Raw genomic sequence first — 57,256 nt, 5'->3', positions numbered from 1 at the left:
CTGCCGGACCTCCTCGGCGAGGCTCAGTCCCGAAGCCGCTCCGGCGGGCTCCTCCTCGGCCAGCACGGGCGGCACCTCGAAATGCGGGTCGTAGAACTCCATCACCGAAGGCCGCTGCGGCATCTCGGCCCGCAGCGGTCCGATGACCTCGTCGATGACGTCGAAGACGACGGGTGCTGAACTGCTCACCCCGTCATTGAACACCCTGGTACCGACAATTTCTCGAACTTTTGTTCGAATCAACCCATCCGTGCGGCGAGCGGTCGGTCAACGCCGCGAGACCGGCTCACCGACACGCATCGTGGGTGCCAGGAAACCGACCGTCACCACGAGAGCGCCGACCACCGCGAGCGTCCAATGCAGCCCGATCCCGCCGCTCAGGCCGCTGACCAGCACCGGACCGGCGAGAAACCCCAGGTACCCGCATGCCGCCACGGCCGCGATCGCCCGGCCGGGCGCGTCCGGCTGTTTGCGTCCGGCGGCGCTCCACGCGAGCGGCACCATCCCGGACACCCCGAGCCCGACCACAGCGAACCCCACCACCGCGACCACCGGCACCGGAACCGCGACCACCAGCAGGAACCCGGCGACCGTCACCGCGGTCGCGACCCGCATGAACACCACGGCGCCCACGCGCTCGACGACGCGGTCGGCCACCGTGCGCACCGCGATCATCGTGATCGAGAACGCGAAGTAGCCCAGCGACGCGACGGCCGCGCTCGCCGTGGTGACGTCCCGGAGGTAGACCGCGCTCCAGTCGTTCACCGTGCCTTCCGCGACGAAACCGCAGAACGCGATCACGCCCAACGGGATCAAGGCCTTGCTGGGCAAGGCGAACGCCGCCTCACCCTGCCCGCGATCAGCACCCGGCAAGAACTGCGAAGCAGCGAACACCGCGAGCACCAGCAGCACCACGCCAGCAGCGGTGAAGTGCGCTTCGATCGGCACTCGCCAGACCTCCATCAGCGCCGCGACGCCCGAGCCGGCCAGCCCGCCGATGTTCCAGAAAGCGTGGAACCCAGCGAAAATCGGTCTCCCGTAAGCCTCTTCGACGCGCGCGGCGTGCGCGTTCATCGAGACGTCCAGCAGGCTGTTGCCCACGCCGAGCACCACGAGCGCGGCGACGAACAACGGCGCGTCCGGCGCGAAGGCGACGAGCGGCAAACCTCCGCACAGCACTGTGGCCCCGCAAAGAACCCCGCGCCGGCTGCCGATCTTCGTGATCAAAGGTCCCGCGGCCAGCAAGGCGACGACCGAACCGGCGGCGAGCCCGAACAAGCCGATCCCGAGTTCACCGGCGCTGAGGCCGAGTTTCGCTTGTACGGCGGGCACTCGAGCCGCCCATGAAGCGAATGCCGCACCACAGACCGCGAAAACCATGGAAACCGCGGCACGAGCGCGTTGCGTCTCCCCCATCGATCCCCCTGATACGAGAAAGGCCACCCGGAGTTTTCCAGGTGGCCCTTGAGGTCCTCGTTACTTCGACTTCGTCGCGGTACTGCTTCGCTTGGCCGGAGCCTTCTTCGCAGTGGTCGACTTCGCCGCCGTGGACTTCGCCGTGGTCGACTTGGTCGCGGTGGACTTCGCCGGCGTCTTGCGCGTCGTCGTCCGCTTCTTCGGCGCCGGACCCTTCGCACGCTTCTCCGCCAGCAGCTCAGCCGCGCGCTCCGCGGTGAGTTCCTCGATGCTGTCGGACTTCCGCAGCGTCGCGTTGTACTCGCCGTCGGTCACGTACGGGCCGAAGCGACCGTCCTTGACCACCATCGGCTTGCCCGACACCGGGTCGTCGCCGAGTTCCTTGAGCGGCGGCTTCGCGGTGGCCGACCGGCCGCGCTGCTTCGGCTCCGAATAGATTTTCAGCGCTTCTTCGAGCGTGATCGAGAACAGCTGGTCCTCGGTCTGGATCGACCGCGAGTCCGTGCCCTTCTTCAAGTACGGCCCGTAGCGCCCGTTCTGCGCGGTGATCTCGTCGCCCGACTCCGGGTCCTTGCCCACGACGCGCGGCAGCGACAACAGTTTCAACGCGTCGTCGAGCGTGATCGTCTCGATCGACATCGACTTGAACAGCGAGCCCGTACGCGGCTTCGGCAGCTTCGCCTTCGCGGCCTTCTTCTGCGCCGCGGTGGCGTCCTCGGGCAGCTCCGGCTCAGGCAGCAGCTCGGTGACGTACGGGCCGAAGCGGCCTTCCTTCGCCACGATCTCGTGCCCGCTGACCGGGTCGGTGCCCAGCACGCGGCCTTCCTGCGGAGTCGCGAAAAGCTTCTCCGCGATCTCCGGGGACAGCTCGTCCGGCGGCAGGTCCTCCGGCAGGTTCGCGCGCTGCGACTCGCCGTTGACCTCGCGCTCCAGGTACGGCCCGTAGCGGCCGACACGCACCACGACCTGGTGCCCTTCGGCGTCGCTGAACATCGGGATCGAGTTGATCTCGCGGGCGTCGATGCCCTCGACGCTGCCGTCGACCAGCTTCTTCAACCCGCCGAGGCGGCCGACCGAGCCTTCGACGCCGAAGTCGCCGCCGAAGTAGAACTTCGACAGCCATTCGACGCGGTGCTCGTCGCCGTTGGCGATCCGGTCCAGCTCGTCCTCGAGACCGGCGGTGAAGTTGTAGTCCACCAGCCGCTCGAAGTGCCGTTCCATCAGCCCGACCACGGCGAACGCGACCCACGAGGGCACGAGCGCGGAGCCCTTCTTCCACACGTAGCCGCGGTCCTGGATGGTCTTGATGATCGACGCGTACGTCGACGGGCGGCCGATGCCCAGCTCTTCCAGCTTGCTGACCAGGCTCGGCTCGGAGTAGCGCGCGGGCGGCGACGTGGAGTGGCCGTCCGCGGACAGCTCGGGCGCGGTCAGGCCCTGGTCCTTGACCAGCACCGGAAGCCGACTCTGCTTGTCGTCGGCCTCGCCGCCGGCCTCTGTGTCGACTGCCTCGACGTACGCCTTCAAGAAGCCGGCGAAGGTGATTGTGCGGCCCGAAGCGGCGAAAGTGCACTCTTCGCCGGTCGACGCGGTGCCGACGATGCGCACCGACATCGTGGTGCCCTTCGCGTCCGCCATCTGCGACGCGATGGTGCGCTGCCAGATCATCTCGTAGAGCCGGAACTCGTCGGTGTCCAGCTCTTTCGCGACCTGCCCCGGCGTACGGAAGACCTCACCGGACGGCCGGATCGCCTCGTGCGCTTCCTGCGCGTTCTTCACCTTGCGCGTGTACTGGCGCGGCGACGGCGAGACGTACTCCTTGCCGTACAGCTGTGTCGCCTGGCTGCGCGCGGCCGTGATCGCCGACTCCGACAGCGTCGTGGAGTCGGTACGCATATAAGTGATGTAACCGTTCTCGTACAGCTTCTGCGCGACTCGCATCGTGCGCTCGGAGGTGAAGCGCAGCTTGCGGCCCGCCTCCTGCTGCAGCGTCGACGTCATGAACGGCGCGTACGGCTTGCGCGTGTACGGCTTCTCTTCGACGCTCGCGACCTTGAAGTCGCGGCTCTGCAGCCCCTGGGCGAGCGCCCGGGCGTCGGACTCGCCGAGCACGCGGATGTCCGCGGTGTTGCCCTTGAGCTGACCGTTGGAGTCGAAGTCGCGGCCCGTCGCGAGACGCGAACCGTCGACGGCGACGAGGCGCGCGGGGAACGTACGCGGCGAAGCGTCCGCACCGGCGTCCATGGTCGCCGAGATGTCCCAGTACGACGCCGAGGTGAAGCGCATGCGCTCGCGCTCGCGCTCCACGACGATCCGCGTCGCCACGGACTGCACACGGCCCGCCGAGAGCTTCGGCATGACCTTCTTCCACAGCACCGGCGAGACCTCGTAGCCGTAAAGCCGGTCGAGGATGCGGCGGGTTTCCTGCGCGTCGACGAGGTCGGCGTCCAGCTCGCGGGTGGCCGCGGCGGCCGCCTGGATGGCCTGCTCGGTGACCTCGTGGAAGACCATCCGGCGCACCGGGACCTTGGGCTTCAAGGTCTCCAGCAGATGCCAGGCGATGGCCTCGCCCTCGCGGTCGGGGTCCGTCGCGAGGTAGAGCTCGTCGACGTCCTTGAGCAGCCCCTTCAACTCGGTGACCTTGGACTTCTTGTCCGGGGTGACGATGTAGAGGGGCTTGAAGTCGTTGTCGATGTCGACGCCGAGCCGGGCCCACGATTCGCCCTTGTACTGAGCGGGGACGTCGGCGGCGCCGCGGGGCAGGTCCCGGATGTGCCCGACGGAGGACTCGACGACGTAGTTGCCGCCGAGATAGGGGGCGATCTTGCGGGCCTTGGTTGGCGACTCGACGATCACCAGCCGCCGTCGATCGGCACCGTTGCCCCCGGTGCCGCTCTTCTTGGTCCGTGTTCCTGCCACGCTGCCCTGCTCTCCACTCATCTCCGCGCCGCCGCAGCGGCGCTCTCCCCCCTGCGTCAGAGGGGTGCTGCGCCCGCGTCTCGACCTGTCAGTGTGCACGTCCCCGGTGTCCGCGCAGCGTCGAGGTGCCCTGACGAGCCGTCGGGCCCCTGCCCGTCGGATCGCCGCTGACCTCGGCGATGTTTCTTCTCCACACCTAGCACGTGATGTCGGACACGTGCCGTGCAGGGTAACCGGTCGGGCTGCCGATACCCTCCGTTCGATGGTGGCGGGTCCAAGTCCGTCGACGGTTCACTTATTCCTCCCCCCAGCCGAAAGGAACCCACCATGATCCGCCGACTGGTTGGCGCCGCGATCGCTGTCACGGCGACATTCGCGCTGGTCACCGCCCCCGAAGCGAGTGCGGCGACCACCACGTTCACCGGCGCTGTGGCGCTGTCCAACTGCTCTGGTTCGGTCGTGAAACCGGCCGCCACGCCGCTGGACGCGCCCGCGATGGTGCTGTCGAACGGCCACTGCCTCGAGGACGGCATGCCCGAACCTGGTCAGGTGATCGTCGGACAGGCCTCGAACCGCTCGTTCGATCTGCTGTCGCCGGACGGGCAGAGCTCGGTGGGCACCGTGACCGCGACCAAGGTCGTCTACGCGACGATGACCGACACCGACATCTCGCTGTACCAGTTGAGCGACACCTACGCCGACATCGAGCAGAAGTACAACGTCCCGCCACTCGAACTGGTCAACACGCATCCGCAGGCGGGCACGCCGATCGACGTGGTGTCCGGGTACTGGAAGCAGATCTACTCCTGCTCGATCGACGGTTTCGTGTACGAACTGCACGAGAACAACTGGGTCTGGAAGGACTCGATCCGCTACGTGCCGGGCTGCGAGACCATCGGCGGCACCTCGGGTTCGCCGGTCGTCGACCGCAACACCGGCAAGGTCATCGGCGTGAACAACACGTCCAACGACAACGGCGAGCGCTGCACGCTGAACAACCCGTGCGAGGTCGACGAAGCCGGCACCGTGACCGTGCGGCCGAACTACAAGTACGGCGAGGAAACCTACGGAATCCCGGCCTGCCTGACCCCGGCCAACGAGATAGACCTCAACCAGCAGGGCTGCACCCTGCCGAAACCGTAAAACGCTCGGCTAGACAGGTCCCTCGTCGCTTCGCTGAGCGGCGGGGGACCTTCTTGTCCGCGCAGCTATCCCACAGCCTCTAGTAAATACTGTGCGGGACTCTCCGCCGGAGCCCCTCGACGCGGCTCTCCCGGCGTCCGTTCGCGGCGCTCCCCAGCTGGCGGCAGCTCCGGCCACGCCGCCTCCGCACCGGCCGGAGGTTCGCCGATCAGCTCCAGCAGACCAGCCAGCCTCCGCCGCCCGCTGACGCGCACCGCGGGCTGTTCCGCCTTCGGCCCGAGCAGCCGCGCCTGCACGCCCAGCGGGGCGAGCACGGCCAGCAATTCCTCGTGCGTTCCCGGGGCCAGCGGGTCGACGCCCAGCAGGTAGCCGCCGGGTTCGGGCCGACCGGCCGCCAGCGCCCACATCCGCAGCATTGCGCCGCTCAGCCGGAATCCGCCCGGCACCGCCTTGCCCGAATCGTCTTCGGCCGGGCCGGTGTGTCCCGGACGGAGCCATTGCTCGGCGAGGCCGAGCAGATCGACGCGGAACGAAGTACGCACCTGCGGACTGCCGCATTCGGCCACCGCGACCTGCGCGTCCGCGCCCCGGCTGCGGCATTCGCGCGCCAGCACCCGAGCCCGCCACGGCTCTTCGACCAGCACCGACAGCCGCGCCGCCGTGCGGCCGAATCCGCTGATCTGTCCTTGGCAGCACAACAGCCCGGCCAGGTCGGGCAGGCCCGGGCCGGTCGCCTCCGCCGAGAACAGCGAGATCGTCCGATCCACGCCGCGATGATAGAACACAAGTTCGATCGAACGCGAGCGTCGCGCCGCGGTTTCCCGATCGGTCAGCAGGTGCTGGGTGCGGGATCCCCGGCGAACCGCCCGGCGAGCCAGTCGAGTGCGGCGGGCATGGCGGCGAGGTAATTCGCGATATGGCCGGCCGCGGTACCCGGCAGAACTGAGGGAAGCCCGAGGTTGTCTACCCGCACGGCCGCGCCACGGCGGCACCAGTCGGCGGCAGTGGCGCGGACGGCCGGGGCGGGAACGATGTCGTCGTTGTCTCCGGTCGACATGAGCACCGGGGCGGACGGCGGGATGGCTCCGAGCCGGTGCGAGGCGAGGATGGCGCGGGTCTCGGGATTGGCGTTGAGCATCGCGGTGATCGACTCGCCGGATGCGGTGAAGTCGCCGGAGCGATGAAAGCCGTAGTCGAGCGCGGTTTCCACGACGCATTGCCCGGAGACCTTCTGGAGCATGGCCTTTCCAGCCGGGTTGAGGCCGGACTGGATGATCGGCGCGGCGTGCGGATAGGCGGCGGCGATCCCGTTGAGGTAGTAGCCGAGAACGCCGGAGAGCAGGGTGCCGGAAAGCTTGCCGGAGAGCGCGGCGAGATCAGTGGGGGCAGCGCCCACGTAGGACCCGCGGAGGTCTAGTTCGGGAGCGTAGGCACCGGCCGCCTCGGCCGCGCCGCCCGTGGCACCGCCACCCTGGGAGTACCCCCAGAACGCGACCGGACCGCCTGCTGGAACCGGCGTTCCCGGCAACCGCTGAGCAGCGCGGGCGGCGTCGATGACCGCGTGCCCCTCGGCGACGGGGTTGAGATAGGTGTGCGTGCCGGGGGTGCCGAGCCCTTGATAATCAGTTACGACGACCGCGTAGCCGCGACTGAGCAGGCTGCTCATGGCGAGGACCTCGTAACCGGCCATGAGGTCGAACGGCGGCCGGTAGTGCACCGCGGTGTTGAGCAGTTTCGACGGCGCGCACTGATCGCCCTGCCCATGAGTGCCGATCGCAAGAGAGACCAGCGGACGCAGTCCAGGGCCGCGCCACGCCGCGGTCGGCGCGAGCAGGGTGCCGGTGACCGCGATCGGTGCGCCGTGCACGTCGGTGCTGCGATACATGAGCCTGGTCGCTTTCGCCGGCAGCGGCAGACCCAGAGGCGAGGGCTCGGTGCGGATCAGGTCGCCGGGTTTTCCCGCGGGCAGCGAAACCGGCGGAGTGTAGAAGTCCGACGTCGCCGCGGCGGCCGGGCCGGGCGCGCTGCACAGCGCCATGACCGTCGCCAGCGCGGCTGCGGCCGCCCCGAGACGGCGGCGCGATCGGTATTGCTGACGGGATACCTGCGTCACGGCGAGTTCCTTCCCGCACTACCAGTTCGGAATGGCGTGTCAGTTTCGGAACAATATGTCATCCCGCGCTCGGAAACACCAGCGTGATCACCCTGGAATGCCTGCGGCACGGCTTGGTCCCCTGGCACGGTCACGAGGCCGAAAACCGCCAGCGCTGGAGACGCTCCGGGCGGCATCGATCAGCCTGGCCGGTCTAGAACGCTCTCGACAGACTTTGCGCGAAGCGAGCCGTTTCCGTCCGGCACGCGTTCGATCCGGCCGCGGACAACGATCAGCGTGGCGCGGGCGGAATCACCAGCTGCTGACAACCCGCCGCGCGTTTGCCCGCCGCGGACAGGGCTGGTGTCGCGTCCAAGCCCTTGAGCACGTCGAGGCGGGAAATCTGGTCGATCGCCGATTTGGCGTCGTCCAGCGCCGCTTTCACCGCGTCGGGACTGTTGGCCGCGTCGAGCTTGCCGCGGACCTCATCGGCCTTGTGCCGTACCGAAGTGAACTGGCCGAGCAAAGCCGTGCGCGCCGGTTCGCCGCCCGGCAGGGGCGCGGGCCCGACTCGGTGCAATCCAGTCACAGTCTTGTCGATGCCAGAGGAGACCGAAGCCAGCAGATCACTCGAAGTGCGAGTGGCCTGCGCTGACGAACTCGGGTCGATCGAGGGCAGATTCGCCAGTGTGCGAACGAGATGCGTGACCGCCCCGCAGTAGCCGTCGGCCCATTTCGCGGCCGGGTCGGCTTGCCCGGCCGTATCCGGGTGCCCGCCGGAAACGACCTGCTCCGCGGGCGGCGGCGGTTGCCCACAGCCAGTGAGCCCAAGGCCGATTCCTGTTGCCAGCGCGGCTAAACCGGTCCACCGCGGCCGCACCCGCACCACTCCCGTCCGTCGAACTCCGTGTCCTCCGCACGGTACCGACCCGCCAGTAGTCCGCAACTCGCCCCAGGGCGTGGACGGCAACGGGCCCGGTACGCGCGAGGCGTACCGGGCCCGAATGGAGCAATGCGTCAGGCTTTCGCCTCCGCCGGAGTCTCCGACATGACGCTGCCGCGCCGCTTGGACACGACGATCGCCGCGACAATGACCGCGACCGCGACGACCGCGATCACGATCCGCCACGTCGTGTCCGCGCCGCCGCCGAGCGTCAGCGTGACCACTGCGGGCGCGATCAGCACCGAGACCAGGTTCATGACCTTGATCAGCGGGTTGATCGCGGGGCCGGCGGTGTCCTTGAACGGGTCGCCGACGGTGTCGCCGATGATCGTCGCCTCGTGCGCGTCGGAACCCTTGCCGCCGTGATTGCCGTCCTCGACGAGCTTCTTGGCGTTGTCCCAGGCGCCACCGGAGTTGGCGAGGAAGATCGCCATCAGCGTGCCGGTCGCGATCGCGCCGGCCAGATACCCGGCGAGAGCACCGGTGCCGAGACCGAAACCGACCGCGATCGGCGCGAAAACGGCCAGCAGACCCGGAGTCGCCAGCTCCCGCAGCGAATCGCGGGTGACGATGTCGACGACCCGGCCGTACTCCGGCCGCGTGGTGCCCTCCATGATCCCGGGGATGTCGCGGAACTGGCGGCGCACCTCGTACACCACCGCGCCCGCGGCACGCGAAACCGCGTTGACCGCGAGACCGGAGAAGAGGAACACCACTGCCGCGCCGACGATGACGCCGACCAGCGTGTTCGGGCTGACCACCTGGTTCACGAACGAGCTCACCGCGGTGACCGCGCCCTCGCCGCGTTCGGCGACGGTCTTCGCGATCGCGTCCGAATAGGACCCGAACAGCGCGGTCGCCGCCAGCACCGCGGTCGCGATCGCGATGCCCTTGGTGATGGCCTTGGTGGTGTTGCCGACCGCGTCCAGTTCGGTGAGGATCTGCGCGGCCTTCTCGTCGACGTCGCCGGACATCTCGGCGATGCCCTGCGCGTTGTCCGAAACCGGGCCGAAGGTGTCCATCGCGACGATGACGCCGACGGTGGTCAGCAGGCCGGTTCCGGCCAGCGCCACCGCGAACAGCGCGACGCCGCCGCCGAGCAGGTACGCGCCGAACACGGCCGCGCCGATCACCAGCGCGGTGTACACGGCGGACTCGAAACCGACCGAGATGCCGGACAGGATCACCGTCGCCGCACCGGTTTCCGACGTCTTGCCGACGTCCTGCACCGGCTTGTGCTCGGTGCCGGTGTAGTAGCCGGTGATGCGCAGGATCAGCGCGGCGAGCACGATGCCGATGATCACCGAGACCGTCGCGATCACCGCCGGGTTGCCGGTGTTGTGCGCGAAGCCCTCGCCGAATTCGGCGAAGCTGTTCGGCAGGTACACGAACGCGGCGATCGCCGACAGCACCGCGGAAATGACCGCGGAGATGTAGAACGAGCGGTTGATCGTGACCAGGCCGCCCTCGCCCGCGCGCGCCTTCGTGATGTAGACGCCGATCACCGCGGTGATCACGCCGATGGCGGGCACGATCAGCGGGAAGATCAGGCCGGAAGCGCCGAACGCGGAGCTGCCGAGGATCAGCGCGGCCACGAGCATCACCGCGTAGGACTCGAAAAGGTCCGCGGCCATGCCCGCGCAGTCGCCCACGTTGTCGCCGACGTTGTCGGCGATCGTCGCGGCGTTGCGCGGGTCGTCCTCGGGGATACCCTGCTCCACCTTGCCGACCAGGTCGGCGCCGACGTCGGCGGCCTTCGTGAAGATGCCGCCGCCGACTCGCATGAACATGGCGATCAGCGCCGCGCCGAAACCGAAGCCCTCCAACACCTTCGGTGCCTGGCCGGTGTAGACGAGCACCACGATCGCCGCGCCGAAAAGGCCGAGCCCGACGGTGATCATGCCGACCACGCCGCCGGTGCGGAACGCCACGCGCATCGCCTTCTCGCGCCCGCCCTCCTCGCGCGACGCGGCGGCCACGCGCAGGTTCGCCTGCGTGGCCAGCCACATGCCGAGGTAGCCGATGGTGAACGAGAACACCGCCCCGACGAGGAAGAAGATCGACCGGCCGATCCGTTCGCTCCAGTCGTCCGCGGGAAGCGCGAACAGGAGCAGGAACACGATCACGCCGAAGATGGCGAGGGTGTTGCGCTGCCGCTTCAGGTATGCGGCCGCACCTTCCTGCACTGCCTTGGCGATGTCCTGCATCTTGGCGGTGCCCTGGCCCGCGGCCAGCACCTCCTTGAGCAGGGCGTAACCAATGCCCAGTGCGACAAGGGCGACCACGGCGACCACACCGACGATGGTGTAGCCACCCCCGGAGAGCGTGATACCGCCCTCCGCGAGGAACTGCCGGGACATTCGTCCTCCTGGGAACGCCGTCTGGCCAGCGCGGGCCCGTCGTACCCGGCGCGCCTGCGCTGGCGTGGATCTGTGCCGAAGGACACGCTAGCCGTGCAAGCAATGCACGTCTCACATGACGCTCGCCACAGTAGGTGTGGATCGAGGGAGTGTATTGGTAGTGATCTGCGCGTCCGCAATGTGTCCCGGCGAGAGCACGTTCGGTAACCTTGTGTGATTGGTCACTGGATCGGTCTCGTCCCGGTTTTGTCGGTGCCCCGTGCGAAGCTTCGGCCCGTGGTGGGAGAGCGAGGACGGAGGCTGCTGGACCGGGTCACGGCAGGGATCCCGGCGCACGAGAACCCGGTCACGCACGTGTCCCGGCTGCCGGAACGCGCGGCCCGGCACGAGCCGTGGCCGGAGTGGGCCGAGCCGTCCGTGGTGGCCGCGTTCCGCGCGGCCGGAGTGGAAAAACCGTGGCGGCACCAGGTCGAGGCGGCTTCGCTGGCGCAGGCGGGCACGCACGTCGTGGTGTCCACCGGCACGGCGTCCGGGAAGTCGCTGGCGTATCAGCTGCCGGTGCTCAGCGCGCTGGCCGCCGATACCCGCGCGACCGCGCTGTACCTCTCGCCGACGAAGGCGCTCGGCGCTGACCAGCTGCGTACGGTGTCCTCTTTGGACATCACGGGAGTACGCGCCGCCGCGTTCGACGGGGACACTCCGATGACAGAGCGCGACTGGGTCCGCGCGCACGCGAACTGGGTGTTCAGCAACCCGGACATGCTGCATCGCGGCATCCTTTCGGCGCACTCCCGATGGACGCAGTTCTTCCGCCGGTTGCGGTACGTCGTGGTCGACGAATGCCACAGCTATCGCGGCGTCTTCGGCTCGCACGTCGCGCTGTTGCTCCGTCGGCTGCGCCGGGTCGCGGAGCACTACGGCACCTCCCCGGTGTTCGTGCTGGCTTCGGCGACCACCGCTTCGCCCGCTTCCTTCGCCACCCGGCTTACCGGCGTGGAATGTTCCGCGATCACCGACGACGCCTCACCGCGCGGGGCACGCACGGTCGCGCTGTGGGAACCGCCGCTGCTGGACGAACTGACCGGCGAGAACGGCGCGCCCGTTCGCCGTCCGGCCGGGGTCGAGACCGCCCGGATTCTCACCGAGCTGGTCATCGAAGGCGCGCGATCGCTGGCTTTCGTCCGCTCGCGGCGCGGGGCCGAGCTGACCGCGCTGGGAGCGCGCCGCCTTCTGTCCGAAGTGGACCCTCGGCTGGCGGACACCGTTGCCGCTTACCGGTCCGGCTATCTTCCCGAGGAGCGGCGCGCTCTGGAACAAGCCCTGCTTTCGGGCCGGTTGCTGGGAGTCGCGACCACGAACGCGCTGGAGCTGGGCGTCGATATCGCGGGCCTGGACGCCGTGGTACTGGCTGGTTATCCCGGCACCCTCGCGTCCTTCTGGCAGCAATCCGGCCGCGCCGGCCGTTCGGGCGATGAAGCGCTGGTGGTGTTCGTCGCCCGAGACGATCCGCTCGACACCTACCTGGTGCACCATCCGGCCGCGTTGCTGGAACGCCCGGTGGAAACCGCGGTGCTGGACCCGACGAACCCTTATGTGCTGGGCCCGCAGCTCGCGTGCGCCGTAGCGGAGTTGCCGCTCACCGAACCAGAACTGGACACCTTCGGCGGCGAGGCGGCCCGCGCGGTGCTGGCGGATCTGGCCAAGGAGAAACTGCTGCGCCGTCGTTCCAGCGGCTGGTACTGGACTTCCCGCGACCGCCCGCACGGAGAAGTCGGCATCCGCGGTTCGGGCGGCGAGCAGATCGCGGTGGTGGAAGCGGACTCCGGCCGGATGCTGGGCACCGTCGACCCCGGCTCGGCTTGCTATTCAGTCCATCCCGGTGCGGTGTATTTGCACCAGGGGTCTTCGTACGTCGTCGACGAGCTGGATCTGGAGACGGGTCTGGCGCTGGTGCACGCGGAGGACCCGGACTGGACGACTTCGCCGCGCGAGATCGTGGACATTTCGGTGCTGTCGACGGAAGAACAGTGCCGCCACGGCGGGGTGACGGTCTGCCTGGGCGAGGTCGCGGTGACGTCACAGGTGGTGGGCTATCTGCGGCGGCGGCCGTCGGGTGAGGTGCTGGACCATACGCCGCTCGACCTGCCGGAACAGAGCCTGCACACGAGGGCGGTCTGGTACACGGTTTCGGGTGAACTGCTGGAGAGTCCGGCTGGGGGCCGGGGCTCGGTGGGTGGTTCGCGGGTTGCCGGGTTGCCGGGGATTGGCGAAACCGACGCCGAGCCAACGATCAGCGAAGCGGCAGGCGAACCGATGGGGACCGGAAGCGTGTCGCCGATCATTGGCTGCACCGGCGAAACCGACGCCGAGCCGACCAGCCAGGCGGCTGGCGAACCAGTGGGGACCGGAAGCATGTCGCCAACCACCGCGGAAAACCGCGAGGCCGCTGCGGGGTCAGCGGCCAGCCGTGCGGGTGGAGAACCGGTGGGGACCGGGAGTACCTCGCCGGTTGTCGGGGGAACCGGCGAAGTTTCGGGTGGTCCGGCGGGTGGGCGGGGGCCCGGTGCCGGGGTGGAGATCGGTGGTGCGGTGGGGCCGGTGGGGACCGGGAGCGCTGGCAGGGCACCGGGGGGCGCCGGGTTGATTCCGGCGCGCGTCCCCGGTGCCCTGCATGCCGCCGAGCACGCGGCGATCGGCCTGCTACCGCTGTTCGCTACGTGCGACCGCTGGGACATCGGCGGGGTGTCTACCGCGTGGCACGAGGACACCGGGGAGGCGACGGTGTTCGTGCACGATGGGCATCCCGGGGGTGCGGGGTTTGCCGACCGCGGTTATGCCGCGATTGTCCCGTGGCTGGCCGCTACGCGGGAGGCGATCGTCTCCTGCGAGTGCCCGACGGGCTGCCCGTCCTGCGTCCAGTCGCCGAAGTGCGGGAACGGCAACGATCCGCTGGACAAGGCAGGGGCGGTGGCCGTACTGGGAGCCGTGCTCGGGGCGTTGCGTCAGCACGGGGAACAGTGCGGCCACGGTGGAACGTGAAGACTGTCTTCTGTTGTCGCGTGCTGCCTGCCGGGATGGAACCGGATCAGGCGGCGGTGGTCTCGACCAGCATCGGGGCGTGCTCGTCGGCGAGGGCGCGGACCAGCACGTCCTGCACCTCGGCGGCGGGCGGCAGCTGCCAGCCGCACACTTCCGGCTTCACTCGCCAGTGCACGACACCGTGCTGGAACGGCGACGGCGGCAGCGGGATGTAGCTGTCCTTGCCGTGCCACTGCACGGAAATCTGCTCGGCGATTTCGGCCGGAAGGTTCTCGGCGGGCTGGGTGAGGAACAGCCACCGGCCGTTCGGCATCGCGACGATCGGGGCCGGGTGCCCGATGGAGCGCAGCAGCCGCGCGGCGCGCTTGCCCAGCTCCTGGTCCACCTCGACCGCGTCGAGCACGGTGCCGGTCGCCACGAGAAGGCTGTGCGTGCGGTCGGAGAACCAGCTGGCCACCTCGTGGGCGTGCGAACCGACCAGTTCACGCCAGTCCGCGCGCACCGGCACCGGCCGGCGCCAGGTCAGGTCGTCCCCCTCCGCGGTGATCGGTTCCGGGGTGGCGCCCGGAAGCACCGGCCAGCCGCGCCAAGCGAGGCCGATCGCCTCCGCACGCAGTTCGATGCGGAAGGCGTTCCGCCAGCTGTCCGGCCAATTCGCGTCCAACATTGCTTTCCTGCCTTCGAGGTCCGTTTTTCGCGCCGTCCGGGTCGGGGCCGTGGTGGCGCACGTCTCACTAAACGGCAAGTTGCACATTGCGGGGAAGACTCCGCGCGACAACCGGCCGTTACCGAGCGATGAACGCCCAGTAGCCCACTGTCCGGCCGATAACAAGGTGCCGATCAGCGGCCGTTGACCCCGCCGTTCGTCCCGCAAGAACGGGCCTACCACGGGATTCGACACTTTCCCGCCATTTCGCACACGTTCTGGCGCATACCTGCGGACAGTGCCCCGACCTGGCGTTTTAACCGTTCGACGTACGTCAGCGACCGCTGCTCGTGTCGTTCGCCACTCGTCGGCGGTGCCGGAAAAGTCCGGACGGGCCGGGTGCCGAGGACTGATCATCTGTCCGGCTCGTCGCCGACGAACGGTTCCGGTGGGCGGCTGGGACTCCCCTGACGGCGGGCGCGTAGTGCCGAGGCGGGAGGGACGCGTGGTGGCGGTTGGCAGGTTGCAACTCCCTTCAAGTTGGGGTGGAGCGGTTGGTGCGACGGGCGAGCGGACGGACCCTCGGCAAGTCGCGCGCTTGGGTTGATGAGGGCAGCTCGGAGTCGCGGCACAGTTGCAGCCCTGCGACCGGAGAGTTCCGCGCGCCCCCGGGCTGGCCGGGCATCGTCCCTGCTGAGCACGGCTACCGGGCCAGCGCCAGTGTTGTCGGCGGCGCGGAAGCGGCAGCTCGGCTGGAGCGCGGGGATCCTGACCGCCGCCGCGGCGCCAGGCAAGCAGGCCAGTTGCGCGGCTAGGGAGGCAAGTCGACTGGACCGGCGCGAGCTTTCGCGGTGGGGGCTGACAGGCCGGGGATGGGGGCGGCAGTGGCGCGGACTTCGATGAAGGCGTCGCGGTTGTGCCAACGGCAGCTGGTCAGCACTGTGTGCTCGTGGTCGGCGACCTCCTTGGCTCGGGAACAGGCGATGGTCGGTCCAGCGGCGGCGTGTGCGGCCGCGGCCAATGCGCCCAGGTCGGCGGCGGCTTCGGTGCGGTGGCGGGCGGTGATGGCCGCGGCTAGCCACCACACCAGGACCGTCAAGGTGATCAGGGTGGCCGCGGCCAGGGCCGTCCAGATCGTGGCTACGCCGGCGTCGGCTGGTTGTTCTTGGGTCATGAGGCTGGGCCTGGTTCGAGGATGGCGTAGGCGGTTGCGCTCAGGTGGAGAGCGGACAGAGCGTCGGTAGTTACTTCGGCGGTGAGGCCGTCGCCGGTACGGTGGATGGTGAGGTGCGCGCCCCGCGGGGCAATGGTTTGGACCACGGCGTCGGCCGCGCCTGGCTGTCCGGCCGCAGTGAGCCGGGCGGCTTCGCGGGCGGCGTCCAGGCATCGGAGGTGCCCGGCGATCGCGCTGGTGCCCGCGAGCAGGACCGCCAGCACGGCGGTCAGCGCACCCAGCGACAGAGCGGCTTCTACCGTGACGAATCCGCCATCCCGGCGACGGCTGGCCATCAGGTGGCCACCGTCAGGGCTTTGTGCACCAAGCCGGCCAGCGTCGCGGAGACTGAGTCTCCGCTGAGCAGCACATAGAGCGCCACGGCGAACGCCGCCGCGGCGACCGTGCCGATGGCGTATTCGGCGGTGGTAGTGCCCTCGTCTCCGGGCAAGAACCGCATGATCGGTTTTCCTTTCTGTCGTGGATGGGTTCACAGCAGGCCACCGATTCGCCCGGCGAGGCCGAGCACCACCGGCAGCACGCCGAGCGCGAAGAACGCGGGCAGAAAGCACAGCCCCACCGGCAAGGCCAGGGCGACCCCGGCACGTTCGGCGCGTTCTTCGGCTTCGACGCCCAGTCCGTCGCGGATGCGCCGGGCCAGGTCGTCCGCGGTCGAGGCGAAGGCTGCCCCGGACCGCGCGGTACGGGTGGCCGCGACGGCCAACTCGGCGAACCCGGGCCGGGCTCGGATCGGTGCCCAGGCCGGAGCCGGATCGGCACCTAGGGCTAGCAGGTTTGCTGTTGCGTTCAGGGCGCTTCCGGTGGCCGGTGGTGCACCGGGTGCCACGGCCTCCAGTGCGGTGGGGACGGGCATTCCGGCGCGCAGGCAGGCGGCGAGCATGTCCAGGACTGACGCGGAACGGAGTCGTTCCCCGACGTCGTCCGGGTTTTTGGGGTGGCGGGATCGGCGTAGGAGCCACCAGGCACCTGCGCCAGCGGCCAGCCCTACTGGGATTCCGGTGAGGACGGTTGCGGACACACCTACGATGATCGCGGCGGCCGGGTGCCAGACCTCTGGTCGCGGCATGCGGTGTGGACGTTTGGCGGTGGCTAGGTGTCGGGGCGGCTGAGTATTCGGCCAGAGCAGCAGTGCGGTGGCGGTGAGGGCCAGACTCAGGGCGGTCATGGGGTGGCCCCGCGGTTTGTTAGGGCTCTGGACCAGGCGGTGCCTGCCCACAGCAGGGCCGCGCCTGCTACCAGGAATGCTTGCCCGATAAGGGTTTCCGTGAGGACGGCGAGCGGGTTGGCTCCGATGAGCTGGCCCATTGCCAGGCAGCCGACGGGCAGCACGGTCAGGACGATCGCGCTCATGCGCGGACCGGCCATTTTCGCGTGCAGACGGCGGGTGAAGGCGACTTCGGCGTCGACGTCTCGGCGGGCGGCGTCGAGTGCGTCGGCGATGGGCAGGCCGTGGCGGCGAGCCAGGTTCCAGGATTGGGCGAGCGCGGGAAGTGCGGATGATTCCAGGGTGCCGTCCAGCCGGGCGGCGGTGGCGAGGTTGTGGAGTTCTCCGGCTAGTTCGGGGACAGCGTCCGCGGCTGCTTCGGCGGCGGTTACCGGGTGGGCACCGGCGCGGAGTTCGGAGACCATCGTTCGGAGGACGGTCGCGGTGCGTTCCGCGCGGATCAGGGTTTCGGTGGTTTCCTTTCTGCTGCGCCATTCCTGACGGACGGCGAGGGTGAGCAGGGCGGTGGCGATCGCGGCACCGATTCCGCCCAGCAGCAGGGCGAGGGCGGCCGGGGTCAGCCAGAGGGTGTGGCGGGGTGGCACGGGGAAGGAGATGCGAGACCTCGGAAAAAGACGGTGGGGGGTGGTTGGCCAGCACAGGATTCCGGCGCCTGCGCAGAGGAACGGCCATGCGGAGATCAACGGGTCACCTCGATGCTGGAGTTGACGAGCTAGTCGCGGGCGGATTCGGGGGTGGTCAGGGCAGTGAAGAGGGAGCGGCGGTTCGTCCAACGGCCCTCGCGCCACACGGGGTGGGTTTTCACTTCTCCGTGGTAGCGCTGAAGCACTGCGACTTCCGTCAGGCGGCGGCCGGTAGGTGTTCGGCGCATGTGGAGGATTACGCGGACTGCCGCGGCCAGTTGGCTGTGCAACGCGTCCCTGGGCAGACCTCCTAGTGCGGCAAGCGCTTCCAGTCGCGCGGGGGCTTCGGCGGGAGAGTTCGCGTGCAGGGTGCAGGCACCGCCGTCGTGGCCGGTGTTCATGGCGTTCAGCAGGGAACACACCTCGGCTCCGCGGACTTCGCCGACGATCAGGCGGTCGGGGCGCATTCGTAGGGCTTGACGGACCAGCTCTGGCAGAGAGACGGCACCGGCACCTTCGACGTTCGCGGGACGGGCGACGAGGCTGACGAACTGTGGATGGGTCGGGCGTAATTCGCCAGCGTCTTCTACGCAGATGATTCGTTCGGTTGGAGGCACCGCGCTCAGCAGGGCGCTCAGGAGCGTCGTTTTCCCGGCACCGGTGCCGCCGGTGATCAGGAAGGCTAGGCGCTGCTTGAGGATTGTCTGGAGGATGTTCAGGGCGGTGGGGTCGATGGAGCCGTGCGCATGGAGTGCGGCTAGGTCGTGGGTCACCGGGCGCAGGACGCGAAGTGACAGACAGGTGCCGTTGGCGGCGATGGGTGGCAGTACGGCGTGGACGCGGATTCGGCCTTGCCGGGCTGGGAGCCAGCCGTCCACATAGGGCTGGGCGTCGTCCAGGCGGCGGCCTGCGGCCAGGGCCAGGCGTTGCGCTAGCCTGCGGACGGCGTCCTCGTCGGGAAAGTGGATCGTCGTGCGGGCCAAGCCCGCGGGGCCGTCGGTCCAGACCTGGTCGGGGGCGGTGACGAGAACGTCGGTGACGGTGTCGTCCTCCAATAACGGAGCCAGTGGACCCGCGCCTACGAACTCGTCCCTGGCTTGGCGGACGGCGGCCAGTACCGCGTCATGGCTCAGGGCTCCGCCGGCTTCGGCGCGGACGGCTTCGGCCAGGGCGATCGGGTCGGTGCCGCGGCTTTCGCCGGCCAGCCGATGGCGGACTCGTTCTACAAGGTCGGTCGTCATTTACGCGGCCTGCGCGGTGATGGCGGGGCTCAGGTTCGCCAGTACGGCGCGGGCGGCGGCGACCAAAGCTCCCTTCGGGGGCAGGTCGAACTCGCCGGACTCCAAAGTGGTGGCTACTCGGCGCTCCGGGGCCACAGTGGCGATCAAGGGCGGGCCGAGCATTCCCGCGGTTTGTGAAGCGGGGATCCCGTCGGCACGCTGTCCACTTGCGACGACCGCGAAACGCTCGGTGTGCGGGCGAAGGTGGTTCAGGACTTGTTTCGCCGCCATGCAGGCGCGGAATTCGACGGGAACGACCAGCACGACCAAGTCGGCGACGGACGCGACAGCGACAGCGCCTTCGTCGCAATGGCGGGGTAGATCGCAGACGACGGTACGTCCGGCGCGGCTGCCCGCGGCGACCACTGCGGACAAGGCGCGTGGAGTCGGGCCATCGCCGGAACGGCCGCAGGACAGCACGGGGAGATTGCCGCGACTGGGAAGCGAAGCGATCAGGGACGGGACGGAGACGCGACCGGACAACCGAACTTCGGGCCAGCGCAAGCCTTTCGTGTGTTCTAGTCCCAGTGGGAGATCCAGTCCGCCGCCGAGTGGATCGCAGTCGACTAACAGTGCGGAACCAGTGCGGGCGGCTTCGACCGCGACGGCAGCGGCCAGCACCGAGGCACCGGAGCCGCCTCGGCCTCCGACGAAAGCGACTACTGGGCCTGGGGATTCGGCTGGCGCTTCGGTGACATCGGCGAACGCGCCGGTCAACCCCGCTTCGTCGTCGGGCAGGCTGAACACCCGCCGAGCGCCGAGCGCGGCCGCGCGCCTCCAGGTTTCCAGGCCGGGGGCGCCTTTGCAGACAAGCACGACACTTTCGCGTGCTGGCATTGGCGGGCTGTCGACAGCAATGTCCTCGTCTAGGACCACGAGCGGGGCTCGGGTCCATCGTCCGCGTGCGGCGGCCAGGTCCGGCGCGTGGTCGAACTCGCAGCCGACTACCGCGGCGACGCGGCGGATCTCTTCGAACACGGTGCCCTCGCCGGAGACGACGAGTGGTTGTGCGGTGGCCATATGCCCCTCCCCTGGGTCTCGTGGGCCGGACTTCCACCGTCGCCCGCCTCCAGCCCGCCCGGCAACACCCGCTTTTCCGTCATGTGGATAACCCGGGGGTTGTGGACAACTCGGCGGGAAATCGATCCAGAACCGCCGGAGTGTCCGACCGCCGCGGACAATGCGCGACTCCGGGTATTCCACCGAGAAAACGATTGCTGCGGAGAAACTCCGGGAATCAACTGGAAAGAAGAAAATTTGCCGTCCCGGGACGAGTAAGCGACGCCACAACCGGAGAAAACACGGAAAAGGTAAGCGCGCGGTTAATTGATCTTGCCCGCGAGACACGCGGCGAACGGCCCAAGACACCCCTGGTCAAGGCAGGAAAACCGGCCGCGCAAAGGCTTTCCGGACAGACCTGAAAATTGTTCGCCGATGCGGAAACCGCAGAGAACAGAAGGCGGCCCTCGCCAGGGGGGAGGGACGAGGGCCGCCAGGGGTTCAGCCCCGGGGGGTCGGACTGAACCAGCCCGGTTCACGACCGGGTCCGTTCACTGTAACTCCGTTAGCTATGAGTTGGCTGTGTGGGTGACACATACGATTCGATAACGGCACTCGAGGCCGTAAGCGAGCCGATGTCATCGATTTTCCGGCCGCCGCCACGGCCGGTGTGCCGCCAACAACACCGCGCCGTGCGCCTATCCTGATCACGTGGCCGAACCCCGCAGCGAAGAAGCACCCCGGCGCGTAGCCGCCTTCTTCGATCTCGACAAGACGATCATCGCGTCGTCCAGCGCGCTCGCGTTCAGCAAGCCATTGCTGCGCGAAGGACTGATCAACCGCCGTGCAGCGCTGCGAAGTGCTTACGCGCAACTGGTTTTCTCGCTCGCCGGCGCGGACGCGGACAAGACCGAGCGGATGCGCGCCGAGGTTTCCGCGTTGTGCGCGGGCTGGGATGTCGCGCAGGTTTCCGCGATCGTGCGCGAAACTTTGCACGACGTAGTCGATCCGCTCGTCTACGCGGAGGCGACCGACCTCATCGCGCAGCACCTCGCCGACGGCCACGACGTGATCGTGCTTTCCGCGACCGGCGAGGAGGTCGCCGCGCCGGTCGCCGAGATGCTCGGCGCGACCCGCTGCGTCGCCACCCGCATGGAGATCGTCGACGGCCGCTACTCCGGCGAGGTCGATTTCTATTGCTACGGCGAGAACAAAGCCGTCGCGGCGAAGCAGCAAGCCGCCACGCACGGCTACGACCTCGCGGACTGTTTCGCCTACACCGACTCCAGCACCGACATCCCCCTGCTGGAGGTGGTGGGTCACCCGCACGCGGTGAACCCGGACAAGCTGCTGCGCCGCGTCGCGGACGAGCACGGCTGGCCGGTCCTCGCGTTCGAGCGGCCGATGTCCTTGCGCACCCGCATCCCGGCGAGGTCGGCGGGGATGGTCGCGCTCGGCGTGGGCGCGGTCGCGGCGGGCGCGACCTGGTACAGCCTCAGCCGGCGGCACCGGTCTCGCGGCACCGACGGCTGAGCACCCGCGTGGCGGTACCGAAACTCCGGTTTCCGCAGCTAGGTCCGTTGCTGAGGGTGGCGTTGTCACCGGATCGAGCCTCTGTACCGGTGCACCCGTACGCGCACTTGAAGTGACCGGGCTCACGGCGTAGAAAGTAGGTGCGGACGTTGATTCGGCCAGGACAGAGGTAGAAGAGAAGCCTCTGTCACCCCGGACAACCTCCGTGCGCGGACTCCGGGTACCCACGCGCAGCACGCCGCGGGAGGCTCGTCGTCTAGGGACTGCGTACCGGGACGCCGGACGCCGAGTCCATGAAGGTACGACCAGAGTTGCACGCTTGGTCGCCCGAGATGTTCGCGCTGACTGGCGGTGCCCGTTGGCTTCGGCTGACGCGCACCGCCAGTGTTATGTCCGCCCTCGGCGTATTCGCGGTGCGGCGAGACCGCGCCCGGCTCGAAGAAATCCGCGCGCATCCCAGTGCCGTCCTCCCAGGTGAACCCGGCCGTTCCTGCGCTCGGCCGATGGACAACCCCGTATCGCGGTGAGTAGCTTCCCGATACCGGTGCTGCCCGGTGGACGCTTCACGACTCGCGTCCGCACCCGCGGCGGCACGCGACACTGGGAGGCAATTCGTGACGAACCGACTCGCGCGCACGCGGAGGATGCAGGTGTTCGCCGTTCCCCTCGCGGGGGTGCTCGCCGTCGGAGGGCTGAGTTCCTCGGCGTTCGCGGCGCCGAGCCAGCAGCAGACGCCCCAGCAGGCGGCGGCGCAGCTCGACGCCGCGGCCGCACAGGCACTGCGCGGCATGAGCCTCGAGGAAAAAGTGGGGCAGCTGTTCGTCACGTGGGTGAATGGCAAGTCCGCGGACGAGGTCAACCCGAAGAACCAGACCGACTTCGGCGTCGACACCGCCGCGCAGGTCGTGCAGAAGTACCACCTCGGCGGCGTCATCTACTTCAACAACACCAGCCGCGACAACTTCGACGACCCCACGCAGGTCGCGAAGCTGTCCAACGGCCTGCAGCGCGCGGCGGTCTCCAGCGGCGCGCACATCCCGCTGCAGATCGGCACCGACCAGGAGGGCGGCACGGTCACGCGGATGGGCGCGCCGGCCACCGAGTTCCCCAACTCGATGGCCATCGCCGCCGGCCGCGACACCGGCAGCGCGACCAAGGCGGCCACGATCCTCGGCCACGAACTGCGCGCGGTGGGCATCAACCAGGACTACGCGCCGGACGCGGACGTCAACTCCAACCCGGCCAACCCGGTCATCGGCGTTCGGTCGTTCTCCGGACGACCCGACCTGGCCAGCAGTTTCGTCACCGCGGAGGTCAAGGGCTACCAGAACTCCGGGCCGGCGAGCCAGACCGTTTCGTCCACCGCGAAGCACTTCCCCGGCCACGGCGACGCGGCCACCGACAGCCACACCGGGTTGCCGAAGATCAACCGCACCGAGGAACAGTGGCGGGCGATCGACGTGCCGCCGTTCAAGGCCGCGATCGCCGCGGGCATCGACTCGATCATGAGCGCGCACATCCAGTTCCCGAGCCTCGACCCGTCCGGCGAGCCGGCGACGCTGTCGAAGCCGATCATCACCGGGAAGCTGCGCGGCGAACTCGGCTACAACGGCGTCGTGATCACCGACTCGCTCGAGATGCAGGGCGTGCGAGAGCTGCACAGCGACGCCGAAATCCCGGTCCTCGCCTTGAAAGCCGGGGTGGACCAGCTGCTCATGCCGGTACACCTGGACGTCGCCATCAACTCCGTGCTCGCCGCGGTGAAGTCCGGCGACCTGCCGATGCAGCGGATCGATCAAAGCGTGCTGCGGGTGCTGAAACTCAAGTTGAAGCGGGGAATCCTCTACTCGCCGTTCACCAACCCGGCGCAAGTCATGAAGAAGGTCGGCACGCCGGAACACCTGGCCACCGCGCAAGGCATCGCCGACCGGTCGATCACCGCGATCGCCAACGACGCCGGGGTGCTGCCGCTCAAGCAGAAGCCGTCGGCCGTGCTGGTCACCGGCTGGGGCGTGACCACGACGCAAACGCTTGCCGACCGCTTCACCGCGCACGGCACGAAGGCGACCGCGCTGGCCACCGGGCAGACGCCGACCGACGCGCAGATCGCCGGGTCCGTGGCGGCCGCGAAGCAGAACGACGTCGTCGTGGTGCTGACCAACAACCTCGGCGGTTTCCCCTTGCAGGGCAAGCTTCTGCAAGCCCTGATGGACACCGGCAAGCCCGTGGTCGCGGTCGCCGCGCAGATTCCGTATGACGCCGGGTACGCGAACCCGGTGCCGACCTGGCTCGCCACCTACGGCTACATCACGCCGTCGCTCGAAGCGCTGGCCAAGGTCGTGCTCGGCGAGACGAAGCCGAGCGGGAAACTGCCGGTCGACGTCCCAGCCGGAGCGGACGTCCACACCGTCAAATACCCCTTCGGACACGGGCTGACCTGGTGACTCTCAACCGCAGGAAGTTCCTGGCCGTTCCGGCGCTCGCCGTCCCGGTGCTGGCGGGCGGCTCGGCAGCGGCACAAGCGGAACCCGTGGCAACCGAAGCGGCACAAGCCGAACGGGAACGCCGGGTGCTCACCGGCGCCGAACAACTCGCCGCGCAAGGCTGGCGTCCGCTCGCCGGACGCAAGCTCGGCGTGCTGTCCAACCCGACGGGCGTGCTCGCCAACGGCGACCACATTGTCGACTCGATGGTCGCGGCGGGCGTACGTCCCGTCGCGGCCTTCGGGCCCGAGCACGGCTTCCGCGGCAGCGCGCAGGCCGGTGGTTCCGAAGGCGACTACACCGACCCGCGCACCGGTATCCCGGTGTACGACGCGTACGGCGCCAACGCGACTAAGCTCGCTTCGCTGTTCCAGAAGGCCGGACTGGACACTGTCGTCTTCGACATCGCAGACGTCGGCGCGCGCTTCTACACCTACATCTGGTCGCTGTACACGGCGATGGTCGCCGCAGCGAAGGTCAACGCGGCTTTCGTCGTTCTAGACCGGCCAAACCCCATCGGCGGGCGACTGTCCGGCCCAGTGCTCGACCCGAAGTTCTCGTCCGGCGTCGGGTTGAAGCCGATCGCACAGCAGCACGGCATGACTGTCGGCGAGCTCGCGCGGTACTTCGCCGCCGAGTTCCTGCCCGGCGAAGGCGTGAAGCTGGCGAAGCTCGAAATCGTCCAGGTACGCGGCTGGCGACGCGACAGCTTCTTCGCCGACACCGGTCTCCGTTGGGTCCTGCCGAGCCCCAACATGCCGACGCCGGACACTGCGCTCGTGTACCCGGGCACAGGCATGTTCGAGGGCACTGTGTTCTCCGAAGGACGCGGCACGACCCGGCCGTTCGAGATCATCGGCGCGCCCGGCCTCGACTGGCATTGGCGCGAAGAACTCGAGAAGCTCCACCTGCCGGGCGCGGCGTTCCGCGAGATCTACTTCGTGCCCACCTTCGGCAAGTTCGTGAACCAGCCTTGCGGCGGCGTACAGGTCACCGTCACCGATCCGCGGGCCTTCGACGCCATCAGCACCACCGTCTCGATGTTCGTGACGGCCAAGCGCGTCGCGCCCGACAAGTTCGCCTGGCGGCCGGACCTGATGATCGACAAGCTGTCCGGATCCGCGCGGCTGCGCACCATGGTCGACGCCGGTGCCGGGGTGGACGAGATCACCGGCGCGTGGCGCGCCGAACTCGCCGACTTCGCCCGCAGACGCCGCCCCCACCTGATCTATCGCTGAGGAGAGCGGTCATGCGTGCTAGGAAAGTGCTCGTCGCGACGTTGGCCGTACTGGTCGCGGCCACGACGACCGCGGGAGCAGCCACGATCGACAACCGACACGGCGGCTTCGCCGGGCGCTTCGACCGTCCGCAGCACGGGTTCGCACCGGCGAGCACGACGCTGCGGGACGGCAGCCCGCGCGAGGTCAACCTCGATCCGCAGCCGATCCGCGACGCCGAACAGTTCTTGAAGAGCTGGACGCAGCCGGACGCCAGCGGGCATCCGCACTTCTCCGGCGCGGTCGGCCTGCTCGCGCACGACGGCGTGGTCGTGGACCGCTATGCCGTCGGCGGCGCGCTCCGGTACGCCGACTCCAAGGGCACCGAACTGCCGCCGGAGCAGCAGGTCCCGATGCGCAACGACACCATTTTCGACATGGCGTCGATCTCCAAGCTCTTCACCTCGATCGCCGCGCTGCAGCTGACCGAGCAGGGCAAGCTGGACGTCAACGCGCCGGTCGTGCGCTATCTGCCGGAGTTCGGCGTCAACGGCAAGCAGGACGTCACCGTGCTGCAGCTGCTCACGCACACCTCCGGCTTCGACGCCGACCCGTCTCCGTCGCTCTGGCAGGGCTATCCGGACATCCCGTCGCGGCGCAAGGCAGTGCTGGACAGCCCGCTCAAGAACGCGCCGGGCAGCACGTACCTCTACTCCGACCTCAACATGCTCACCCTCGGCTTCCTGATCGAGAAGCTGTCCGGCAAGCCGCTGGACCAGGTCGTGCACGACCGCATCACTGCCCCGCTCGGCATGGTCGACACCGGCTACAACCCGCCCGCGTCGAAGCTCGCCCGGGTCGCCGCGACCGAGTACGAGACCACGCCGCCGCGTGGGCTCGTGCGCGGACAGGTGCACGACGAGAACGCCTGGTCGCTCGGTGGCGTCGCCGGGCACGCGGGCGTGTTCTCCACGGCCGGCGACATGGCTGTGCTCGCCCAGACGATCCTCAACGGCGGCAGCTACCGCGGGCACCGGATCCTGCGGCCGGACACCGTCACGAAGATGCTGACGAACTACAACCAGCGCTTCCCCGGCGACGAGCACGGGCTCGGCTTCGAACTGGACCAGCCCTGGTACATGGGCGCGCTCGCGTCGCCGGTCAGCGCGGGCCACACCGGTTTCACCGGGACCACGCTGGTCATCGACCCCGAGTCGCGGTCGTTCGCCTTGCTGCTCACCAACCGTGTGCACCCCACGCGCACCTGGGGTTCTATCAACCCGGCGCGCCAGGTCTGGGCGACGTCGCTCGCGAAGGCGATGGCGGTGCGTCCGGTCGAAGGCCCCGACGCTTGGTACGCGAGCCTCGGAAACAACGGTGTCGCTACGCTCAGCACACGACCGCTTCCAGCGGGTGCGCCACTGCGGGTGTCCTTCGCGGCTTTCGTCGACACAGAGGGACCCAGCGACCCCCTACAGCTCGAATCGAGCACCGACGGGGTTAATTGGCAACCTGTTCCGCTCCAGGCCTGTGGCCCGGGCGCGCCGGAAGGCGAGACGTCCGCGCTGGGAGGTCACGGGCACCGTTCCTGGTGGCGGGTGTCCGCGGAGGTGCCCGCGTCCGCCGCTACCTCGCTTCGCTGGCGTTACAGCACCGATCCGAATTACACGGGCCGGGGAGTTTCCCTCGATAGTGTGAAAGTCACCCAACGCGGCCAGGTCGTTCTCGATGGTGAGCGAAACCCCTCGGAGCTGGCCTCTTCCGGGTGGATTCTGAGCACTCAGTAGGCGCCCCGACGCGCATTGCCACCACCTGAGTCCCCACTCAGTGGAACAGAACTCCTTCGCTAGACACACTTAGTTGCCAAGTCGTTAGCTTGAGCTCGTTAACGCGGTGGACCCGGTTGGCGACTTTCTTGACAACGATTAATCGCAAACCGAAGTCCGCAGACACGGACGGGTTGTGGTTCTGCCGAAGGATGTGGGTAGCCTTGTCGCAAATGCCAACGGTTAGTAACTTTCCGACGGCGGATGATACTGATTCCGTAGTCAGCAGCGCACCCTCTGAGCACTTCGCAGGTCAGGCAACGGGGCGCGACGCGGATGCGAGCCCTCTGGTCCGCATCCGCTCTCTGCTGCCCGGACTCGCCCGTGCCGAGCAGCGCGTCGCGAAGGTCGTCCTGGAAGACCCGGCCGCCGTCGCGCGCCGGAGCATCACCGAGGTCGCGCTCGCCGCGAACACCTCCGAGACCACCGTTACGCGGTTCTGCAAGGCCGTCGGCGTCGGCGGCTACCCGCAGCTGCGCATCGCGCTCGCCGCGGACACCGCCCGCACCGAGGCGCGCACCTCGCGCAACCTCGGCGGCGAGATCGGCCCTGGCGACGACCTCGCGTCCGTCATCGGCAAGGTCAGCTTCGCCGACGCGCGCGCCGTCGAAGAGACCGCGGACCAGCTCGACGTCGCCCAGCTGCAGAGCGTCATCGACCTCGTCGCCGAAGCCGGCCGGGTCGACGTGTACGGCGTGGGCGCAAGCGCTTTCGTCGCCGCTGACCTGCAGCAGAAGCTGCACCGGATCGGCCGCGTCAGCTTCTCCTGGTCGGACACCCACATCATGCTGACCTCCGCCGCCGTGCTGAAGCCAGGCGACGTCGCGATCGGCGTCTCGCACACCGGCGCGACCACGGACACCGTCGAGGCGCTGCGGGTCGCGCGCGAGCACGGCGCGGTGACCGTCGCGGTCACGAACTTCCCGCGCTCGCCGATCACCGAGGTCGCCGACCACGTGCTCACCACGGCGGCCCGCGAAACCACCTTCCGGTCCGGAGCGACAGCCAGCCGGATCGCTCAACTGACCGTGATCGACTGCCTCTTCATCGGCGTCGCCCAGCGGCACATGGAGGCGTCGGTCAGCGCGTTGGACGCCACGAGGGACGCGGTCGGCTCGCACCGGCTCGGGGTCAGACCCGACGGTCGTCGTCGTCCGCGGGAAACCGGCAAGTGAACCAAGAAGCGAGGATCTGATGTCCGTCCCCTGCCAGACGGTGCACGTCGATTCGCCCACCGAACAACGAAACCCGCGCACGGTGGACATCGATCTGATGTCCACCATGGGGATCCTCGGCGCGATCAACGCCGAGGACCGCCGGGTGCCGGACGCGGTGGCCGTGGTGCTGCCGCAGCTGGCGCGTGCGGTCGACTACGCCGTCGAGGCGCTGCGTGGCGGGGGGCGCGTGCATTACGTCGGCGCGGGCACCTCAGGCCGCCTCGCGACGCTGGACGCGGCTGAGCTGGTGCCGACGTTCAACGTGCCCAGCGATTGGTTCGTCGCCCACCACGCGGGCGGCGAGAAGGCGCTGCGGCAGGCCGTCGAGAACGCCGAGGACGACGCGGACGCCGGCGCGGCGGAGATCGCCCTGTCGGTGCAGCCGGGCGACTTCGTGCTCGGTCTCGCCGCCTCCGGGCGCACGCCGTACGTGCTCGGCGCGCTCGCCGAAGCCAGCCGGATCGGCGCGCACACCGGGCTCGTTTCGGCGAACCCGCGCGCCGCGCAACCGCCCGGCGTGGACGTCCTGATCGCCGTCGCCACCGGCCCGGAAGCCATCGCGGGCTCGACCCGGATGAAAGCGGGCACGGCGCAGAAGCTGATCCTCACCGCGTTCTCCAGCGCGACGATGATCAAGCTGGGCAAGACTTACTCGAACCTGATGGTGAGCATGCGCGCGACGAACGCGAAGCTGCGCGGCCGCACCATCCGGATCCTGCAGGAAGCCACCGGCATGACGATGGCCGACTGCTCGGACGCGCTCACCGAAGCCGGCGGCGACCTCAAGGTGGCGCTCGTGCACCTGCTGTCCGGCAGCGACGTCACCCGCTCCGCCGAGGCGCTGTCCGCCGCGGGCGGTCACGTACGCAAGGCACTCGACTCGCTGCACCTGCGCGCTGGCTGAGCTTTACCTGATTGTCCGCGAAGGCCTCCTTGAGGGAATCTGATTCCCGCAAGGAGGCCTTCCCTTCTTTTCCCCGAGAGGACGGCGATGACGCAGCGGCTCACTCACCGCGACCGGTGGTCGATCGGCGGCATGGCGGCCGTGATCCTGCTGCTCAACCTTGTCGGCTGGGGTCTGCTCGTGCTGGTCGTCGCGCCGCGGCACTACGCGGTCGGCGCGGGCGGGACGTTCGGCATCGGCCTCGGCGTCACCGCGTTCACGCTCGGCATGCGGCACGCGTTCGACGCCGACCACATCGCCGCCATCGACAACACCACGCGCAAGCTGATGGCCGACGGGCAACGTCCGCTGTCGGTCGGGTTTTGGTTTTCCCTCGGGCATTCGACGATCGTCTTCGCACTGTGCCTGCTGCTGTCGATGGGCGTCCGCGCCGTCGCCGGACAGCTGGAGGACGACGGTTCCGCGCTGCACGAGACGACCAGCCTGATCGGCACGTCAGTGTCCGGGATCTTCCTGTACCTGATCGCGATCATGAACCTGGTCGTGCTCGTCGGGATCGCGCGCGTGTTCGCCCGGATGCGCCGCGGCGAGCTGGACGAGGCCGAGCTGGAACGGCATCTCGACAACCGCGGCCTGATGAACCGGCTGTTGCGCGGGGCCACGAAAGCGGTGTGGAAGCCGTGGCACATCTATCCGGTGGGAGTCCTTTTCGGACTTGGTTTCGACACCGCGACGGAAATCGGCTTGCTCGTGCTCGCCGCGGGCGCGGCCGCGTTCTCCTTGCCCTGGTACGCGATTCTCGTGCTGCCGATCCTGTTCGCCGCGGGCATGAGCCTGTTCGACGCAGCGGACGGCGTACTCATGAACTACGCATACGGCTGGGCGTTTTCCCGGCCGATCCGGAAGATTTATTACAACCTCACGGTCACCGCGCTTTCCGTGGCGGTCGCGCTCGGCATCGGGACCATCGAGCTGGTGACGCTGCTCGCCGAGAAGCTCGACATCACGTCCGGGCCGCTCGCGGCGATCGCGTCGGTGGACCTGGATTACGTGGGTTTCGCGATCGTCGGGCTGTTCGTGATCACCTGGTTGGCCGCGTTCGCGATCTGGAAATTCGGGAGAATAGAGGAGAAGTGGGCCGCGCGGCTGGGTACCGCCGACTGACGCGGGAGGGGGCGCTGTGAAAGGACAACTGCCGATACTGGCTAGGGCGTTGGTGCTCGTGTTCCGTCGCCGGATCGACGTGCCGCCGGACGGGGTCGCGATCCACTACAGCCGCACCATCCGCCCGATGTTCTGGGTGATGCTGGCGGTGAACCCGGTCGACATCGTCCTGGTCGAGGTCGTGGTGAAGTCGGTGCCGGTGCGGATCGCGTTGCTGGTGCTGGAAATCCTGGGCACCCTGGCGTTTCTGGCGCTCGTCGCGACCCTCTACAAATACCCGCACTCGATCAGCCGGGACGGGCTGCGCGTGCGGTATCTGTCCGTCTTCGACCACCGGATCCCGTTGGCCAGCATCGATTCCGTCCGGCAGGCGAGCCGGTCGCTCAAGACACGCGCGAGCGTCAGCGTGCCCGAAACCGGTGTGCTGGCAGTGGGAATCACCCAGTCGACCAACCTCTCGGTGACCCTGCGCGAACCGCGGCTGGTCGATCTCGGCCGCAAGGGCGCCGTCGAAATCACTCAGCTCGACTTCTGGGCCGACGATCCGCGAGCCGCCGTCGCGGCGATCCGGGACGAGCTGCCCGCGAACGTGTGAAGCTGCCGGAAGCGGTGGCGGATCCCCTCACCGCCGCTTCCGGCAACACCCCCAGTGCGGCTCAGAACGATCCGGCCGGCTGGCGGATCGCGGCGTTGAGCCGATTCCACACGTTGATCCCGGCGATGGACAGCAGCAACGCCGACAGCTCCTTCTCGTCATAGACGTCCGCGGCGGCGTCCCAGACCTCGTCCGAAACCGCGTCCGGGCGGTCGGACAGCCGGGTCATGGACTCGGCGAGCGCCAGCGCGGCGCGCTCGGCGTCGGTGAAGTACGGCGATTCGCGCCACGCGCCGACGCCCCAGATCCGCTCGTCCTTCTCGCCAGCTTCTTTCATCTCCCGCGCGTGCAGGTCGACGCACGCACTGCAGCCGTTGATCTGGCTCACCCGCAGGTGGATCAGGTGGTGCGTGGTCGCTGGCACGGTGCTGTCCTTCGTCGCGGTGGCCAGCGCCATCAACGCCTTCATCGCTTCCGGGTGCACCTTGATCGGGTGGGCCATCCGAGCCTGCATGGTGATCTCCTCCTGTCACGTCCGCCGTGTTCGGCGGGTCTCGTCAGTAGGACCCGGCCCAAGGAGAAGATGTGACAGTGCGGGACGAAAAACAGGACGAGAACTTCTGGGCGGCTCAGTTCGAGGAGCATCGGCCCAGGTTGCGGGCGGTGGCGTACCGGATGCTCGGTTCGTTCGCCGAGGCCGACGACGCGGTGCAGGAGACCTGGCTGCGGGTGACGCGCTCGTCGGGAGAGGACGTGCGCAACACCGGCAGCTGGCTGACGACGATCGTGTCGCGCCAATGCCTCAACATGCTGCGCTCGCGCGCGACCCGCCGCGAGGACCCGCTGGACATCCGGGTGCCGGATCCGGTGGTGGAGACCGGGGACGGCGTCGACCCGGCGGAGCAGGAGGTCCTCGCGGACTCGGTGGGCCTCGCGCTGCTGGTGGTGCTGGAGGCGCTCGACCCGGCGGAACGGCTCGCCTTCGTCCTGCACGACATGTTCGCCGTGCCGTTCGACGAGATCGCGACGATGCTCGACAAGAACACCGCCGCGGTACGGCAGCTGGCGAGCCGGGCGCGCCGCCGCGTGCAGGGCGTGACCCCGGCCGGTCCGGCGGATCGGACCCAGCAGCGCAAGATCGCGGACGCCTGGCTCACCGCCGCTCGCGGCGGCAACTTCGAGGGGCTGGTCGCCCTTCTGCACCCGGACGCGCTGCTGCGCGTCGACACCGGCGGGCTCGGTTCGAAGGTCGTGCGCGGTGCGGCCGAAGTCGCGAGCAACGCGTCGCAGTTCCGCCCGGACGGCCTGGTTTCGCAGTACGCGACCGTCAACGGCGGCCCCGGCATCATCGCCCGGCGCGACGGGAAGGCGGTCTCGGTGCTGTCGTTCACCGTGGCCGACGGGTTGATCACGGAGATCAACATCCTCGCCGACGCCGAGCGGGTCGCGGCGCTGAACTTCTGAACTCAGCCGAGCCGGTCCAGGGCAGCTACCGCTTCGGCGGGCAGCTGCACCTGGCCGGCGGCGAGGTTTTCGGCGAGATGCGCTGGCGTCGCCGTGCCCGCGATCAGCAGCGTGCCGTCGTAGCGTCGCAACAGCCAGGCCAGCGCGACCTGCGCCGGGGTACAGCCGAGGTCGGCCGCGATCCCGGTCACGACCGGATTGCCGCGCACGTCCTGGCCCTGCTCGAACGCGGATCCCAGCGGGAAGTACGGCACCCAAGCGATCCCGAGTTCCCGGCACAGCTCCAGCACTGGTTCCGTGGCGCGGTAGAGCAGGTTGTAGGAGTTCTGCACGCAGACGATCCCGGCTCCGAGGGCGTGCCGGAGCTGGTCGGCGGACACGTTGCTCAGGCCGAGCGAGCCGATCTTTCCGGCGTCGCGCAGGGAAATCAGCTCGGCGAGCTGGTCGTCGATGTCGACGAGCTGGTCGCCTTCCGCGATCAGGCCGGGTCCGGCGTCCGCCCGGCGCAGGTTGACCACGTCGAGCTGGTCGACGCCGAGCGTGGCGAGGTTGGCCTCAACCTGCTCGCGGAGCTGCGCTGGCTGTTGGGCGAGCCGGAGCCCTTGCGGTCCTTCCTCGGCACCGACCTTGGTCACCACGACCAGGTCGTCCGGATAGGGCGAGAACGCTTCGCGGATCAGCTCGTTGCACCGGCCGTCGCTGTAGAACTGGGCGGTGTCCAGGTGATTCACGCCCGCTTCCGCTGCCGAACGCAACAGTTTTACCTGGTCAGCGCGGTCGGTACCGGGGCGGCCGAGTTGCATCACGCCGTAGCCGATCCGCGCGACTTCGTGGTCGGCGAGCCTCGCGGTGCCGCCTGGAGCTGTAGGTGCCGTCATGAGGAAAGACTCCTGCCGTGGCATAGTGGAAGTTGATGCGGAGGCGCCTCCGTATCACCACCGTAGCAGAAACGGAGGCTCCTCCGCTTTGTCGAGCCCGAAGAAGCCGCGCGCGGACGCCGAACGCAACCGTCTCCGCCTGCTGGCCGCTGCGCGCAAAGCGTTCGGCGAAGGCGACGAGCCCGTCACGCTGGAGCGCGTCGCGCGCGAAGCAGGCGTCGGCATCGGCACGCTCTACCGTCACTTCCCTACCCGCGAAGCACTGGTCGAAGCGCTGTACCGAGACGAGTTAGCGCAGGTCGTCGCGAGTGCGCCGAAGCTGCTCGAGACCGAGAAGCCGCTTCGCGCGCTACGTCGGTGGATGGACCGCTTCGCCGAGTACGCAAGCACGAAGCACGACATGGCGGACACTCTGCGCGCGATCATCGAAGCGGGCACAGTCGATATGACGCAGGTGCGCGCGGAGCTGACTGAGGCCGTCCAGCTGATCATGGACGCGGGCGCGGCAGACGGCACGCTTCGGGCAGACGTGCGCGCGCAAGACGTTGTCGTGACGGTGGTCGGCGCGTGCAGTATGCGGACGCTGCCGGGCGGGCCGGAGCAACTGGACCGGATGCTCGACCTGATCCTCGCCGGAGTCCGTCAGCCGCCGAGTTGATGCACGCGCAGCGCGAGCTGGATCTCCAGCGAACGTTCCGGCTCGCGCCAATCCTCGCCCAGCAGCACGGTGAGGCGTTCCATCCGTTGCGCCACCGTGTTGACGTGGACGTGCAGAGTTTCCTTTGCCCGCGCCAAATTTCCGCCAGCCGCGTAGTACGCGCGCAGCGTGCCGATGAGGTCGGTGCCGCGGCGGGCGTCGTAGTCGAGGACCGGGCCGAGCGTCGCGCGGACGTAACCGGACAGGTCGGAATGGCGGCCGAGCAGGACGCCGAGGAACCCGAGATCGGCCATCGCCGCGCCGTCGCCTTCGCGGCCGAGAGCCAGCAGAGTGTTCACGCATCGGACAGCTTCGGTGTACGCCTGCGCCAACGCTTCCGGCCCGCTCGCCGGACCAGCCGCACCAACTGTCACCGGACAGTCCACAACGGACTTTAACTCCGCCGCGATCCGTGCTGCCGCAGGGTGATCCGGCGCGAGTGCGACGACTTGTTCCGCGTGCACACCGACCAAATCACCGTAGCGGGCACAGGCCGCGGCAAGTCCGCGTCGAGAAATACCGGAGGCGTGCGCGACCAGCACCACGTGCGGTGCCGACAAATCGACACCCAGTCGACGGGCGCGAGCCATCAGTGCACCCGGGTTGCGGGTTGGCGCGGTGAGCAAATCGGTCAGCAATTCGCCGCGCACCTGGTCCTCGGCTTGCGCCACGGAACGGCGCAGCAGCAACAGCAATGCCGTGACAACCGCAGCCCGCTCGAACAGCCGACGGTCGTCACCGGCCAGTTCCGGCCGCCCGGAGAGCGTCAAGCTGCCGAGCAATTCACGCCCCGCCCGGACCGCGCAAACCCATGTGTCCTTTGTAGACACTGCCCGGCCATTGGCGTGTGACGAAGCGACTGCAGCGGCATCGAAAGCCACCTCGGTACCGGCCAGCAATCCGCCTTCCTCGTCGTGCACGGCAATCGAGCCCCGCAGCACTCCGGCCACTTCCGCCGCCACCGCGGGCAAATCCGCACCGCCGAGCACGAGGTCCATCAGGCGGTCGTGTGCCTCGTCCGCCCGGCGCATCGTCGCATTGGCCGCGTTCAGCTCCGCAGCCGCCGAACGCGTTTCTTCCAGCAGATGCGCAGTGTCCAATGCGATCGCGGCGTGCGCGGCCAACGAAGACAGCAGTGCGACCTCCGCCGTCGAGAACGCTCGCGAGGACCGGTCGGACGCGTACAGAACGCCCAGCACCTTGCCGCCGATCGCCAACGGCACGCCAAGGATCGCCTTCAAACCCTCCTCGCGGACGCCTGCGTCGATCGGCTTCGTGTGCCGGAATCGCTCGTCCTGGAAGTAGTCCGCGGTCGCGTACGGACGCGCAGTCTGCGCTACAAGACCACCGAGACCTTCGCCCATCCCGAGCACAATTTGTTGGAACAGCGCGGAAACCGACCCGTCCGTGACCCGGATGTACGTCTCGCCATTCGCTTCGTCATTGAGACTGAGGTACGAAACGTCCACGCCCAGCAACGTCCGCGCGCGCCGGACGATCGACCGCAGCACCGCGTCCGGATCGCGCAGCCGAGCGAGATCGCTCGCGGTGTCGAACAACGCGGTCAGTTCGGCTTCACGCCGCCGATGCTCGCTGAGCGTCTCGCGGATCCGCAACGCCAGCTCCGTCGCCGACCCGATCGCGGCGGACTGCTCCGCGGACAACCCCCGGGCAGCGACGTGCGCCAGCTGCTCGCTGCTCGCTCCGGCGGCGAGCAGTTCGAGCAGCTGGCGATACGCCTCAGCAGTGGGGTCCACACCCGTCATGCTGTCATTGAAGCCTTCGGTTCGGCTGCCGTCTCGTGCAACGACGCGCCGCGCGTCTCACGCGCACCGAGCAGCGCGACCAGCGACAACAGACACATCGCGACCACGTAGAGCGAAACCGGCAGCGTCGAGTGGTACGCCTCGAACAGCGCCACCGCGATCAGCGGCGCGACCGCTCCGGCCGCGATGGACGACAGCTGACCGCCGACCGAAAGCCCGGTGTAGCGGACTCGCGTCGGGAATTGTTCGGCGAAGAACGCCGCCTGCGGTCCGTACATCGCGCCGTGCACGACGAGGCCGATCACCGCCGCGCCGATCACCGAACCTGTCGTGCGCAGGTCGAGCAGCCAGAAGAAGCCGAACGACCACGCGGCCATTCCGACCACGCCGAACAGGTACACCGGCTTGCGGCCGATCTTGTCGGACAGCAGACCCCACAAGGGGATCGTCACGAAATGCACCGCCGACGCGACCAGCACCGCGGTCAGCCCAGTCGCCTTCGGCAGCTCGAGACCGGTGGTCACGTACACGAGAATGAACGCGGTAATCACGTAGTAGGACACGTTTTCCGCGATACGCGCACCGAACGTCACCGCCAGAGCGCGGAAGTGGCCGCGGAAGACATCGACGATCGGTGCCTGCTCACGCTCGTCGGCGGCAGCCTTCGCCGCGATGAACACCGGCGATTCCGAAACCGCCAGCCGGATCCACAGGCCGAGCACGACCAGCACGCCCGACAGCAGGAACGGAATCCGCCAGCCCCAAGCCTGGAAAGTCGCGTCCGACTGCGCCGACGCCAGGATCGTGAGCACCGCGGTGGCCAGCAAGTTCCCCGCCGGAACCCCAGTCTGCGGCCACGACGCCCAGAACCCGCGACGCCGGTCGTCGCCGTGCTCGGAAACCAGCAGCACCGCTCCGCCCCATTCGCCGCCGAGGGCGAAGCCCTGGATCAGCCGCAGCAACGTCAGCAGGATCGGCGCGAGCACGCCGACCGCGGTGTACGTGGGCAGCAAGCCCATCGCGAACGTCGAGCCACCCATCATCAACAGGCTCACGACCAGCAGCTTCTTGCGTCCGATCCGGTCGCCGAAGTGCCCGAACACGAGCCCGCCGATCGGCCGGGCGAGGAAGCCGACCGCGTAGGTGAGCAAGGCCAGCAAGGTGCCGGTGAGCGGGTCGGCGGTCGGGAAGAACAGCTTGTTGAAGACCAGCGCGGCGGCCGAGGTGTACAGGAAGAAGTCGTACCACTCGATGGTGGTTCCGATCAGCCCGGCTCCGACGACGCGCAGCAGCTTTTTGTCCATAATGGACTCCACTCCGTTGTGGGGAAAGGGGATTCAGCCAGCGGTCCAGCCGCCGTCAACGGGAAGCGACGCACCGGTGATGTGCCCGGCGGACTCGCCGCACAGCCACACCACGAGATCGGCGACGTCCGAGGGTTCGATCAGCCGCTTGATCGCGGCCCGGCGCAGCAAAACCTGTTCGAGCACTTCTTCCGGCGGCACCCCGTGCTCGGCCGCCTGTGCTTCCAGCTGGCCGGTGACGAGCGGCGTACGAACGTAGCCGGGATTCACGCAGTTGCTGGTCACGCCGTGCTCAGCGCCTTCGAGAGCGGCCACTTTGGACAGACCCTCAAGCGCGTGTTTCGCGGTGACGTAAGCGGCTTTGTACGGACTCGCGCGCACGCCGTGCACGCTGGACATGTTCACGATCCGCCCCCAGCCCCGCGCGTACATCGCGGGCAAACACCGGCGGATCAACAGAAACGGCGCGGTCACCATCAACGACTGAATGAAGGCGAACCGCTCCGGCGGGAATTCCGGCAGCGGCGCGACGTGCTGCACGCCCGCGTTGTTGACGAGCACATCGACGTCCGCGGGCAGCGTCTCCAGCGCCGCCGCGTCGGTCAGATCCACGACATGCGCTTGGCCGCCGACCTCCGCGGCGGCTTCCTCCGCCCCGGCGACGTCCACCACGTGCACCTTCGCCCCGGCCGCGCCGAACGCCCGCACGCAAGCCAGCCCGATGCCGCTGCCGCCGCCGGTCACCAACGCGGTGCGGCCGGCGAGGGAACTGTCACTGGTCATGGCCGGAAACAGTAAGTCGCTCCGACCAGGGCGACCATGGCTCAAGCCACTACAGAATGCCGCCGGAGGATGTGCTCAGACCACACTGATCAGCCGGCGGCCGACGAGATGCTCCGCGCCTCGTTCGCCCCGGTTTCGAACGCCTCGCAGCAGAAGAGCAGCCACTCGCGCACGCCGTCCGGCGTCCCTTCGGCAAATCCCCGCGCCAGCTCGACATACCGCGGAACCCGGCGGAAGTAGGCGACCTCCGGAACCGTCAACGACTTCGGGTCGAGCCCGGTCGCGACCATCGACAGCCGCGCGGCCGCCCGGGCGACCACTCCGTCCGCCGAGCCAAACGGTGCCAACGCCAGCAGTTCGCCGTGCACCACCGCGGTCAGCACCGCACCCGGCACCGAAGTCGCGCCGGTGACGAGCTGCGCCAGCAACTCCAGCCGCTCGCCCCCGCGCCGCGGACGGCCGAGCTGATCCGGATCGGCCACCACGTCCGACGCGGCCAGCAAATGCAACCGGGCCAACGCCTGCAACGGAGCCCGCCGCCAAGTCGGCAGCAACGACTCCAGTTTCTCCGCCACCCGCAGCGCCCCGGCGAGCAACGGATCCGTCACCGACCCGTCCTCGGGCAACTCGGGATTCGCTCCGTCGATTCCCGCCGAAGCCCGTGCCGCGCGAACGGAAGCTTCGGCCGCGGTTTCCGCTCCACCACGCAGATTCGCGGGCAGCCGGTGCACGGCGAAGACGGCGTCCTGCGCGGCTTTCGCCGCCGCGGCAACGCCGTCCAGCTCCAGCAACGGCCTTAAAGGATCGCTCATGCCGCCGCCTCCATAAGGAGTCGCACGCCGGTCGGCGGGGAGGCGACGGCATCAATATCGATGATTCGCTCGCAAGCAGCGCTCATGCGTCCAGCACCTGTCCGGCCCGCTCCACGACCGGAGGCAGCACCGACCACGGGAAGTTGATCCACCGGTCAGTCCGCTTCCACACGTACTCGCACTTCACCGTCGAAGCGGGCTTCTCGTAGACGACCGCGCACCGCACGTCCGCGACGTGGTCGGCGCAGAAGTCGCGAACCAGCTTGAGCGTCGCGCCGGTGTCCGCGACGTCGTCGGTGACCAGCACCTTCTTGTGTGTGAGATCGACCACGTTGGGCACCGGCGGCAGCATGACCGGAAGGTCCAGCCGCTGGTCGACGCCGGTGTAGAACTCGACGTTCATCACGTGCAGGTTCTTCACGTCCAGCGCGTACCCGAGCGCGCCGGCGACGAACAGCCCGCCGCGCGCGATGGACAGGATGAGGTCGGGCGCGAACCCGTCCCGCGCCACCGCCTCCGCGAGTTCCCGGCTCGCCGAACCGAACAACTCCCAGGTGAGGTTTTCTCGCTCCTCGGTCATGCGCGCTCTCTTTCGCCGGGTGGTCCACGGAGCATAAGCGGCCGAATAGTGGACTGCTGAAATGATCGGGAAATGGCACTTCGGCACAGCCACTTGCCGTCTTAGCGTGAGGGCGTGACCTGGAGCGAACACCCCATCCTGTCCGGCCGCCACGTACGGCTCGAACCCCTCGCACTCGAGCACGCCCCCGGCCTGTTCGAGGCGGGAGCCGACCCGGGCATCTGGGCCTGGCTGAGCGTCAGCCAGCCCGCCGACCTCGGCGAAACCGAGGCGATGGTGAAGGCCGCGCTCGCCGATCCGGACCGCCGCGCGTGGGCGCAGATCGACGTCGCGTCCGGCCGCGTCGCGGGCACCACTTCTTATTACCAGGTAGTAGCGAAACACCGGATCCTGTCGATCGGGCACACCTGGATCGGCGCGGAGTTCCAGCGCACCGCGCTCAACACCGAGGCCAAATTCCTCCTGCTGCGCAACGCCTTCGAGGACTGGGGAGCCCAGCGTGTCGCGTGGGAAACCGACAACCGCAACCTCCGTTCGCAACGCGCCATCGAACGGCTCGGCGCGCTGCGCGAGGGAGTGCTCCGGGCGCACCGGATCCGTCCGGACGGCACAACCCGCGACACGGTGCTCTACTCGATGACGGACGCCGAGTGGCCGGGCGCCCGTGCCCGGCTGCTCGCCCGCCTCGGCTGAGCGTCGCCGCACATCGCTTGGCGCTGTGTGCGCAACGTGGCTGCAACCTTGTCGTAGGCGGGCTAACGTCGCTAGCGTTCCCTGAGCCGCGGGTTCGCACTACAGGAGGCTTTGCACCATGACCGAGCAGTCCCCAGCGTTGGACAACCTGCTCACGGAGAGCCGCACGTTTCCCCCCAGCGAAGAGTTCGCTGGTCAGGCGAACGCGAAGGCCGAGTTGTATGCGACGGCGGACGCTGACCGCGAGCAGTTCTGGGCCGGACAGGCGGAGCGGCTGTCGTGGGACACGAAGTGGTCCCAGGTATTGGACTGGACCAATGCGCCGTTCGCGAAGTGGTTCGTCGGCGGGAAACTGAACGTCGCGTACAACTGCGTGGACCGGCACGTCGAGTCCGGCCACGGGGACCAGGTCGCGATCCACTGGGTCGGCGAGCCGGGCGACACCCGCGACATCACCTACGCGCAGTTGAAGGACGAGGTTTCCAAGGCCGCGAACGCACTGTCGTCGCTGGGCGTCGTGGCCGGGGACGTCGTGGCGATCCAGCTGCAGATGGTGCCCGAGGCGATTTTCGCGATGCTGGCGTGCGCGCGGATCGGCGCCCTGCACAGCGTGGTGTTCGGCGGCTTCTCGCCGACGGCGCTGCGCGCGCGGGTGGACGACGCGGCGGCGAAGATCGTGATCACTTCGGACGGTCAGTACCGTCGCGGCAAGGCCGCGCCGATGAAGGCGAACGTCGACGAAGCCTTGCAGGGCGCGGAAACCGTGCAGAAGGTCATCGTCGTCAAGCGCACCGGCAGCGACCTCGAAGGCGAGACGCCGTGGACCGAGGGCCGCGACCTGTGGTGGCACGAACTGGTCGACGGACAGTCCACTGAGCACAAGCCGGAAGCCTTCGATTCCGAGCACCCGCTGTTCATCCTGTACACCTCGGGCACCACGGGTAAGCCGAAGGGCATTCTGCACACTTCGGGCGGCTACCTGACCCAGACCGCGTACACGCACAACGTCGTGTTCGACCACAAGCCGGGCGAAGACGTCTACTGGTGCACCGCCGACATCGGCTGGATCACCGGGCACTCGTACATCGTGTACGGGCCGCTGGCGAACCGCGTGACCCAGGTGGTCTACGAAGGCACGCCGAACACCCCGCACGAGGGACGGCACTGGGAAATCATCCAGAAGTACAAGGTCTCCCTCTACTACACCGCGCCGACGCTGATCCGCACCTTCATGAAGTGGGGCGAGGACATCCCGGCGAAGTACGACCTGTCTTCGCTGCGGGTGCTGGGAAGCGTGGGCGAGCCGATCAACCCCGAAGCCTGGATCTGGTACCGGGAAAAGATCGGCGCGAACAAGACGCCGGTCGTGGACACGTGGTGGCAGACCGAAACCGGCGCGATCATGATCTCGCCGCTGCCCGGCGTCACCGCCGCCAAGCCGGGTTCGGCGCAGCGCGCGCTGCCGGGCATCTCGGCGAAGGTCGTGGACGACACCGGCGCCGAGGTCCCGCACGGCGGCGGCGGATACCTCGTGCTGGACAAGCCGTGGCCGTCGATGCTGCGCGGCGTGTGGGGCGACGACGAGCGCTTCCGCGACACCTACTGGTCCCGTTTCTCCGAGCAGGGCTACTACTTCGCCGGCGACGGCGCGAAGTACGACGGGGACGGCGACATCTGGCTGCTCGGCCGCGTGGACGACGTGATGAACGTGTCCGGGCACCGGATCTCGACCACCGAGGTCGAGTCCGCGCTCGTGTCGCACCCGACGGTCGCCGAGGCCGCGGTCGTCGGCGCGACCGACCCGACCACCGGACAGGGCATCGTCGCGTTCGTGATCCTGCGCGGCAACGCCGTGGACGGCGGCGACGAGGCGGTGCAGGAGCTGCGCAACCACGTCGCCAAGGAGATCGGGCCTATCGCGAAGCCGCGGCAGATCATGGTCGTGGCGGAGCTGCCGAAGACCCGCTCCGGCAAGATCATGCGCCGGCTGCTGCGCGACGTCGCGGAGAACCGGCAGATCGGCGATGTCACCACGCTCGCCGACTCGTCGGTCATGGACCTCATCTCCTCCGGGCTGAACTCCGGCAAGGAGGAGTAAGTTCTTCACCGTCAGGAAGGGGCTCTCCCGGCTGGGAGGGTCCCTTCCTGCATTGATCCCCTGAAAGTGCGGGCATCGAACGCATGTTCTAAGATGCCCGCGTACCCAACCCAGATCCGGGCAAGGAGACGACACGAATGTCCGTGGAAGCCCTGACGCACGACGAGGACACTGCGGCCGGGCCGGCGGCGTCATCGCCGCAGGCCGCCGGCACCCCGGAGGCCCCGGAAGTCGCCGAGCCCACCGCCGCTTCCGCTCCGGAGGCTTCGGGCTCTTCGGACTCCGCCCCGGCGGATGCCTCGAAGCCGGAGTCCGAAGGGTCTTCCGAGACCCCGGCCGTTGATTCGCCGAAGCCGAAGCGCGGCCGCCCGAAGGCCGCGGCGTCGACGGCGAAGAAGACCCGCACGGTGGAGCTGACGCTGACCGTCACCGGCACGGCGGACGGCGAGTGGCAGGCCGAGCTCAAGAACGGCGCCAAGTGGGTCGCGAAGGGCCTGGCAGTCCCGGCCGCGGCGGTCTCGCGTGCGGCGAAGGAACTGCACGACGACCTGTCCGGCCCGATCGACGAGGTCATCAACGCCGCCCGCGAGGCGCAGGCCGCGAAGGTCGCGCAGCTGGAGGCCGAGCTGGAAGCCGCCAAGGCGGCGCTGGCCGAACTCGACAACTGAGCTAGAACCCGGTCGCCCGGGTCCGGTGTCCACTGTGGCTCCGGACCCGGGCGTTCGTCGTTTCAGCCCACCGGCGGCCGTCCGGGCAGCGGGGCTTTGAACTCGATCCACCGGCTGTCGGCGAGCGCCTCGACGTGGTGCCGGACGCCGCGCGGATGCACCACCACGTCGCCCGGTCCGAGTTCGGACCACTCCCCGTCGACCGTGCCGCGCAGCCGCCCTTCCAGCACGTGCACGATGCTGTCGTGGTCGTGGCTGTGCTCGGCCGACGCGACGCCCGCCGGATAACGGATCTCGTACGCCAGGCCGTGCTCCGCGCGCGCCCGTTCCCGGATCAGCCCGGTGCCGCCGCGCAACGGCTTCCCCTCCACCACCGACAACGTCCGCCACTCCCGCTCCATCCCGGCAGCCTATTCGCCCGGTCAGGCAAGGCACAATTCATTGAGGATTGCCTTTCTTAACCGCATTCCAGCACTTCGGGAAATGTCGCGCGGAAACAATTTCCGTGATTGACTGAAGGCGTGACCGAAACAATGGGCGACGCGGTGCACGCGCACGAACCGCACGGGGACGTCGGCGGCAAGCTGAACTGGCTGCGCGCCGGGGTTCTCGGCGCGAACGACGGGATCGTGTCCGTCGCGGGCATCGTCGTGGGCGTGGCCGGGGCCACCACCGACAGCACCACGATTCTCACCGCCGGAATCGCCGGGCTCGTCGCGGGAGCGTTTTCCATGGCGGGCGGGGAATACGTGAGCGTGAGCACCCAGCGCGACACCGAACGCGCGCTGCTGCGGCTCGAGAAGCACGAACTGAAAACGATGCCGGAGGCCGAGGAACGCGAACTCGCGCAGATCTACGAGGACAAGGGCCTCTCGCCGGAGCTGGCGAAGCAGGTCGCGCGCGAGCTGACCGAAAAGGACCCGCTGCAGGCGCACGCGGAAGCCGAACTCGGCATCGACCCGGACAACCTGACCAGCCCGTGGCAGGCGGCGTGGGCTTCGCTGGTGGCGTTCTCCGTCGGCGCGCTGCTGCCGTTGCTGGCGATCGCCTGGACGTCGGTCAGCGTCCGGGTCTGGGCGTGTGCGCTGGCGGTGGTCGTCGGCCTCACGCTCACCGGTTTCGTGAGCGCGAGGCTCGGCAACGCGCAGGTGGGGCGCGCGATCGCCCGCAACGTCGGCGTCGGCGCCCTCACCATGCTCGTCACTTACTTCGTCGGGGTGCTTTTCGGCACCACCGTGGGTTAGTGCACACCCTTCATGAGGCGGCGGATCACCGGAATCAAGGCGAACAGCAGCAGTCCGATCGCGACCGCGACACCGCCGATGATGCTGAAATACGGCACCTCGTCGTGCGGGTCGTAGGACTGCGCGAGCTTGCCCGACAACGCCGTGCCCAGTGACACCGAAAGGAAGTTCAGCGCCACCATCTGCGTGCGGAACGCCTCCGGCGCGAGCTTCGTCGACAGCGAAAGCCCCACCGGCGACAGCATCAGCTCGGCGATGGTGAACACCAGCAGGATGCCGGCGAGCGCGAGCAGCGGGCTGCCGTTCTGCCCGGTGTGCGCCATCGGCAGGAAGAGCAGGAACGCCAGGCCCATGAGGACCGTGCCGAGCACGAACTTCATCGGCGTCGACGGCTGCTTCGGGCCGAGTTTCGTCCAGATCGCCGCGATGATCGGAGCGATCACGATGATGAACACCGGGTTGATCGAGTTGACCCAGGACACCGGCATCGTCCAGCCGAACAGGTCGCGGTCGAGCCGCTGGTCGCTGTAGACCGAGACGACCGTCGCCTGCTGCTGGTACAGCGAGAAGAACGCGGCGCTGGCGATGTACATCGGGATGAACGACAGCACCCGGCTGCGCTCGTCCGAGGTGATCTTCTTGCTGGTCAGGATGGCCAGGAAGTACACGACCGAGATCGCGACGACCACGTAGACGACGACGTCGGCGAGGTTGTCCGGGGTGACCACGCCGGACATGATCAGCGCGACGACCGCGGCGATGATCACCACGGCGACCCCGATCACGAGCGCGCGCTGCGAGGCGGGCAGCGGGTTCGGCACCTCGGACGCCTTCGCGCCCAGATTCTTCCGCCCGATCGTGTACTGGATCAGCCCGAGCGCCATGCCGATCGCGGCGAGGCCGAAGCCGAAGTGGAACCCGAGGTTCTGCTGGGCGAGCCCGGTCAGCAGCGGGCCGATGAACCCGCCGAGGTTGACGCCCATGTAGAAGATCGTGAACCCGGCGTCGCGCCGCTCGTCGCCCTCGGCGTACAGCGTGCCGACCACCGAGGTCGCGTTGCCCTTGAGCCCGCCGGACCCGAGCGCGACGCACGCGAGCCCCACGCCGACACCGGTCAGGCCAGGCAGCACGGCGAGGGCGATGTGCCCGATCATCACGACGATGGCGCTGTAGAACAGCGTGCGCTCGGAGCCGAGCAGCCGGTCGGCGATCCACGCGCCGACGACCGTGGCGAGGTAGACCGTGCCGCCGTACGCGCCGACGATGCCGAGCGCGGCGCTCTGGTCGATCCCCAGTCCGCCCTTGTCGGCCTGGTAGTAGAGGTAGATGGCGAGGATGCCCTGCATCCCGTAGAAGGAGAAGCGCTCCCACATCTCCACGCCGAAGAGGTTCGCCAACCCCCTCGGGTGCCCGAAGAATCTCGTGTCGGCCTGGGCGTCGATAGGGGTGCTCACTACTGCCTCGTCCCTGTATTCAACATCGTTGTCGTTCTCTCCTCGCATGCTAGAAGGCGAACAGGTGAACGAAAAACCGGCGTCAGTATGGACTAGACAACTTGGCTCCCGCGATGGACTGACCTGCGTTTGCGCGCGACGGCCGGCGATGCGAGCGTCATCGGGCAGGCGCGGGTTGCCATTCGTCACAACGGCCGGTAATCGGCGACTGCGGACGGTAAACTGGACATCGGTGTGCCGGGAAGTCTGGTCGGCGGAAGAGCCGTCGTCCCCGCAAGGAGTTTTTCGTGACCCCAGCCCGCGCCGTCGCCGAATTCGCCCGTTTCCTGCGTACGGAAACGACCGGCGGGCTGATCCTGCTCGCCGCCACCGCGGTCGCCCTGATCTGGGCCAACTCGCCGCTCGCCCCCGCTTACGAAGCGCTGCGCGACTTCCAGCTCGGCCCGGAATTCCTGCACCTCAACCTCACTGTCGGCGATTGGGCGAAGGACGGCCTGCTCGCGCTGTTCTTCTTCGTCGCCGGGCTTGAGCTCAAGCGGGAACTGGTGGTCGGCGAGCTGTCCCGGTGGCGTCAGGCGGTGCTGCCGGTGATCGCCGCGGTCGGCGGGATGGTCGTGCCCGCGGTTCTCGCGCTTTCGATCGCCTGGAACACGGCGGAGGTCGACCGGGCGTGGGCGATCCCGGTGGCCACCGATATCGCGTTCGCGCTCGGCGTGCTCGCGCTGACCGCCTCGAACCTGCCCAGCAGCGCGCGGGTGTTCCTGCTTTCCCTTGCCGTGGTGGACGACCTGGGCGCGATTCTTGTCATCGCGATCCTCTTCACCAGCGGTTTCAACCTGATCGCGGCGGCGGTCGCGGTGGTCGCTCTCGGCCTTTACGCCTTCCTGCAGCACAAACGCGTCCGTACCCCGTGGCTGTACGTGCCGCTCGCGCTGATCACCTGGGTCGCGGTGCATTCGGCGGGCATCCACGCGACGATCGCCGGTGTCGCGCTCGGGTTGCTCACTCGCGTTCGCGAGGACGAGGGCGAGGAAGAAGCGCCCGCAGTGCGGCTCGAACACCGGTTGCAGCCTTGGTCCGCCGCAGTCGCGGTTCCGTTGTTCGCCTTGTTCGCCGCGGGGATTTCGGTGAACAGCGACGCGTTGTCGACGGTTTTCACCACCGCGCTGCCGCTGGCTGTCCTCATCGGACTGGTCGTCGGGAAGTTCGTCGGCATCTTCGGCGCGAGCCTGCTGGCTGTGAAGCTGCGCGTAGCGGAAAAGCCCAGCGGGATGAGCTGGCGAGACGTGGCGGCGCTGTCCGTGCTCGGCGGCGTCGGGTTCACCGTCAGCCTGCTGATCGCCGAACTCGCGCTGCCCGCCGAAGCGGCCGAAGTGGCCAAGGCGGCCGTCTTGATCGCGTCCGCGATCGCCTCGCTGACGGCGGCCGTACTGCTCTTGCGGCGCAGCCGGGTGCACGCGAACGCGGACTGATCCCGACACTCCCGCCGGTCCGTCGCGCCTGGGGAACGGCCACGTGGCACGATGACCCAGTGAGCAGCCCCAAACACGAGCGCACCAGCCCCGACGGCGTGGGGGCCGTGCCGTACCTGCCCCTGTCCAGCGACGAGGAAGCCGCGGCGAGCGAACAGTCCATCGGCAAGCTCGTCGGCGACGCCACCCAGCACCTGTCGACGCTGGTCCGCGCCGAAATCGAGCTGGCGAAAGCCGAGCTGGCGCAGGAAGCGAAGAAGGCGCTCAAGGGGACGGTCTTCTTCCTGATCGCCCTCACCGTCTTTCTGTACAGCACCTTCTTCCTGTTCCTGCTGATCGCCGAGGGCCTGTCGGACTGGTGGGGCATCCGCTGGCCCGCGTTCGCGACGGTGTTCGGCCTGATGCTGGTCACCGTGGGCGCGACGGCGTTCCTCGGCTGGCGCAAGGTGAAGAAGCTGCGCGCGCCGGAACGCACGATCAGCAGCGTCAAGGAAACGGCCGAGGCGTTCAAACGCAAGCCGTCCGACGACGACCTGCCCTCGACGCAGGGCTGACGCCAGCCCTCGCCCGGTGGTGGAGCTGACGCCGGACCCGTCGAGCGTGCGGGTCGACGGGCCGTGGACGCATCGCGACGTCTCGGCCAACGGCATCCGCCTGCACGTAGCCGAATGCGGCGAGGGCCCGTTAGTGCTGCTCCTGCACGGTTTCGCTGGCTTCTGGTGGACCTGGCGGCACCAGCTGCCCGCGCTGGCCGACGCCGGTTTCCGCGCGGTAGCGGTAGATCTGCGCGGCTACGGCGACTCAGACAAACCCCCGCGCGGCTACGACGCCTGGACGCTCGCGGGTGACGTAGGCGGCCTGATCAAGGCCTTAGGCGCCCGCCGGGCACACCTGGTCGGCCACGCCTGGGGCGGCATGCTCGCCTGGACAGTCGCCGCCATGCACCCCCGCCTGGTGTCCTCGGTAACCGCGATCGGTGCCGCCCACCCCCTAGCGTTCAAGTCGGCGGTAAAGCGCACGAGCAGCCAAATCCGCGCAGTCGGCCACCTCTTCCGCTTCCAGGTGCCCATGGCCCCGGAAAAATGGCTGGTCCGCGACAACGCCGCAGCGGTAGAAGACTTGTTCGCCAAATGGTCCGGCGAGACCTGGCGCACCTCCGCGGACTTCACCGAGACGATCCCGCCGTTCCGCCAAGCCATGCTGGTCCCCGGCGTCGCACACTCCGCCCTGGAGTACTACCGCTGGGCCTTCCGCGCCCAGTTCCGCGGAGAAGGAAAACGTTTCACCGACGCCGTAAACGCCCGCATCACCGCCCCCGTACTGCAACTCCACGGCGCGGACGACACCTGCATCCTCCCGGAAACCGCGCTGGCCTCAGTCCACTGGGCAGGCCCCCACAGCGAACCGAAGATCTGGCCCACCATCGGCCACTTCCCCCACCTGGAAGACCCAGACCGAGTAACAAAGTCCGTTGTGGACTTCATCCGCTAACCCCAGCCACCGTTCCGTGAGGGGAACCCTCACGAACTCTGATTCCCTCAGGGTTCCCCTCACGGCCCTAAAACCGCACCAACGCCCCCAACCGGCGAGGCACCCACACCCTCCCCCGCACCCCGATACGAAGCCTCCCTGCGGTTCGGGGGTGCTTGTCAAGGCACGCTTTCCCGCCTTGACAAGCACCCCCGAACCGTCAGCACACTCAGGCTTCGGGGTGCCCCACGCACGCACGAGGCGCAATGTCGCCCCCCAGGGCGACGAGCCGCCCCCTCAACTAGCGCAAGCCCCAGTCCCCACCCGAGCAGTCTGCGACGGAGCAGCATCCACCACACTCCGCACCTGGTCCGCAGTCAACGTAAACCCAGTCTCCGGATCCTCCACCGCAGCACCGAACACCACCCCGATCACCTCCCCCTCCGGCGTAATCATCGGCCCGCCAGAATTCCCGCTCCGCACCGTCCCCCGAACAGTGAACACATCCCGCTGCACAGTATTGGCGTCATAAATATCCGGCCCGCGCAAATTGATCCGCCCCCGAACCCGAGCCGGAGTAGCCGTATACGGCCCATCCAACGGATACCCCAGCACCACCGCATTATCCCCAGCCCGCGCAGTCTGCGAAGCAAACGGCAACACCGGCGCCCGCAACCCAGGCACCGCCAGCACCGCAACATCAACCTCAGGATTGAAATAAACCACCCGAGCCCGATAATCCCCCGAAGTCGACTCAATCCCGACCTCGTCAGTCCCCGCCACCACGTGCGCGTTAGTCATAACCCGCTGCGGTGCCACCACAAACCCGCTGCCCTCAAGCGCCCGGGAACAAGACGGCGCGTTCCCCCGAATCTTCACCACGCTCGGATGCACCCGCTTGGCCACCGCGGACACATTGAGCGAAGTATCCGGCGGCGGCGTATCCGCCGAGGGCGCCTTCTCAAACGGTGACAACGCGGACGGAAACCCAGACGCATCCAGCAATTTCCGCAAATCGCTGGGCAGCCCCTGCGCCTCAGCAGGCATCAGGTCATTGACCTCGCCCAGCACCACCGAGGAATTGATCGACTTGGCCAACCCCGGAATCGCCGACACCGTAGTCAACGGATTAGCGACCAACCAGGCGACCACGAACACCGCAGCCGCCTGCAAGATCGCGCCGAGCGTCTTGTCGATGCCGGAAAGCTTGTCCGGATTGATCTTCTGCCGCAGCTTCCGCCCGACCCACACGCCGAGCGTCTCGCCGAGCACGATCAGGAACACGACGACAGCGAACGCGAACGCGACCTTCGCGACCGGGCTGTCGAAGAGACTGATCACGAACGGGGCCAGCTTCACCCCGGCCACGGCGCCCAGCGCGACCCCCACGAGCGCGGGCAGCGCGACGATCACACCCTGGAACGCGCCGGAAACCGCCGCCATGACCGCGAGCAGCAGGACGACGACATCGACCCAGTTCACCGCGCCGTCACTCCTCGATACTGCCGTCCCGGGCCGCCAACCGGCCCTGATGTTCGGCCCACGCTACGTCAAGCTCGCGCACATCGCCGGTGTCCCACTCCCGTTCCCAGCCGCCGAGCGAAAGCAGCACGGACAGCAATCCAGCGGTGAAACCCCAGACGAACAGGCCGTCGACAGTGAACGCCGGCCCCCGCCACGACGCGTCGCCGCGGCGCACGGTGAACCGGTTGGCCGGGTCGGCGAGATCGGCCAGCGAAACCCGGGCGACCGCCGCCGTCTCGGCCGGATCGACCGCGCGCACCGGCGACGGCGTGTGCCAGTGCGCCAGCACCGGCGTGACCGCGAACCTCGACACCGGCACGAACAGCTCCGGCAGCACCGCGACCGGGAGGATTCCCGACGGGTCCACGCCGGTTTCCTCTTCGGCCTCGCGCAGCGCCGTGCCGACCGGGCCGTCGTCGCCGTCCTCCGCGCCGCCGCCCGGGAACGAGACCTGCCCGGCGTGCGAGCCGAGCGTGTCGGCCCGCCGCTGCAGCAGGACGTCCGGACCGTCTCCGCCCGGCCGTTCGCCGAAGAGGATGAGCACCGCAGCGGCCCGGGTCAGCAGGTCTTCCGGCGGGCTGAATCGGGTGAACGCGCGGCTGTCGAGCTCACCGGAGACCTTCACCAGCGGCCGCAGCCATTCCGGCACGGCTTCGGGGTCGACGAGCGGTCCGGTGGTCATGAGTAGTCCTTCACAGCAGCGCGCACCTGGTCAGTGTTGTCGAACAACCGCGGGTTCGCGATGAACCGGACCTGGCCGTCCGCGGTGACCAGGTACGACGCGGGCAACGACGAGGGAGCCTTGAGCGCGGTGCGGATGGGACCGGTCTGGCCGTCGCCGTCGTACAGCGACGGAAGGTGCACGCCGAGTCGCTCGAACAGACCGAGACCCTCCGCGGCCGGGCTCGCGACCTGCACGCCGATCACGCGCACCGCACCCGGCTCAGCGGCGTACCGCTGCAGCACTGGCAGCTCGGTCCGGCAGGGCTGGCACCACGACGCCCACACGTTGACCAGCACCGGGCCGCCGCCGAGGACCTTGCCGACGTCCACGCGGGACCCGTCGCCGAGGCAGTCCGCCTCGATCCCGGACAGCTGGCCGACCTCCTTCGCCGCGGCCGGCGGGCAAGCCTGCAGCTTCGCTGCCGCGCGCGCGGCAGTGAGGTCGCCGGACGCGGGTGGCGCTGAGGTCGAATCACCGCCGCGCAGCGTCAGGACCGCGACCAGCGCGGCCACCACCAGCACCGCGACCCCGAGCGCCCATTTGGTGACCGCAGTCACCCGCGCGCCGCCAGCTCGAGAATGTGGTCCCGCTCCGGGCCCTTGACGAATTTCGCGGCCGCTTCGAACTCAGTCGGCCCGGCGCCGAACGACGGGCAGTCCTTGCGCAGCGGACACGCCCCGCAGGCCGGTTTCCGCGCGTGGCACACGCGGCGGCCGTGGAAAATCACGCGGTGGGACAGCATGGTCCACTCTTTCCGCGGGATCAGCTCGCCGACCGCGTGTTCGACCTTGACCGGATCCTCCTCGGCGGTCCAGCCCCAGCGCCGCACGAGACGGCCGAAGTGAGTGTCCACTGTGATTCCCGGCACGTCGAAAGCGTTGCCGAGCACGACATTCGCGGTCTTGCGGCCGACCCCGGGCAGCGTGACGAGGTCTTCCAGCTTGTTCGGCACCTCGCCGCCGTAGCGCTCCACGAGCGCCGCGCCGAGACCCATCAGCGAATTCGCCTTGGCCCGGAAAAACCCGGTCGTGCGCAGGTATTCCTCGAGTTCGGCGCGTTCGGCCCCGGCGTAATCGGCGGCGGTGCGGTACTTCTTGAACAACGCGGGCGTGACCAGGTTCACCCGCACGTCCGTGGTCTGCGCCGACAACACCACCGCGACCAGCAGTTCCAGCGGATTCGTGAAATCCAGCTCGGCTTTCGCGTCCGGATAAACCTCGTCGAGGCAACGTTTCATCCGCCGGGCGCGTCTCACGAGAGCGAGCCGGCTTTCTTCGCGGTCCGCGCGGGGCCCGTTCGGGAGAGCAGGGGGCACCCCGATAGCCTACGGGCGCGTCGGACGAGCCGGTCGGGAGCATCCGCCGGTGGACGGCCGAACCGCCAGAGCACCACCTCTGCGGGCCGCGCGTCCGCCCTGAGCGAGGATCTGGAGTTCCATGACCGAGTGCGTCACCGACAACAGCGGAGCCGTGGCATGACCGTCTGGTTCGTGATCTTGGTCCCGCTGGTGATCATGTTCTTCGCGTTGTTCATGGAGCGGGTCGAGAGCAGGCTCAAGCACGTCGCGGTGCAGGAGAACGAGGTCGAGGAGTTCCTGGAGCAGGCCCAGCCCAACGAGGTCAGGGCACTGTACGGGCACGGGATCGGCCGCGCGCTCGAGCTGTTCCGGCTGCGCCGGCTCGGCGGACGGGCAGCCAGGCTACGCGCGCGCAAGGTGCGGAGTTAGGCTGCTCAGTCGGACGTGATCGTTCCAGGCAGCCGCGCCGCGCGCGGCGAGCTGACGAGCGATCCGCCCGACACGCCCTAGACTGACGCGAAAGTGATCGGCGACACTGCCTTCGACCTGCGAAGGAAGTGATCGTTTCTCGACGAGGAGGCACCCGAGGTGGACGAAACCCTGGCCCGTGCGGGCATTTTCCAGGGTGTGGAGCCGGCAGCGGCGGAGGCGCTGGCCCAGACCTTGGAATCCGTGGAGTTCCCCCGCGGCCATGTCATCTTCAACGAGGGCGAGCCGGGCGACCGGCTGTACATCATCCAGTCCGGCAAGGTGAAGATCGGCCGCAAGTCCCCGGACGGCCGCGAGAACCTGCTGTGGATCGCCGGTCCGTCCGACATGTTCGGCGAACTGTCCATCTTCGACCCCGGTCCGCGCACGTCCGGCGCCACGACTGTCACCGAGGTCCGCGCGGTCACCATGGACCGCCCGGCGCTGCGGCAGTGGATCGCCACCCGCCCGGAGATCGCCGAGCAGCTGCTGCGCGTCGTCGCGCGCCGCCTGCGCCGCACGAACAACATGGTCGCGGAACTGATCTTCACCGACGTCCCCGGCCGCGTGGCCCGCGCGCTGCTGCAGCTGGCGCAGCGTTTCGGCAGCCAGGAGGCGGGCCTGCTGCGGGTCACTCACGACCTGACGCAGGAAGAGATCGCCCAGTACGTCGGCGCGTCCCGCGAGACCGTCAACAAGGCTCTGGCCGACTTCGCCCACCGCGGCTGGCTGCGGCTCGAGGGCAAGAGCGTGCTGATCCTGGACCCGGAGCGGCTCGCTCGCCGCGCTCGCTGATCTTCCCCCGAGCGGGTTAATCCGCGCGGATTTTTCGAAGGCCACCTCCTCCTGGGGGTGGCCTTCGTGCGTGTGCACCGGTCCGTCCCCCACAAGGGCGGGATCTCTCCGCCGCCCCGTGTCGCCACCGGTTTCGGGTCGCCCGAGCAGGAAAATGACAAGGAGCCGGGCGCCACCCCCGACGTGGCGCACCGGCTCCTCGCCTGCGCACGGATCATCCCCCGACGACCCGCGCTCCCCGCCCTCCGGACCAGGCCCCGACCCATATGCCGGAGGGAGCTGGGTGCTGCAGTGTTGTGCCAACCCCATGAGGGGTGTCTTTCAACCATCATGGCCAAAACTCACGAATTCAAGGCCATTCACCCTCAAGGACGCCAAGACCGCGTCTTCGTTGCACTAGTTCACGAAGAATCCAGCTGGTGTTATCGGATCGAGACCTCGCCGTCATGCAGCCGGTCGACCACCGCCGCCGGGGCGGGCTGCTCGACGATCTGGGCGGCTAGGCCCTCGGCGGACTCCCGGTAGGAACGCTCGGCGAGCACGCTCCGGACCGCGTCGCGAATTCCGTCGCCGGACTCGACCGCGATCCCGGCTTCCGCGGCCTGAATCTGCGCGGCGACTTCGAAATGATCAGTCGCCAACGGCAAAACCACCACCGGCACCCCGTGCGCGAGCGCACCGAGCACAGTCGCCGAACCGCCGTGGCAGACCACCGCGTCGACGGCGGGCAGCAGTTGCGTCTGCGGCACGAACTGCTCGATTCGCACGTGGTCCGGTTGCGCACCGAACCGGCCGGCGTCGCCGTCCCGGCCAATCGTCGCCACGACGTTCACCGGCTCGTCGCGCAGCGCGGCCACCATTCCTTCCAGCACTCCGGGCCGCGCGTTGTGGGTGGTGCCGAGGGTGACGTAGACGGTCCGGTCGTACGGCAGCCCGTCGAGCACCGCCGGAGGCGGACCGGGCGTCGGCACCACGCCAGCGGGCTGGAGCGGCCAGCGCGTCGGGTACTCCCAGGCGACGTCCGCCGGGCACAATCCCTCCGGCCAGAAGTCCAGGTACGGCACGGTTTCGCGCGGCGGCAACTCCTCAAGGCCGCGCTCGCGGACCAGGCCGTTGGCGACTTCCCAGGCTCGTTCCATCGTCGCGGCGGACTTCGGCGGGCCGATCGCGTGCATCGCGTACGGCACGCCAACCAGGCACGCGGCCATCACCGCCGCGCGTTCGGCGAGGTTGGAGATGACGAGGTCCGGCCGCCAGTCGCGGACGAACTCGACCATGTCGTCGAGCCGCGCGGCCGCGCCGAGACCGACCAGGTACTCGGCGACCAGGTGGGAGAGCCGCTCGTCCGCGGTCATCCCGGCCATCTCTTCGCGAGCCCGCTGCCACCTCCCAGCGGCGGCGGCAGGGTCGCTCGGCCGTCCCACCGATACCGCTTGCAGACCGGTGTTTTCGAGGTGCCGCATGGCTTCGGGACCGGTCACGAACGCGACCTCGTCGCCCGCGGCTCGCGCCGCTTGGGCGAGCGGAAGCATCGGCGCGAGATGGCTGTATCCGGCTCCGGAGGAGAACATCAGCCGCATCGCGCGAGCGTACTGACTGACCCGATCGGGCGTGACCAAGATGACCGGAAAATAACTGGTACCTGCGTACCAATTTCGCCATACTAGTACGCGTGTCCCAGTCTGCCCACACCGAAGGCCGCACCACGCTCGCCGACTACCGCGCCGCATTGACCGCACCTGGCTCTCGCGGCCCGGTGATCGCGTCGATCCTGGCCCGGCTCCCGATCGCGATGATCGGCATTTCCGCGCTGCTGTACGTGCAGCGCGAGACCGGTTCGTTCGCCGCGGCCGGGCTGGTCTCGGCGAGTTCGCTCGCCGGGGTCTCGGTGGGCGCGGTCGTGCAGGGCAGGCTGATCGACCGGTTCGGGCCGAGCCGTCCGCTGCTCGTCGTCGCCGCCGTGTTCGCGCTGTCGATGGCGTCGCTCGCGGTCGCGATCGAGGCGCATCAGCCGACGTTCGTGCTGATCCCGCTGGCCGCCGCGACCGGGCTTTCGGAGCCGATGGTCGGGTCCGCGTCGCGGGCACTGTGGACGAAAATCCTGCCGGAAGGGCCAGCACGCAACGCCGCGCTGTCGTATGAGGCGATCAGCATGGAGGTCTTCTTCATTCTCGGCCCGGGCATCGCGGGCCTGCTGATCACCGCGCCGTGGGCGGGCACCGGCATGGTCGTCGGTTCGATCACCATGGTCACCGGCGCGGTGCTGTTCGCGCTGAACCCGACCGTGCGCGCGTGGGGTCCGGCCCCGAAGGCCAAGACGCCGCTGCTCGGCGCGCTGGCCAGCCCCGGGATGCGGACGCTCGCGGTGGCGGCGCTCGGTTTCGGCGTCGTGATCGGGTTTGTGGAGGTCGCCGTCCCGGCCGCCGCGACGGAATCCGGTCACCCCTCGCTCAGCGGTTTGCTGCTGTCCGCGTGGTCGTTGAGTTCGGTGGCGTTCGGTGTCGCCTACAGCCTGCACCCGTGGCCCCGGCGGCTTGGCTTGCGCCTGCCGGTTCTGCTGGGCGGTTTCGGCGCTTTCGTTGCGCTGCTTGCCCTTCCGTCGAGCCTGTGGGCCTTGGCCCTGCTGATGCTGCTGGCCGGCGCGATGATCACGCCCCAGTCGACGACGCACTCCGCGGCCATTGAGGTCGTCGCTCCGCGCGGCACCGCGGCCGAGGCGTTCGGCTGGGTCCTCACGGCGGTCACGCTGGGACTCGCGGCTGGCCAGTCGGTGAGCGGCTATCTCGTGGAGCATTCCGGTACTGCTTCGGCATTTTTGGCTGCTGGGGTGGCAGGTGTCGCGCTGGCCGGTGTGGTGTGGCTGCTGCGGGGGACCGTGCGGGCTGCTTCGCCCGCGGTCGACGATGCTCTCGTCGGCGCCGCCAGCTAAGCACCGGCTGTTGCTCGCTGCTGGCAGTACTCTCCGACACTGCTAACTAGGCATTTCCGCAGCTCAGCGGCTTCTCTGGCGTTTTTGTCGGTGGTCGCCGCTACTTTGCGTGGCATGGATCTCACATCCTTCGTGCGGCCGCTAGCGACGGTCGTGACCGCTGCGGCCCGACTCTTGTCGAGGCAAGCCCGCCTGCGTTTGCGGGCGAACCCCGACGGCCTCGTGGTATCCGGCAACGACCGCGACCTGGCCGTCCAGCTGTCCTGCCCGGCGACCACGCATCTTGACGGCGAGGTCGTAGTGCCAGCCGCACCCTTCGCCGAAACGATCCGGATGCTGGATGTCGACCAGGTCCGCTTGGCCGTCGAAGGAACCCGCCTCGCGATCCGGACGGACAACGCCCGCTTCGCCCTGCCGCTGCTCGACCGCGACCTGCACCATGATCGAGAACCGCCACCCCTTCTGTCCAAAGTAGACGGTACTGCTCTCGGCGAGGCTCTGCGCACCGTCGCCGGCACTGCCGCGAAGGACGACGCGCTGCCGGTATTCACCGGCGTACGCGTGCAATCAATCGGCGACGAGCTATGTCTGACCGCCTCAGACCGTTACCGGATGGCCGTAGCCCGCTTGCCACTGCGCGAGGTCCGAGAGCCCATCGACGTCCTTGTCCCAGCCACCTTGCTGACCGAAGCCGCCCGCCACAGCGCCGGTGCCATGGGATTGCACGCCGACCGCGGCCACTTCGCCCTGAGCTGGCCCGGCGGAACCGTCACGACAGCGGTCCTCGATGCAGGCTTCCTCTCCGCGGACGCCATCCCGTCCGATGCCATCGACACGGAAGTCGAAGTGGGCGCCGACGAACTGGCCGCCGCCGTCCGCCGAGTTGGGGTCTACTCCGAGGACCGCCGTGTCCTGACCCTGGAAGTCGGCGATGCCCACCTCCGCCTGGCCAGCACGCGACAAGACACCGGCGAAGCGGAGGAACTCCTCAAGGCAAACGTTTGCGGCGGCCGGACGTCGCCGTCCTTCCAGGCGCGGTATCTGCTCGACGCACTCGCCCCGTTCAGCGGGGAACGAGTACGGCTGGCGATCCAACCAGGGCTGCGGGCGTGTGTCTTGACTTCGGCCGACGCGGAGGAACGGGAGGTGGGATTGAAGTACTACTTGATGCCGCTGCTGTCCCGGTGACCTGGCGGGCTGCGGTCGGTCCGGAGTGGGCTGGCGCTGAGCGGGTGCGGTCACTGAGGACTCGGCGCAGGTGCCGCGCCGGAGCTGAGG

General features: G+C 68.7%; 52 protein-coding genes (1 of these 52 cut by a window edge). 23 read left to right on the top strand and 29 right to left on the bottom strand.

Going from position 1 to position 57,256, the window contains the following annotated elements; translation table 11 throughout:
- The 3 genes from ACZ63D_RS31335 to topA form a co-directional block, all read right to left on the bottom strand.
- Positions 1–204, bottom strand: the 5' end (the start) of a protein-coding gene (locus ACZ63D_RS31335) for an ESX secretion-associated protein EspG (protein WP_465357963.1). Its footprint begins 648 nt before the window's first position; the window shows 204 of its 852 coding nt (coding positions 1–204); its start codon is at positions 202–204; the stop codon falls past the left edge of the window.
- A gap of 63 nt (positions 205–267) precedes the next feature.
- The gene (locus ACZ63D_RS31330) at positions 268–1,380 is read right to left on the bottom strand and encodes an MFS transporter (RefSeq protein WP_465358179.1); all 1,113 of its coding nucleotides are present in this window, start codon (positions 1,378–1,380) and stop codon (positions 268–270) included.
- Between the two features lie 96 nt (positions 1,381–1,476).
- Positions 1,477–4,356 (bottom strand): type I DNA topoisomerase, encoded by a 2,880-nt coding sequence (gene topA / locus ACZ63D_RS31325; protein WP_465357962.1) that lies wholly within the window; start codon positions 4,354–4,356, stop codon positions 1,477–1,479.
- Between the two features lie 306 nt (positions 4,357–4,662).
- On the opposite strand from topA, the gene ACZ63D_RS31320 reads away from it, so the two are divergent.
- Positions 4,663–5,478, top strand: coding sequence for a S1 family peptidase (locus ACZ63D_RS31320; protein WP_465357961.1), 816 nt, complete (start codon positions 4,663–4,665; stop codon positions 5,476–5,478).
- 65 nt (positions 5,479–5,543) lie between these two features.
- On the opposite strand, the gene ACZ63D_RS31315 is transcribed toward ACZ63D_RS31320, so the two are convergent.
- The 4 genes from ACZ63D_RS31315 to ACZ63D_RS31300 all read right to left on the bottom strand — a co-directional run bounded on the left by ACZ63D_RS31315 (position 5,544) and on the right by ACZ63D_RS31300 (position 10,873).
- The gene (locus tag ACZ63D_RS31315; RefSeq protein WP_465357960.1) at positions 5,544–6,245 is read right to left on the bottom strand and encodes a hypothetical protein; all 702 of its coding nucleotides are present in this window, start codon (positions 6,243–6,245) and stop codon (positions 5,544–5,546) included.
- 62 nt (positions 6,246–6,307) lie between these two features.
- Positions 6,308–7,591, bottom strand: a complete 1,284-nt coding sequence (locus ACZ63D_RS31310; protein ID WP_465357959.1) for a lipase family protein — start codon at positions 7,589–7,591, stop codon at positions 6,308–6,310.
- A gap of 271 nt (positions 7,592–7,862) precedes the next feature.
- A complete protein-coding gene (locus ACZ63D_RS31305; protein WP_465357958.1) occupies positions 7,863–8,450 on the bottom strand; it encodes a hypothetical protein in 588 nt (195 codons plus the stop codon).
- A 137-nt stretch (positions 8,451–8,587) separates the two neighbouring features.
- Positions 8,588–10,873 carry a sodium-translocating pyrophosphatase gene (locus ACZ63D_RS31300; protein WP_465357957.1) on the bottom strand — a complete coding sequence of 762 codons (2,286 nt, stop codon included), beginning with the start codon at positions 10,871–10,873 and terminating at the stop codon, positions 8,588–8,590.
- A gap of 276 nt (positions 10,874–11,149) precedes the next feature.
- On the opposite strand from ACZ63D_RS31300, the gene ACZ63D_RS31295 reads away from it, so the two are divergent.
- The gene (locus ACZ63D_RS31295) at positions 11,150–13,912 is read left to right on the top strand and encodes a DEAD/DEAH box helicase (protein ID WP_465357956.1); all 2,763 of its coding nucleotides are present in this window, start codon (positions 11,150–11,152) and stop codon (positions 13,910–13,912) included.
- A 46-nt stretch (positions 13,913–13,958) separates the two neighbouring features.
- Here ACZ63D_RS31295 and ACZ63D_RS31290 read toward each other — a convergent pair whose 3' ends face one another.
- The 8 genes from ACZ63D_RS31290 to ssd form a co-directional block, all read right to left on the bottom strand.
- The gene (locus ACZ63D_RS31290) at positions 13,959–14,579 is read right to left on the bottom strand and encodes a bifunctional DNA primase/polymerase (protein ID WP_465357955.1); all 621 of its coding nucleotides are present in this window, start codon (positions 14,577–14,579) and stop codon (positions 13,959–13,961) included.
- A gap of 790 nt (positions 14,580–15,369) precedes the next feature.
- Positions 15,370–15,732, bottom strand: coding sequence for an Rv3654c family TadE-like protein (locus ACZ63D_RS31285; RefSeq protein WP_465357954.1), 363 nt, complete (start codon positions 15,730–15,732; stop codon positions 15,370–15,372).
- A complete protein-coding gene (locus ACZ63D_RS31280; RefSeq protein ID WP_465357953.1) occupies positions 15,729–16,067 on the bottom strand; it encodes a TadE family type IV pilus minor pilin in 339 nt (112 codons plus the stop codon). The genes ACZ63D_RS31285 and ACZ63D_RS31280 overlap by 4 nt, the downstream gene beginning before the upstream one ends.
- Complete coding sequence (locus ACZ63D_RS31275; RefSeq protein WP_409184508.1) at positions 16,067–16,231, bottom strand: DUF4244 domain-containing protein; 165 nt, start codon at positions 16,229–16,231, stop codon at positions 16,067–16,069. The genes ACZ63D_RS31280 and ACZ63D_RS31275 overlap by 1 nt, the downstream gene beginning before the upstream one ends.
- A gap of 30 nt (positions 16,232–16,261) precedes the next feature.
- Positions 16,262–16,810 carry a type II secretion system F family protein gene (locus tag ACZ63D_RS31270; protein ID WP_465357952.1) on the bottom strand — a complete coding sequence of 183 codons (549 nt, stop codon included), beginning with the start codon at positions 16,808–16,810 and terminating at the stop codon, positions 16,262–16,264.
- 143 nt (positions 16,811–16,953) lie between these two features.
- On the bottom strand, positions 16,954–17,601 hold the full coding sequence (locus ACZ63D_RS31265; RefSeq protein ID WP_465357951.1) for a type II secretion system F family protein: 648 nt from the start codon (positions 17,599–17,601) through the stop codon (positions 16,954–16,956).
- 128 nt (positions 17,602–17,729) lie between these two features.
- Positions 17,730–18,881 carry a TadA family conjugal transfer-associated ATPase gene (locus ACZ63D_RS31260; protein WP_465357950.1) on the bottom strand — a complete coding sequence of 384 codons (1,152 nt, stop codon included), beginning with the start codon at positions 18,879–18,881 and terminating at the stop codon, positions 17,730–17,732.
- Complete coding sequence (gene ssd / locus ACZ63D_RS31255; RefSeq protein ID WP_465357949.1) at positions 18,882–19,940, bottom strand: septum site-determining protein Ssd; 1,059 nt, start codon at positions 19,938–19,940, stop codon at positions 18,882–18,884.
- A gap of 690 nt (positions 19,941–20,630) precedes the next feature.
- Between ssd and ACZ63D_RS31250 the strand changes: the two genes are divergently transcribed.
- The 8 genes from ACZ63D_RS31250 (at position 20,631) to ACZ63D_RS31215 (ending at position 30,858) form a co-directional block, all read left to right on the top strand.
- The gene (locus ACZ63D_RS31250) at positions 20,631–21,452 is read left to right on the top strand and encodes an HAD family hydrolase (protein ID WP_465357948.1); all 822 of its coding nucleotides are present in this window, start codon (positions 20,631–20,633) and stop codon (positions 21,450–21,452) included.
- 644 nt (positions 21,453–22,096) lie between these two features.
- Positions 22,097–23,896: a glycoside hydrolase family 3 protein gene (locus ACZ63D_RS31245; protein WP_465358178.1), complete on the top strand. Its 1,800-nt coding sequence runs from the start codon at positions 22,097–22,099 to the stop codon at positions 23,894–23,896.
- On the top strand, positions 23,893–25,173 hold the full coding sequence (locus ACZ63D_RS31240; protein ID WP_465357947.1) for an exo-beta-N-acetylmuramidase NamZ family protein: 1,281 nt from the start codon (positions 23,893–23,895) through the stop codon (positions 25,171–25,173). The genes ACZ63D_RS31245 and ACZ63D_RS31240 overlap by 4 nt, the downstream gene beginning before the upstream one ends.
- 11 nt (positions 25,174–25,184) lie before the next feature.
- Positions 25,185–26,939, top strand: a complete 1,755-nt coding sequence (locus tag ACZ63D_RS31235) for a serine hydrolase domain-containing protein (protein ID WP_465357946.1) — start codon at positions 25,185–25,187, stop codon at positions 26,937–26,939.
- A 212-nt stretch (positions 26,940–27,151) separates the two neighbouring features.
- Positions 27,152–28,153: a MurR/RpiR family transcriptional regulator gene (locus ACZ63D_RS31230; RefSeq protein ID WP_465357945.1), complete on the top strand. Its 1,002-nt coding sequence runs from the start codon at positions 27,152–27,154 to the stop codon at positions 28,151–28,153.
- A gap of 16 nt (positions 28,154–28,169) precedes the next feature.
- Positions 28,170–29,099 (top strand): N-acetylmuramic acid 6-phosphate etherase, encoded by a 930-nt coding sequence (locus ACZ63D_RS31225; RefSeq protein WP_465358177.1) that lies wholly within the window; start codon positions 28,170–28,172, stop codon positions 29,097–29,099.
- Positions 29,100–29,186: 87 nt separating this feature from the next.
- Positions 29,187–30,263 carry a Nickel transporter NicT gene (gene nicT / locus ACZ63D_RS31220; protein ID WP_465357944.1) on the top strand — a complete coding sequence of 359 codons (1,077 nt, stop codon included), beginning with the start codon at positions 29,187–29,189 and terminating at the stop codon, positions 30,261–30,263.
- Between the two features lie 16 nt (positions 30,264–30,279).
- Positions 30,280–30,858 (top strand): hypothetical protein, encoded by a 579-nt coding sequence (locus ACZ63D_RS31215; protein WP_465357943.1) that lies wholly within the window; start codon positions 30,280–30,282, stop codon positions 30,856–30,858.
- Between the two features lie 61 nt (positions 30,859–30,919).
- On the opposite strand, the gene ACZ63D_RS31210 is transcribed toward ACZ63D_RS31215, so the two are convergent.
- Positions 30,920–31,372 (bottom strand): carboxymuconolactone decarboxylase family protein, encoded by a 453-nt coding sequence (locus ACZ63D_RS31210; protein WP_465357942.1) that lies wholly within the window; start codon positions 31,370–31,372, stop codon positions 30,920–30,922.
- A 71-nt stretch (positions 31,373–31,443) separates the two neighbouring features.
- Between ACZ63D_RS31210 and ACZ63D_RS31205 the strand changes: the two genes are divergently transcribed.
- Positions 31,444–32,322 carry a sigma-70 family RNA polymerase sigma factor gene (locus ACZ63D_RS31205; RefSeq protein ID WP_465357941.1) on the top strand — a complete coding sequence of 293 codons (879 nt, stop codon included), beginning with the start codon at positions 31,444–31,446 and terminating at the stop codon, positions 32,320–32,322.
- Positions 32,323–32,324: 2 nt separating this feature from the next.
- Here ACZ63D_RS31205 and ACZ63D_RS31200 read toward each other — a convergent pair whose 3' ends face one another.
- The gene (locus ACZ63D_RS31200) at positions 32,325–33,200 is read right to left on the bottom strand and encodes an aldo/keto reductase (protein ID WP_465357940.1); all 876 of its coding nucleotides are present in this window, start codon (positions 33,198–33,200) and stop codon (positions 32,325–32,327) included.
- 88 nt (positions 33,201–33,288) lie between these two features.
- Between ACZ63D_RS31200 and ACZ63D_RS31195 the strand changes: the two genes are divergently transcribed.
- On the top strand, positions 33,289–33,858 hold the full coding sequence (locus tag ACZ63D_RS31195; protein WP_452077505.1) for a TetR/AcrR family transcriptional regulator: 570 nt from the start codon (positions 33,289–33,291) through the stop codon (positions 33,856–33,858).
- On the opposite strand, the gene ACZ63D_RS31190 is transcribed toward ACZ63D_RS31195, so the two are convergent.
- From ACZ63D_RS31190 to ACZ63D_RS31170, 5 genes are all read right to left on the bottom strand, one after another.
- On the bottom strand, positions 33,843–35,663 hold the full coding sequence (locus ACZ63D_RS31190; RefSeq protein ID WP_465357939.1) for a helix-turn-helix domain-containing protein: 1,821 nt from the start codon (positions 35,661–35,663) through the stop codon (positions 33,843–33,845). The genes ACZ63D_RS31195 and ACZ63D_RS31190 overlap by 16 nt on opposite strands.
- Positions 35,660–36,967, bottom strand: coding sequence for an MFS transporter (locus ACZ63D_RS31185; protein ID WP_465357938.1), 1,308 nt, complete (start codon positions 36,965–36,967; stop codon positions 35,660–35,662). The genes ACZ63D_RS31190 and ACZ63D_RS31185 overlap by 4 nt, the downstream gene beginning before the upstream one ends.
- A gap of 33 nt (positions 36,968–37,000) precedes the next feature.
- Entirely contained in the window at positions 37,001–37,750 is a 750-nt protein-coding gene (locus ACZ63D_RS31180; protein ID WP_465357937.1) for a 3-hydroxybutyrate dehydrogenase, read from the bottom strand.
- Positions 37,751–37,839: 89 nt separating this feature from the next.
- Positions 37,840–38,562: a Fic family protein gene (locus ACZ63D_RS31175; RefSeq protein WP_465357936.1), complete on the bottom strand. Its 723-nt coding sequence runs from the start codon at positions 38,560–38,562 to the stop codon at positions 37,840–37,842.
- 82 nt (positions 38,563–38,644) lie between these two features.
- Positions 38,645–39,142 (bottom strand): phosphoribosyltransferase, encoded by a 498-nt coding sequence (locus ACZ63D_RS31170; RefSeq protein ID WP_465357935.1) that lies wholly within the window; start codon positions 39,140–39,142, stop codon positions 38,645–38,647.
- Between the two features lie 114 nt (positions 39,143–39,256).
- Here ACZ63D_RS31170 and ACZ63D_RS31165 point away from each other — a divergent pair, with 114 nt between their 5' ends.
- The 3 genes from ACZ63D_RS31165 to ACZ63D_RS31155 all read left to right on the top strand — a co-directional run bounded on the left by ACZ63D_RS31165 (position 39,257) and on the right by ACZ63D_RS31155 (position 42,601).
- On the top strand, positions 39,257–39,835 hold the full coding sequence (locus ACZ63D_RS31165) for a GNAT family N-acetyltransferase (protein WP_465357934.1): 579 nt from the start codon (positions 39,257–39,259) through the stop codon (positions 39,833–39,835).
- 118 nt (positions 39,836–39,953) lie between these two features.
- On the top strand, positions 39,954–41,933 hold the full coding sequence (gene acs / locus ACZ63D_RS31160; protein WP_465357933.1) for an acetate--CoA ligase: 1,980 nt from the start codon (positions 39,954–39,956) through the stop codon (positions 41,931–41,933).
- 137 nt (positions 41,934–42,070) lie between these two features.
- On the top strand, positions 42,071–42,601 hold the full coding sequence (locus ACZ63D_RS31155; protein WP_465357932.1) for a DUF6319 family protein: 531 nt from the start codon (positions 42,071–42,073) through the stop codon (positions 42,599–42,601).
- A gap of 62 nt (positions 42,602–42,663) precedes the next feature.
- Here the strand turns inward: ACZ63D_RS31155 and ACZ63D_RS31150 are convergent, their stop codons facing one another.
- Positions 42,664–43,002: a cupin domain-containing protein gene (locus ACZ63D_RS31150; protein WP_465357931.1), complete on the bottom strand. Its 339-nt coding sequence runs from the start codon at positions 43,000–43,002 to the stop codon at positions 42,664–42,666.
- A 120-nt stretch (positions 43,003–43,122) separates the two neighbouring features.
- Here ACZ63D_RS31150 and ACZ63D_RS31145 point away from each other — a divergent pair, with 120 nt between their 5' ends.
- Complete coding sequence (locus ACZ63D_RS31145) at positions 43,123–43,845, top strand: VIT1/CCC1 transporter family protein (protein ID WP_465357930.1); 723 nt, start codon at positions 43,123–43,125, stop codon at positions 43,843–43,845.
- Here ACZ63D_RS31145 and ACZ63D_RS31140 read toward each other — a convergent pair.
- Positions 43,842–45,299 carry a peptide MFS transporter gene (locus ACZ63D_RS31140; RefSeq protein ID WP_465357929.1) on the bottom strand — a complete coding sequence of 486 codons (1,458 nt, stop codon included), beginning with the start codon at positions 45,297–45,299 and terminating at the stop codon, positions 43,842–43,844. The genes ACZ63D_RS31145 and ACZ63D_RS31140 overlap by 4 nt on opposite strands.
- A gap of 287 nt (positions 45,300–45,586) precedes the next feature.
- Here ACZ63D_RS31140 and nhaA point away from each other — a divergent pair, with 287 nt between their 5' ends.
- From nhaA to ACZ63D_RS31125, 3 genes are read left to right on the top strand one after another with little or no spacing between them, the layout of a single operon-like run.
- Entirely contained in the window at positions 45,587–46,771 is a 1,185-nt protein-coding gene (gene nhaA / locus ACZ63D_RS31135) for a Na+/H+ antiporter NhaA (protein ID WP_465357928.1), read from the top strand.
- 59 nt (positions 46,772–46,830) lie between these two features.
- The gene (locus ACZ63D_RS31130; protein ID WP_465357927.1) at positions 46,831–47,325 is read left to right on the top strand and encodes a phage holin family protein; all 495 of its coding nucleotides are present in this window, start codon (positions 46,831–46,833) and stop codon (positions 47,323–47,325) included.
- Positions 47,326–47,344: 19 nt separating this feature from the next.
- Positions 47,345–48,262 carry an alpha/beta fold hydrolase gene (locus ACZ63D_RS31125; protein ID WP_465358176.1) on the top strand — a complete coding sequence of 306 codons (918 nt, stop codon included), beginning with the start codon at positions 47,345–47,347 and terminating at the stop codon, positions 48,260–48,262.
- Between the two features lie 276 nt (positions 48,263–48,538).
- Here ACZ63D_RS31125 and ACZ63D_RS31120 read toward each other — a convergent pair whose 3' ends face one another.
- From ACZ63D_RS31120 to nth, 4 genes are read right to left on the bottom strand one after another with little or no spacing between them, the layout of a single operon-like run.
- Complete coding sequence (locus tag ACZ63D_RS31120; protein ID WP_465357926.1) at positions 48,539–49,723, bottom strand: MarP family serine protease; 1,185 nt, start codon at positions 49,721–49,723, stop codon at positions 48,539–48,541.
- Between the two features lie 7 nt (positions 49,724–49,730).
- Positions 49,731–50,447, bottom strand: a complete 717-nt coding sequence (locus ACZ63D_RS31115) for an NUDIX hydrolase (protein WP_465357925.1) — start codon at positions 50,445–50,447, stop codon at positions 49,731–49,733.
- Positions 50,444–51,046: a TlpA family protein disulfide reductase gene (locus ACZ63D_RS31110; RefSeq protein ID WP_465357924.1), complete on the bottom strand. Its 603-nt coding sequence runs from the start codon at positions 51,044–51,046 to the stop codon at positions 50,444–50,446. The genes ACZ63D_RS31115 and ACZ63D_RS31110 overlap by 4 nt, the downstream gene beginning before the upstream one ends.
- On the bottom strand, positions 51,043–51,726 hold the full coding sequence (gene nth / locus ACZ63D_RS31105; protein WP_465357923.1) for an endonuclease III: 684 nt from the start codon (positions 51,724–51,726) through the stop codon (positions 51,043–51,045). The genes ACZ63D_RS31110 and nth overlap by 4 nt, the downstream gene beginning before the upstream one ends.
- 237 nt (positions 51,727–51,963) lie before the next feature.
- Between nth and ACZ63D_RS31100 the strand changes: the two genes are divergently transcribed.
- Entirely contained in the window at positions 51,964–52,215 is a 252-nt protein-coding gene (locus ACZ63D_RS31100) for a hypothetical protein (protein ID WP_037369289.1), read from the top strand.
- A gap of 159 nt (positions 52,216–52,374) precedes the next feature.
- Positions 52,375–53,049 carry a Crp/Fnr family transcriptional regulator gene (locus tag ACZ63D_RS31095; protein WP_009084463.1) on the top strand — a complete coding sequence of 225 codons (675 nt, stop codon included), beginning with the start codon at positions 52,375–52,377 and terminating at the stop codon, positions 53,047–53,049.
- A gap of 422 nt (positions 53,050–53,471) precedes the next feature.
- Here ACZ63D_RS31095 and ACZ63D_RS31090 read toward each other — a convergent pair whose 3' ends face one another.
- A complete protein-coding gene (locus ACZ63D_RS31090; RefSeq protein ID WP_465357922.1) occupies positions 53,472–54,629 on the bottom strand; it encodes a glycosyltransferase in 1,158 nt (385 codons plus the stop codon).
- Between the two features lie 92 nt (positions 54,630–54,721).
- On the opposite strand from ACZ63D_RS31090, the gene ACZ63D_RS31085 reads away from it, so the two are divergent.
- Entirely contained in the window at positions 54,722–55,978 is a 1,257-nt protein-coding gene (locus tag ACZ63D_RS31085) for an MFS transporter (protein ID WP_465357921.1), read from the top strand.
- 114 nt (positions 55,979–56,092) lie between these two features.
- Positions 56,093–57,166, top strand: coding sequence for a DNA polymerase III subunit beta (gene dnaN / locus ACZ63D_RS31080; RefSeq protein WP_465357920.1), 1,074 nt, complete (start codon positions 56,093–56,095; stop codon positions 57,164–57,166).
- Positions 57,167–57,256: the final 90 nt, after the last annotated feature.

The sequence above is a fragment of the Amycolatopsis sp. NPDC104775 genome (genome assembly GCF_055583325.1).
The sequence above is the reverse complement of the archived record's forward strand: the minus strand, read 5'-3'. Positions and strand labels throughout refer to the sequence as shown.

Excerpts from the sequence above, each read along its gene's own strand:
- ACZ63D_RS31175 (WP_465357936.1), bottom strand. The coding sequence starts at position 38,562 with ATGAGCGATCCTTTAAGGCCGTTGCTGGAGCTGGACGGCGTTGCCGCG.
- topA (WP_465357962.1), bottom strand. The coding sequence starts at position 4,356 with ATGAGTGGAGAGCAGGGCAGCGTGGCAGGAACACGGACCAAGAAGAGC.
- ACZ63D_RS31275 (WP_409184508.1), bottom strand. The coding sequence starts at position 16,231 with ATGCGGTTCTTGCCCGGAGACGAGGGCACTACCACCGCCGAATACGCC.
- nicT (WP_465357944.1), top strand. The coding sequence starts at position 29,187 with ATGACGCAGCGGCTCACTCACCGCGACCGGTGGTCGATCGGCGGCATG.
- ACZ63D_RS31320 (WP_465357961.1), top strand. The coding sequence starts at position 4,663 with ATGATCCGCCGACTGGTTGGCGCCGCGATCGCTGTCACGGCGACATTC.
- ACZ63D_RS31155 (WP_465357932.1), top strand. The coding sequence starts at position 42,071 with ATGTCCGTGGAAGCCCTGACGCACGACGAGGACACTGCGGCCGGGCCG.
- ACZ63D_RS31100 (WP_037369289.1), top strand. The coding sequence starts at position 51,964 with ATGACCGTCTGGTTCGTGATCTTGGTCCCGCTGGTGATCATGTTCTTC.
- nth (WP_465357923.1), bottom strand. The coding sequence starts at position 51,726 with ATGAAACGTTGCCTCGACGAGGTTTATCCGGACGCGAAAGCCGAGCTG.
- ACZ63D_RS31285 (WP_465357954.1), bottom strand. The coding sequence starts at position 15,732 with ATGACCCAAGAACAACCAGCCGACGCCGGCGTAGCCACGATCTGGACG.
- ACZ63D_RS31230 (WP_465357945.1), top strand. The coding sequence starts at position 27,152 with ATGCCAACGGTTAGTAACTTTCCGACGGCGGATGATACTGATTCCGTA.
- ACZ63D_RS31260 (WP_465357950.1), bottom strand. The coding sequence starts at position 18,881 with ATGACGACCGACCTTGTAGAACGAGTCCGCCATCGGCTGGCCGGCGAA.
- dnaN (WP_465357920.1), top strand. The coding sequence starts at position 56,093 with ATGGATCTCACATCCTTCGTGCGGCCGCTAGCGACGGTCGTGACCGCT.
- ACZ63D_RS31150 (WP_465357931.1), bottom strand. The coding sequence starts at position 43,002 with ATGGAGCGGGAGTGGCGGACGTTGTCGGTGGTGGAGGGGAAGCCGTTG.
- ACZ63D_RS31245 (WP_465358178.1), top strand. The coding sequence starts at position 22,097 with ATGCAGGTGTTCGCCGTTCCCCTCGCGGGGGTGCTCGCCGTCGGAGGG.
- acs (WP_465357933.1), top strand. The coding sequence starts at position 39,954 with ATGACCGAGCAGTCCCCAGCGTTGGACAACCTGCTCACGGAGAGCCGC.
- ACZ63D_RS31190 (WP_465357939.1), bottom strand. The coding sequence starts at position 35,663 with ATGACGGGTGTGGACCCCACTGCTGAGGCGTATCGCCAGCTGCTCGAA.
- ACZ63D_RS31235 (WP_465357946.1), top strand. The coding sequence starts at position 25,185 with ATGCGTGCTAGGAAAGTGCTCGTCGCGACGTTGGCCGTACTGGTCGCG.
- ACZ63D_RS31185 (WP_465357938.1), bottom strand. The coding sequence starts at position 36,967 with ATGGACAAAAAGCTGCTGCGCGTCGTCGGAGCCGGGCTGATCGGAACC.
- ACZ63D_RS31090 (WP_465357922.1), bottom strand. The coding sequence starts at position 54,629 with ATGCGGCTGATGTTCTCCTCCGGAGCCGGATACAGCCATCTCGCGCCG.
- ACZ63D_RS31115 (WP_465357925.1), bottom strand. The coding sequence starts at position 50,447 with ATGACCACCGGACCGCTCGTCGACCCCGAAGCCGTGCCGGAATGGCTG.
- ACZ63D_RS31180 (WP_465357937.1), bottom strand. The coding sequence starts at position 37,750 with ATGACCAGTGACAGTTCCCTCGCCGGCCGCACCGCGTTGGTGACCGGC.
- ACZ63D_RS31300 (WP_465357957.1), bottom strand. The coding sequence starts at position 10,873 with ATGTCCCGGCAGTTCCTCGCGGAGGGCGGTATCACGCTCTCCGGGGGT.
- ACZ63D_RS31200 (WP_465357940.1), bottom strand. The coding sequence starts at position 33,200 with ATGACGGCACCTACAGCTCCAGGCGGCACCGCGAGGCTCGCCGACCAC.
- ACZ63D_RS31330 (WP_465358179.1), bottom strand. The coding sequence starts at position 1,380 with ATGGTTTTCGCGGTCTGTGGTGCGGCATTCGCTTCATGGGCGGCTCGA.
- ACZ63D_RS31290 (WP_465357955.1), bottom strand. The coding sequence starts at position 14,579 with ATGTTGGACGCGAATTGGCCGGACAGCTGGCGGAACGCCTTCCGCATC.
- ACZ63D_RS31170 (WP_465357935.1), bottom strand. The coding sequence starts at position 39,142 with ATGACCGAGGAGCGAGAAAACCTCACCTGGGAGTTGTTCGGTTCGGCG.
- ACZ63D_RS31210 (WP_465357942.1), bottom strand. The coding sequence starts at position 31,372 with ATGCAGGCTCGGATGGCCCACCCGATCAAGGTGCACCCGGAAGCGATG.
- ACZ63D_RS31280 (WP_465357953.1), bottom strand. The coding sequence starts at position 16,067 with ATGGCCAGCCGTCGCCGGGATGGCGGATTCGTCACGGTAGAAGCCGCT.
- ssd (WP_465357949.1), bottom strand. The coding sequence starts at position 19,940 with ATGGCCACCGCACAACCACTCGTCGTCTCCGGCGAGGGCACCGTGTTC.